Origin of the sequence: Kitasatospora sp. NPDC028055 (assembly GCF_040637885.1) — a bacterium.
Lineage (GTDB): Bacteria > Actinomycetota > Actinomycetes > Streptomycetales > Streptomycetaceae > Kitasatospora.
Map to the genome: position 1 here is coordinate 1 of NZ_JBEZXE010000019.1, position 56,006 is coordinate 56,006.

Annotated in this window: 55 protein-coding genes and 2 pseudogenes (1 of these 57 running past the window's edge); 34 read left to right on the forward strand and 23 right to left on the reverse strand. The window is 72.2% G+C overall.

The annotated features are described in order from the left end of the window. Positions 1-118: 118 nt before the first annotated feature. Positions 119-835: a response regulator transcription factor gene (locus AB0F71_RS20170; RefSeq protein WP_350511717.1), complete on the reverse strand. Its 717-nt coding sequence runs from the start codon at positions 833-835 to the stop codon at positions 119-121. 319 nt (positions 836-1,154) lie between these two features. Continuing rightward, on the reverse strand, positions 1,155-1,814 hold the full coding sequence (locus AB0F71_RS20175; RefSeq protein WP_360236022.1) for a DUF3000 domain-containing protein: 660 nt from the start codon (positions 1,812-1,814) through the stop codon (positions 1,155-1,157). Positions 1,815-2,049: 235 nt separating this feature from the next. Here AB0F71_RS20175 and hemE point away from each other — a divergent pair, with 235 nt between their 5' ends. Further along, the gene (hemE, locus tag AB0F71_RS20180; protein ID WP_360236394.1) at positions 2,050-3,063 is read left to right on the forward strand and encodes a uroporphyrinogen decarboxylase; all 1,014 of its coding nucleotides are present in this window, start codon (positions 2,050-2,052) and stop codon (positions 3,061-3,063) included. Positions 3,064-3,165: 102 nt separating this feature from the next. Here the strand turns inward: hemE and AB0F71_RS20185 are convergent. Further along, positions 3,166-3,360, reverse strand: a pseudogene (locus AB0F71_RS20185) (DUF523 domain-containing protein); the annotation flags it as partial. Positions 3,361-3,415: 55 nt separating this feature from the next. Between AB0F71_RS20185 and AB0F71_RS20190 the strand changes: the two are divergent. Genes AB0F71_RS20190 through hemQ form a run of 3 tightly spaced genes read left to right on the forward strand, consistent with a single transcriptional unit; the run spans position 3,416 to position 6,207 of the window. Then, positions 3,416-4,009 carry a Uma2 family endonuclease gene (locus tag AB0F71_RS20190; RefSeq protein WP_360236025.1) on the forward strand — a complete coding sequence of 198 codons (594 nt, stop codon included), beginning with the start codon at positions 3,416-3,418 and terminating at the stop codon, positions 4,007-4,009. Between the two features lie 33 nt (positions 4,010-4,042). Beyond that, complete coding sequence (gene hemG, locus AB0F71_RS20195; RefSeq protein WP_360236028.1) at positions 4,043-5,485, forward strand: protoporphyrinogen oxidase; 1,443 nt, start codon at positions 4,043-4,045, stop codon at positions 5,483-5,485. Then, complete coding sequence (gene hemQ, locus AB0F71_RS20200; RefSeq protein ID WP_350509318.1) at positions 5,482-6,207, forward strand: hydrogen peroxide-dependent heme synthase; 726 nt, start codon at positions 5,482-5,484, stop codon at positions 6,205-6,207. The genes hemG and hemQ overlap by 4 nt, the downstream gene beginning before the upstream one ends. Positions 6,208-6,285: 78 nt before the next feature. On the opposite strand, the gene AB0F71_RS20205 is transcribed toward hemQ, so the two are convergent. The 3 genes and pseudogenes from AB0F71_RS20205 to AB0F71_RS20215 form a co-directional block, all read right to left on the reverse strand. Continuing rightward, on the reverse strand, positions 6,286-7,068 hold the full coding sequence (locus tag AB0F71_RS20205; RefSeq protein WP_360236031.1) for a TIGR04222 domain-containing membrane protein: 783 nt from the start codon (positions 7,066-7,068) through the stop codon (positions 6,286-6,288). 69 nt (positions 7,069-7,137) lie between these two features. Continuing rightward, a complete protein-coding gene (locus AB0F71_RS20210) occupies positions 7,138-8,229 on the reverse strand; it encodes a TIGR04222 domain-containing membrane protein (protein ID WP_360236034.1) in 1,092 nt (363 codons plus the stop codon). Between the two features lie 28 nt (positions 8,230-8,257). Then, positions 8,258-9,585 (reverse strand): annotated as a pseudogene (locus AB0F71_RS20215) (DUF692 domain-containing protein). 309 nt (positions 9,586-9,894) lie between these two features. On the opposite strand from AB0F71_RS20215, the gene AB0F71_RS20220 reads away from it, so the two are divergent. The 8 genes from AB0F71_RS20220 to AB0F71_RS20255 all read left to right on the forward strand — a co-directional run bounded on the left by AB0F71_RS20220 (position 9,895) and on the right by AB0F71_RS20255 (position 17,622). Next, positions 9,895-10,821 (forward strand): GNAT family N-acetyltransferase, encoded by a 927-nt coding sequence (locus AB0F71_RS20220; RefSeq protein WP_360236037.1) that lies wholly within the window; start codon positions 9,895-9,897, stop codon positions 10,819-10,821. A 116-nt stretch (positions 10,822-10,937) separates the two neighbouring features. Continuing rightward, entirely contained in the window at positions 10,938-11,741 is an 804-nt protein-coding gene (locus tag AB0F71_RS20225) for a hypothetical protein (protein ID WP_360236040.1), read from the forward strand. Positions 11,742-11,862: 121 nt separating this feature from the next. Next, entirely contained in the window at positions 11,863-12,873 is a 1,011-nt protein-coding gene (locus tag AB0F71_RS20230; RefSeq protein ID WP_360236043.1) for an MBL fold metallo-hydrolase, read from the forward strand. 209 nt (positions 12,874-13,082) lie between these two features. Next, positions 13,083-14,942, forward strand: coding sequence for an ATP-binding protein (locus tag AB0F71_RS20235; RefSeq protein ID WP_360236046.1), 1,860 nt, complete (start codon positions 13,083-13,085; stop codon positions 14,940-14,942). After that, positions 14,939-15,385, forward strand: coding sequence for a roadblock/LC7 domain-containing protein (locus AB0F71_RS20240; protein WP_360236049.1), 447 nt, complete (start codon positions 14,939-14,941; stop codon positions 15,383-15,385). Before AB0F71_RS20235 ends, AB0F71_RS20240 begins: the two co-directional genes overlap by 4 nt. After that, positions 15,382-15,735, forward strand: a complete 354-nt coding sequence (locus tag AB0F71_RS20245) for a DUF742 domain-containing protein (protein WP_360236052.1) — start codon at positions 15,382-15,384, stop codon at positions 15,733-15,735. The genes AB0F71_RS20240 and AB0F71_RS20245 overlap by 4 nt, the downstream gene beginning before the upstream one ends. Positions 15,736-15,871: 136 nt before the next feature. After that, positions 15,872-16,432, forward strand: a complete 561-nt coding sequence (locus tag AB0F71_RS20250; RefSeq protein WP_360236397.1) for an ATP/GTP-binding protein — start codon at positions 15,872-15,874, stop codon at positions 16,430-16,432. Beyond that, the gene (locus tag AB0F71_RS20255) at positions 16,429-17,622 is read left to right on the forward strand and encodes a cytochrome P450 (protein ID WP_360236055.1); all 1,194 of its coding nucleotides are present in this window, start codon (positions 16,429-16,431) and stop codon (positions 17,620-17,622) included. Before AB0F71_RS20250 ends, AB0F71_RS20255 begins: the two co-directional genes overlap by 4 nt. A 62-nt stretch (positions 17,623-17,684) precedes the next feature. Here AB0F71_RS20255 and msrB read toward each other — a convergent pair whose 3' ends face one another. The 4 genes from msrB to AB0F71_RS20275 all read right to left on the reverse strand — a co-directional run bounded on the left by msrB (position 17,685) and on the right by AB0F71_RS20275 (position 20,935). Then, positions 17,685-18,095, reverse strand: a complete 411-nt coding sequence (gene msrB, locus AB0F71_RS20260) for a peptide-methionine (R)-S-oxide reductase MsrB (protein ID WP_360236058.1) — start codon at positions 18,093-18,095, stop codon at positions 17,685-17,687. Between the two features lie 22 nt (positions 18,096-18,117). After that, complete coding sequence (murC, locus tag AB0F71_RS20265; protein WP_360236400.1) at positions 18,118-19,506, reverse strand: UDP-N-acetylmuramate--L-alanine ligase; 1,389 nt, start codon at positions 19,504-19,506, stop codon at positions 18,118-18,120. A gap of 124 nt (positions 19,507-19,630) precedes the next feature. Beyond that, entirely contained in the window at positions 19,631-20,092 is a 462-nt protein-coding gene (locus tag AB0F71_RS20270) for an indole-3-glycerol phosphate synthase (protein ID WP_360236061.1), read from the reverse strand. A 51-nt stretch (positions 20,093-20,143) separates the two neighbouring features. Beyond that, positions 20,144-20,935, reverse strand: coding sequence for a pyrimidine reductase family protein (locus AB0F71_RS20275; protein ID WP_360236064.1), 792 nt, complete (start codon positions 20,933-20,935; stop codon positions 20,144-20,146). A 175-nt stretch (positions 20,936-21,110) separates the two neighbouring features. Here AB0F71_RS20275 and zapE point away from each other — a divergent pair, with 175 nt between their 5' ends. The 5 genes from zapE to AB0F71_RS20300 all read left to right on the forward strand — a co-directional run bounded on the left by zapE (position 21,111) and on the right by AB0F71_RS20300 (position 26,712). After that, complete coding sequence (gene zapE, locus AB0F71_RS20280) at positions 21,111-22,157, forward strand: cell division protein ZapE (RefSeq protein WP_360236403.1); 1,047 nt, start codon at positions 21,111-21,113, stop codon at positions 22,155-22,157. 113 nt (positions 22,158-22,270) lie between these two features. Further along, complete coding sequence (locus tag AB0F71_RS20285; protein ID WP_360236067.1) at positions 22,271-22,579, forward strand: helix-turn-helix transcriptional regulator; 309 nt, start codon at positions 22,271-22,273, stop codon at positions 22,577-22,579. A gap of 44 nt (positions 22,580-22,623) precedes the next feature. After that, positions 22,624-24,714, forward strand: coding sequence for an excinuclease ABC subunit UvrB (gene uvrB / locus AB0F71_RS20290; RefSeq protein WP_360236070.1), 2,091 nt, complete (start codon positions 22,624-22,626; stop codon positions 24,712-24,714). A gap of 247 nt (positions 24,715-24,961) precedes the next feature. After that, positions 24,962-25,540 (forward strand): TerD family protein, encoded by a 579-nt coding sequence (locus AB0F71_RS20295; RefSeq protein ID WP_360236073.1) that lies wholly within the window; start codon positions 24,962-24,964, stop codon positions 25,538-25,540. Positions 25,541-25,731: 191 nt separating this feature from the next. Further along, positions 25,732-26,712 (forward strand): TerC family protein, encoded by a 981-nt coding sequence (locus AB0F71_RS20300; RefSeq protein WP_360236076.1) that lies wholly within the window; start codon positions 25,732-25,734, stop codon positions 26,710-26,712. Positions 26,713-26,784: 72 nt separating this feature from the next. Here AB0F71_RS20300 and AB0F71_RS20305 read toward each other — a convergent pair whose 3' ends face one another. Beyond that, positions 26,785-27,438, reverse strand: a complete 654-nt coding sequence (locus tag AB0F71_RS20305) for an MBL fold metallo-hydrolase (RefSeq protein ID WP_360236079.1) — start codon at positions 27,436-27,438, stop codon at positions 26,785-26,787. A 57-nt stretch (positions 27,439-27,495) separates the two neighbouring features. Continuing rightward, a complete protein-coding gene (locus tag AB0F71_RS20310; RefSeq protein ID WP_360236082.1) occupies positions 27,496-28,230 on the reverse strand; it encodes a maleylpyruvate isomerase family mycothiol-dependent enzyme in 735 nt (244 codons plus the stop codon). Between the two features lie 268 nt (positions 28,231-28,498). On the opposite strand from AB0F71_RS20310, the gene uvrA reads away from it, so the two are divergent. From uvrA to AB0F71_RS20365, 11 genes are all read left to right on the forward strand, one after another. Next, positions 28,499-31,507: an excinuclease ABC subunit UvrA gene (gene uvrA, locus AB0F71_RS20315; RefSeq protein WP_360236085.1), complete on the forward strand. Its 3,009-nt coding sequence runs from the start codon at positions 28,499-28,501 to the stop codon at positions 31,505-31,507. Positions 31,508-31,645: 138 nt separating this feature from the next. Then, positions 31,646-32,089 carry a Rieske (2Fe-2S) protein gene (locus AB0F71_RS20320; RefSeq protein ID WP_360236088.1) on the forward strand — a complete coding sequence of 148 codons (444 nt, stop codon included), beginning with the start codon at positions 31,646-31,648 and terminating at the stop codon, positions 32,087-32,089. Between the two features lie 42 nt (positions 32,090-32,131). Continuing rightward, entirely contained in the window at positions 32,132-34,189 is a 2,058-nt protein-coding gene (gene uvrC / locus AB0F71_RS20325; protein ID WP_360236091.1) for an excinuclease ABC subunit UvrC, read from the forward strand. 118 nt (positions 34,190-34,307) lie between these two features. Then, entirely contained in the window at positions 34,308-35,192 is an 885-nt protein-coding gene (gene rapZ, locus AB0F71_RS20330) for an RNase adapter RapZ (RefSeq protein ID WP_360236094.1), read from the forward strand. 178 nt (positions 35,193-35,370) lie between these two features. Continuing rightward, the gene (yvcK, locus tag AB0F71_RS20335) at positions 35,371-36,342 is read left to right on the forward strand and encodes a uridine diphosphate-N-acetylglucosamine-binding protein YvcK (RefSeq protein ID WP_360236406.1); all 972 of its coding nucleotides are present in this window, start codon (positions 35,371-35,373) and stop codon (positions 36,340-36,342) included. Further along, complete coding sequence (gene whiA, locus AB0F71_RS20340; protein ID WP_188308910.1) at positions 36,333-37,313, forward strand: DNA-binding protein WhiA; 981 nt, start codon at positions 36,333-36,335, stop codon at positions 37,311-37,313. The genes yvcK and whiA overlap by 10 nt, the downstream gene beginning before the upstream one ends. Before the next feature lie 319 nt (positions 37,314-37,632). Continuing rightward, on the forward strand, positions 37,633-38,637 hold the full coding sequence (gene gap / locus AB0F71_RS20345; protein WP_360236098.1) for a type I glyceraldehyde-3-phosphate dehydrogenase: 1,005 nt from the start codon (positions 37,633-37,635) through the stop codon (positions 38,635-38,637). Between the two features lie 152 nt (positions 38,638-38,789). Beyond that, positions 38,790-39,992 carry a phosphoglycerate kinase gene (locus AB0F71_RS20350; protein ID WP_360236101.1) on the forward strand — a complete coding sequence of 401 codons (1,203 nt, stop codon included), beginning with the start codon at positions 38,790-38,792 and terminating at the stop codon, positions 39,990-39,992. A gap of 4 nt (positions 39,993-39,996) precedes the next feature. Then, the gene (gene tpiA, locus AB0F71_RS20355) at positions 39,997-40,782 is read left to right on the forward strand and encodes a triose-phosphate isomerase (RefSeq protein ID WP_360236104.1); all 786 of its coding nucleotides are present in this window, start codon (positions 39,997-39,999) and stop codon (positions 40,780-40,782) included. Between the two features lie 86 nt (positions 40,783-40,868). Continuing rightward, complete coding sequence (gene secG, locus AB0F71_RS20360) at positions 40,869-41,105, forward strand: preprotein translocase subunit SecG (RefSeq protein ID WP_360236107.1); 237 nt, start codon at positions 40,869-40,871, stop codon at positions 41,103-41,105. Positions 41,106-41,262: 157 nt separating this feature from the next. Further along, on the forward strand, positions 41,263-41,598 hold the full coding sequence (locus tag AB0F71_RS20365) for an RNA polymerase-binding protein RbpA (protein WP_035841977.1): 336 nt from the start codon (positions 41,263-41,265) through the stop codon (positions 41,596-41,598). Positions 41,599-41,664: 66 nt separating this feature from the next. Here AB0F71_RS20365 and pgl read toward each other — a convergent pair whose 3' ends face one another. The 5 genes from pgl to tkt form a co-directional block, all read right to left on the reverse strand. Continuing rightward, positions 41,665-42,453 carry a 6-phosphogluconolactonase gene (gene pgl, locus AB0F71_RS20370; RefSeq protein WP_360236110.1) on the reverse strand — a complete coding sequence of 263 codons (789 nt, stop codon included), beginning with the start codon at positions 42,451-42,453 and terminating at the stop codon, positions 41,665-41,667. Next, complete coding sequence (gene opcA, locus AB0F71_RS20375) at positions 42,450-43,538, reverse strand: glucose-6-phosphate dehydrogenase assembly protein OpcA (protein ID WP_360236113.1); 1,089 nt, start codon at positions 43,536-43,538, stop codon at positions 42,450-42,452. The genes pgl and opcA overlap by 4 nt, the downstream gene beginning before the upstream one ends. Continuing rightward, entirely contained in the window at positions 43,535-45,091 is a 1,557-nt protein-coding gene (zwf, locus tag AB0F71_RS20380; RefSeq protein ID WP_360236409.1) for a glucose-6-phosphate dehydrogenase, read from the reverse strand. The genes opcA and zwf overlap by 4 nt, the downstream gene beginning before the upstream one ends. A 63-nt stretch (positions 45,092-45,154) precedes the next feature. Continuing rightward, positions 45,155-46,297 (reverse strand): transaldolase, encoded by a 1,143-nt coding sequence (gene tal / locus AB0F71_RS20385; RefSeq protein ID WP_360236116.1) that lies wholly within the window; start codon positions 46,295-46,297, stop codon positions 45,155-45,157. Between the two features lie 90 nt (positions 46,298-46,387). After that, positions 46,388-48,487, reverse strand: a complete 2,100-nt coding sequence (gene tkt, locus AB0F71_RS20390; protein ID WP_360236119.1) for a transketolase — start codon at positions 48,485-48,487, stop codon at positions 46,388-46,390. A gap of 463 nt (positions 48,488-48,950) precedes the next feature. On the opposite strand from tkt, the gene AB0F71_RS20395 reads away from it, so the two are divergent. Then, positions 48,951-49,898, forward strand: coding sequence for a heme o synthase (locus AB0F71_RS20395; protein ID WP_360236122.1), 948 nt, complete (start codon positions 48,951-48,953; stop codon positions 49,896-49,898). Positions 49,899-49,980: 82 nt separating this feature from the next. On the opposite strand, the gene AB0F71_RS20400 is transcribed toward AB0F71_RS20395, so the two are convergent. After that, positions 49,981-50,622, reverse strand: coding sequence for a DUF2461 domain-containing protein (locus tag AB0F71_RS20400; protein WP_360236125.1), 642 nt, complete (start codon positions 50,620-50,622; stop codon positions 49,981-49,983). Positions 50,623-50,694: 72 nt separating this feature from the next. On the opposite strand from AB0F71_RS20400, the gene AB0F71_RS20405 reads away from it, so the two are divergent. After that, positions 50,695-51,033: a hypothetical protein gene (locus AB0F71_RS20405; protein ID WP_360236128.1), complete on the forward strand. Its 339-nt coding sequence runs from the start codon at positions 50,695-50,697 to the stop codon at positions 51,031-51,033. A 114-nt stretch (positions 51,034-51,147) separates the two neighbouring features. After that, the gene (locus tag AB0F71_RS20410; RefSeq protein ID WP_360236131.1) at positions 51,148-51,294 is read left to right on the forward strand and encodes a hypothetical protein; all 147 of its coding nucleotides are present in this window, start codon (positions 51,148-51,150) and stop codon (positions 51,292-51,294) included. Between the two features lie 50 nt (positions 51,295-51,344). On the opposite strand, the gene AB0F71_RS20415 is transcribed toward AB0F71_RS20410, so the two are convergent. The 5 genes from AB0F71_RS20415 to AB0F71_RS20435 form a co-directional block, all read right to left on the reverse strand. After that, positions 51,345-51,479 (reverse strand): hypothetical protein, encoded by a 135-nt coding sequence (locus tag AB0F71_RS20415; protein WP_360236134.1) that lies wholly within the window; start codon positions 51,477-51,479, stop codon positions 51,345-51,347. 4 nt (positions 51,480-51,483) lie between these two features. Beyond that, on the reverse strand, positions 51,484-52,680 hold the full coding sequence (locus tag AB0F71_RS20420; RefSeq protein ID WP_360236137.1) for a methyltransferase domain-containing protein: 1,197 nt from the start codon (positions 52,678-52,680) through the stop codon (positions 51,484-51,486). Continuing rightward, positions 52,677-52,811, reverse strand: coding sequence for a hypothetical protein (locus AB0F71_RS20425; protein WP_360236140.1), 135 nt, complete (start codon positions 52,809-52,811; stop codon positions 52,677-52,679). Before AB0F71_RS20425 ends, AB0F71_RS20420 begins: the two co-directional genes overlap by 4 nt. A gap of 71 nt (positions 52,812-52,882) precedes the next feature. Continuing rightward, positions 52,883-53,044: a hypothetical protein gene (locus AB0F71_RS20430; protein WP_360236143.1), complete on the reverse strand. Its 162-nt coding sequence runs from the start codon at positions 53,042-53,044 to the stop codon at positions 52,883-52,885. Then, positions 53,041-53,538, reverse strand: a complete 498-nt coding sequence (locus tag AB0F71_RS20435) for an ATP-binding protein (RefSeq protein ID WP_360236146.1) — start codon at positions 53,536-53,538, stop codon at positions 53,041-53,043. The genes AB0F71_RS20430 and AB0F71_RS20435 overlap by 4 nt, the downstream gene beginning before the upstream one ends. Before the next feature lie 443 nt (positions 53,539-53,981). Between AB0F71_RS20435 and AB0F71_RS20440 the strand changes: the two genes are divergently transcribed. From AB0F71_RS20440 to AB0F71_RS20450, 3 genes are all read left to right on the forward strand, one after another. Further along, the gene (locus AB0F71_RS20440) at positions 53,982-54,983 is read left to right on the forward strand and encodes a hypothetical protein (RefSeq protein ID WP_360236149.1); all 1,002 of its coding nucleotides are present in this window, start codon (positions 53,982-53,984) and stop codon (positions 54,981-54,983) included. Positions 54,984-54,985: 2 nt separating this feature from the next. After that, on the forward strand, positions 54,986-55,537 hold the full coding sequence (locus tag AB0F71_RS20445) for a GNAT family N-acetyltransferase (protein ID WP_360236152.1): 552 nt from the start codon (positions 54,986-54,988) through the stop codon (positions 55,535-55,537). A 132-nt stretch (positions 55,538-55,669) separates the two neighbouring features. Beyond that, a protein-coding gene (locus AB0F71_RS20450) for an NUDIX domain-containing protein (RefSeq protein ID WP_360236412.1) crosses the window boundary here: on the forward strand, positions 55,670-56,006 show its 5' portion. The gene runs 131 nt beyond the window's last position; the window shows 337 of its 468 coding nt (coding positions 1-337); its start codon is at positions 55,670-55,672; its stop codon lies off the right edge, out of view.

Below are 56,006 nucleotides of genomic sequence, written 5' to 3' on the forward strand. Positions count from 1 at the left end.
AGCGAACGGATAACAGATGATGAAAGTTGTCACCTGTCATCCGTTCGCTGTTATCTGTTAGGAGGAACGTTCCTCCTGGGCCGCCGACGGTTCGCGGAGCCGTCCGGCCCCGCCCGGCTCAGTGGATGATGCCGGTGCGCAGCGCGACCGCGACCATCCCGGCGCGGTCGCCGGTGCCGAGCTTGCGGGCGATCCGGGCCAGGTGGCTCTTCACGGTGAGCGCGGACAGGCCCATCGCGACGCCGATCGCCTTGTTCGACTGGCCCTCGGCGACCAGCCGCAGCACCTCGACCTCGCGGCCGGACAGCTCGCGGTAGGCGGTCTGCTGCGGGCCCGGCGCCCCGGGGGCACCCGGTGCGCCCGGGGCGCCGGCGGCGCCCGGCATGCCCGGCATCCCGGGGCGGCGCATCCGGCCGGCCAGCCCGGCGGCACCGAGCGGCAGGCCCGGGCGGCCGGGCATCGCGACGTTGGTGCGGGTGCCGGTGACCACGTAGCCCTTGACGCCGCCCGCGAGCGCGCTGCGGACCGCGCCGATGTCGTCGGCGGCGGACAGGGCCAGGCCGTTGGGCCAGCCGGCGGCGCGGGTCTCGGCGAGGATGGTCAGGCCGGAGCCGTCCGGCAGGTGGACGTCGGCGACGCAGATGTCGCGCGGGGTGGAGACCCGGGGGCGGGCCTCGGCGATCGAGGACACCTCGATCACGTCGCGGACGCCGAGCGCCCAGAGGTGGCGGGTGACGGTGTTTCGGACGCGGGGATCGGCGATGACCACCATGGCGGTGGGCTTGGTCGGGCGGTAGGCGACCACGTTTGCGGGGTGCTCAAGAAGGACCGACACCAGGCCTCCTGCGGGGAGTGGCGGACGGAACCCCGAGGGGGCGGTCGGAGTGTTCCGCGTTCGGAAAGGGTCACAGTCTGCTTCGGCAGCTACCGTGCCCGGCTTTAGCGAAAGATCACGATCTAGTGAGTAACAATACGGACAAATCGCGCATATGACTGATGCGACATGCCTGGAATTCGTACAAAATCGATCAGATCCGTGACAGATCGATCGACTTTGAACAGGTAATTGACGCAGAGCGGGGCCGAAGTCACACTCCGTCAGTCCTGGGGGTGGCGTCGGGGCAGGCGGTGCCCTCCGGCTCGGACGCCACCCTTCAGTGCGACCGGGGGCGTCGCCGGGCGGGCATCGGGACCACTCCACCGAGTGACGTGACCTCGGCCGGCGGCGGGGACGGGTTGGCCGGCGGCAGCCCGGCGCTGATGCAGAGCAGGTCGCCCCAGGCCGCCAGGTGCCGCTCGAACCGGCCGTCGGCCGGCGTCCAGGAGGCCCGGATCTCGATCTCGGTCGCGGCGGGGCGGTCCGCCAGGCCGCCGAAGTACTGCGAGGCGCAGCGGGTCACCGTGCCGGACGGCTCCGCGTACCCGGCGCCGTGCGCCTGCAGCGCGTCCAGCAGCCAGGCCCAGCCGACCTCGGAGAGCATCGGGTCGCCGGCCATCTCCGGCTCCAGCTCCGCCCGGGTCATCGTGACCACCCGGAACTCCCCGTTCCAGGCCTCCTGCCCGGCCGGGTCGTACAGCAGGACCAGCCGGCCGTCGGCCAGCTCCTCGTCGTCCACCTCCACGGTGGCGGTCAGCGCGAAGGCGTACGGGGCCAGCCGGCGCGGGGCCGGTGCGGGGGAGAGCTGGAGCTCCGGCCGCAGCCGCGCCCCGTCGAGGGCCTCCACGGCGGCCCGGAACTCGCTCGGCGCCCCCTCCCGACCCGTTCCGCCACCTGTTCCGCCACCCTGTGCGGGGTGCCCGCCGACCGCTGCCATGCCCCGAAGACTAGGTCGAAGACCCGGGTTATCGCCGCAACTTCCGTCCGAGCGGCGTGCCGGAACGGCAAACCGGCCAGATCTTGGAGGAACCGACGAGACCGCCCGGGAAGTGCGCCCCCGGGCGCATGCGAAGATTTGACCCGTGAGCGAGACTACGGCAGACCCGACGGCGGCCACCCTCGACGGCCGAAGCACCCCCGCGCGCCGCGGCGCCGCGCACGACTCCGCGTTCCTGCGCGCCTGCCGGCACGAGCCGGTGCCGCACACGCCGGTGTGGTTCATGCGCCAGGCGGGCCGCTCGCTGCCCGAGTACCTGAAGGTCCGCGAGGGCATCCCCATGCTGGAGTCCTGCATGCGGCCCGAGCTGGTCAAGGAGATCACCCTCCAGCCGGTGCGCCGGCACAAGGTGGACGCGGCGATCTTCTTCAGCGACATCGTGGTGCCGCTCAAGGCCGTCGGCGTCGACGTGGACATCAAGCCCGGCATCGGCCCGGTCATCGCCGACCCGATCCGCACCTTCGAGGACCTCAACCGGCTGCGCCCGTTGGAGCCCGACGACGTCCCCTACGTCACCGAGGCCGTCGGCCTGCTGGTCGACGAGCTCGGCGGGACCCCGCTGATCGGCTTCGCCGGTGCGCCGTACACGCTCGCCAGCTACCTGATCGAGGGCGGTCCCTCCAAGAACCACGAGAACACCAAGGCCATGATGTACGGGCAGCCCGAGCTCTGGGCCGCCCTGCTGGACCGCCTCGCCGACATCACCTCCGCCTTCCTCAAGGTGCAGATCGAGGCCGGCGCCTCCGCGGTCCAGCTGTTCGACTCCTGGGTCGGCGCGCTCGCCCCGGACGACTACCGCCGCTCGGTGATGCCCGCCAGCACCAAGGTCTTCGACGCCGTCGCCCACTACGGCGTGCCGCGGATCCACTTCGGCGTCGGCACCGGCGAGCTGCTCGGGCTGATGGGCCAGGCCGGCGCGGACATCGTCGGCGTCGACTGGCGGGTGCCGCTGAACGTCGCCGCCGAGCGGGTCGGCCCCGGCAAGGGCCTCCAGGGCAACCTCGACCCGGCGGTGCTGTACGCGCCCACCAAGGTCGTCGAGACCAAGGCCCGCGAGGTGCTGCACGCCGCCCAGGCGCTCGGCACCAGCGGCCACATCTTCAACCTCGGCCACGGCGTGATGCCGTCCATGGACCCGGACGCGCTCAGCCGCCTGGTCTCCTTCGTGCACGAGGCCAGCGCGCGCTGACGCGTCGGGCTGCGGCGGCGGGCCGGACCCGGGCCATCCGGTGGTGACCTCGATCCCCGCCCGCCGCAGCAGCGCCGCCGTCACCCCGTCCCCGCGCCGCAGCTCCCCGGTGAACGTCCCGTCGTACACCTGCCCGCAGCCGCACGACGGACTGCGCGCCATCAGCAGCGCCCGCCGCGCGCCTGCCACCTCGGCCGCCGCCGGCGCTGCCCGGGCACCGGACACGGACGACTTCGCCCGCCCGTCGTAGCGGCAGGGGATTCCGGCCAGGCACGCACTCACCACGATCGGTTCCATGGCGCACAGACCAAGCAGCGGCTCTCCGCGCCTCGGGACTCGCTATCTTGGGGGCATGAGTGAGCTGCCGGACTGGATGTACGCGCCCAGAGCCGAGGGCTGGTTCGCCGATGACCTCGACCACCTGCCGCAGGCGCCACGTCACACCGAACTGATCGACGGAGCACTGGTCTTCATGATGTCCCCCCAGCGGTGGTGGCACGGTGATGTCGTCACGGACCTCGTGTACGCCCTGCGGCCCCAGACGCCGGAGGGGTACCGGGTCGGGCGGGAGATGACGATCAAGCTCGACAAACGAAATCGCCCCGAGCCGGATGTGCTCGTCGTCAAGGCCGAATTCGATGCCGATCGCACCCAGTTCGTCCCTGATGAGGTGGCGCTCGTCGTCGAGGTCGTCTCGCCGGAGTCCGCGCACCGCGACCGTACGGTCAAGGTCCGCAAGTACGCAGAGGCCGGTATCCCGCACTACTGGATCGTCGAGGAGGAGGACGGCTTGCCCGTCGTCCACGTCTTCGAGCTGGAGCGGGTGACCTCCTCGTACGTCCCGGCCGGGATCTTCCGGAGCACGCTGGAGCGGCCGGTGCCGTTCCCGATCTCGATCGACCTGGACGGCTTGGTACCGGCGAAGCCCGAGCGTGCAGCGGATTGAGGCTCCGGCGTAAAGACCTGCGAGACTGCGAGCATGTCGGATGCACAGGTCGTCGTCGTCGGTGGTGGGATCGCGGGGCTGGCTGCGGCCGCCTTCCTGAGCGGGGCGGCCGGGGGGCCGGCGCGGGCGCGGGTGACGTTGCTCGAGGCGTCGGGGCGGGTCGGCGGGAAGCTGTGGGGCGGCGAGGTTGGCGGGGTCCGGGTGGACCTCGGGGCCGAGTCGGTGCTGGCGCGGCGGCCGGAGGCGGTCGAGCTGGCCCGGGCCGTCGGGCTGGGGGAACAGCTGGAGCCGCCGACCGGCGCGAAGGCGGCGATCTGGACCAGGGGCGCGCTGCGACCGCTGCCGGGCGGGCAGGTGATGGGCGTCCCGGGCGACCTGGAGGCGCTGGCCGCCTCCGGGGTGCTCAGCGCCGAGGGGCTGGAGCGGGCCCGGCACGAGCGGGCCGGCGAGGTCGGGGAGGACGTCGCGATCGGCCGCTACGTCGCCGACCGGCTGGGCCAGGAGGTGGTGGACCGGCTGGTGGAGCCGCTGCTGGGCGGCGTCTACGCCGGTCGCGCCGAGGAGATCTCGCTGCGCGCCGCCGTGCCGCAGCTGCTGCCGATCGCCCAGGGCGGCGGCTCGCTGGTCGAGGGGGTGCACGCGCTGGCGTCCCGGCCGCAGGTGGTCGGCACCCCGGTGTTCCAGGGCCTGCGCGGCGGCCTCGGCACCCTGCCGGAGGCGGTGGCCGCGGCCTGTGTGCGGGCGGGCGTGGACCTGCGTACCGACACCCCGGTGGAGGAGCTGCGCCGCACCCCCGAGGGCTGGCGGGTGGTGGCCGGCGGCGAGGTGCTGACCGCCGACGCCGTGGTGCTGGCCGTCCCGGCGCCGGCCGCGGCCCGGCTGCTGCGGGCGGACGCCCCGACGGCGGCCGCCGAGCTGGACACCGTCGAGTACGCGGGCATGGCCCTGGTGACGCTGGCGTTCCGCCGCGCCGACCTGCCCGGGCCGCCGGCCGGCAGCGGCTTCCTGGTGCCGCCGGTGGACGGCCGCCGGATCAAGGCCTCGACCTTCTCCTCCAACAAGTGGGGCTGGCTGGACCGTTCCGCCCCGGACGCCTTCCTGCTGCGCACCTCGCTGGGCCGCCACCGCGAGGACCAGGTGCTGGAGCTGCCGGACGAGGAGCTGGTGGCCCGCTCGCTGGCGGACCTGGAGGAGGCGGTCGGCCTGACCGCCCGGCCGTACGACACCTTCGTGTCGCGCTTCACGGCGGGCCTGCCGCAGTACCCGGTGGGCCACCCGGACCGGGTGGCCCGGGTGCGGGCGGCGGTGCGGGCGGTGGGCGGCCTGGCGCTGTGCGGCGCCGCGTACGACGGGGTGGGGATCCCGGCCTGCATCGCTTCGGCGGCCGCCGCGGTGGCGGCCGTCGGCGAGCACATCGACAGACCGTCGACCCCGGCGACCGGGGACGGTTCCACGGAGAGGACAATGGGCGCATGACTGAGAGCGTTGAGCGGGAGCCCGAGCAGCGGCCCGAGAAGAAGAAGGCACGCGACCTGAACCAGGTCATCCGCTACACCATGTGGTCGGTGTTCAAGCTCAAGGGCGCCCTGCCCGAGGACCGCACCGCCCTCGCCGCCGAGGTGGACGAGCTGTTCGCGCAGCTGGACGCCAAGGACGTGACGATCCGGGGCACCTACGACGTGTCCGGGCTGCGCGCGGACGCCGACCTGATGATCTGGTGGCACGCCGAGGACTCGGACGACCTCCAGGAGGCGTACAACCGCTTCCGCCGTACCGGCCTGGGCCGCCAGCTGGAGCCGGTCTGGTCCAACATGGCGCTGCACCGCCCGGCCGAGTTCAACAAGTCGCACATCCCGGCCTTCCTCGCCGACGAGCGCCCGCGCGACTACGTCTGCGTGTACCCCTTCGTCCGCTCCTACGAGTGGTACCTGCTGCCGGACGCCGAGCGGCGCGCGATGCTCGCCGAGCACGGCCAGATGGCCCGCGGCTACCCGGACGTGCGGGCCAACACGGTGGCCTCGTTCGCGCTCGGCGACTACGAGTGGCTGCTCGCCTTCGAGGCGGACGAGCTGCACCGGATCGTCGACCTGATGCGCGACCTGCGCCCCTCCCGGGCCCGGCTGCACGTCCGCGAGGAGGTGCCGTTCTTCACCGGCCGCCGCAAGCCGGTGAGCGAGCTGCTGAACGGCCTGGTCTGACCCGCGTTGCACCGGAGGCCGGCTCCCCCCGCTCGGGCGGGGAGCCGGCCTCCGGCGTTCGTGCGGTTCGGCCGCGGTTCAGCCGCGGTGCGGGCGCAGGGCGGCGCGCAGGCGGGCGTCGGGGAGCACGGCGGGGCCGTTCATCGCGACGGCGGTGAGCAGTTCGCGCTCCTCGTCGTCGGCGAGGCCGTGCTGGCGGGCCGGGCGGACCTCGCGCAGCACCTCCTGGCCGGTCGGGGAGGCCCAGCGGGTGTACGGGTAGACGTCGACCCGGGCCATCAGCAGGGTGCCCGCGGTGAGCACCAGCGGCAGCGCGAACCAGGCGAACGGGGCGAGGGTGTCACCGCCGGTGAAGCCGCTGAGCGAGACCGCGGCGGCCAGCAGCACCACCGTCAGCAGCATCGCGTGCCGGACCTGGCGCACCGCCACCACGGTGTTGCGCTGGACCAGGGCCGGGGTGGCCAGGCCGGCCAGCGCCAGCCGGGCGCCGATCTCCAGCACGGTGGGGTGCTCGCCCATCGCCCGGCGCAGCTCGTCGGTACGGCACTGGCCCTCGGGGCCGACGGTGGCGATCACCGCCCGTTCCAGCCGGCTGCGGCCCCTGGGGTCGACCACGGTGGTCCAGCCGGTGTGGGCGAGGTGCAGGCGGCCGCGGCCGGCCATCAGGACGAGGGCGAGTTCGACCACCCGGTCCGGGCCGCCGGCCAGGTAGGCCGTCTCGTACAGTCCGATGCCGACGGCCTCCGGCGGGCGCAGCCCGTCCTGGTCGGCGAGGGCATCGGCGGTGGCGGTCATCCGCACCAGCCGGAGGCAGGACAGCACCGCCGCGACACAGGCCGGTATCAGGAACAGCAACCACATGGGCTTGTTCTATGCCTGGCGCCCCGGCGCGGGGAACGGCTTCCCGGGGCGCGATACCGAACTGTGACGTCAGGAGCCGCCGCAGCTGCTCCCGCAGCTCGACCCGCAGCTGGAGGAGGAACCGCAGCTGGAGTGCGAGGAGCCGCAGCTGCTGGAGTGCGAGGAACCGCACGAGGAGTGGTGCGAGGAGCCGCAGGAGTGGTGGTGGGTGGAGCCGGAGCCGGCGGAGCCGCACGAGGCGGTGGCGGCGGCGCCGCAGGAGGAACCGCTCCACGAGGAGTCGCTCGACGAGGAGTTGCCGGCCGAGGACCCGCTCGACGAGGACGACGAGGAGAAGAAGGACGAGGACGCCTGGGCCTGTCGCAGCGCCTCGTCCTCGGCCGCCGCGGCCAGCATCGCGGCCTCCAGCTCCTGGTTGTCCAGCGCGGCCGCGGCCAGGCCGCCGAGGGCGACCGCGCCCAGCATCGCGCCGCCCGTCAGCCGGGGGGAGACGCCGGAGCCGGGCGTCCACGGGGTGCCGCCCCGCATCAGCGCGAGCTGGCGGTGCCCGGCCGGGGTGACCCGGCCGTCGGCCGGGCGGGTGGCGAGCAGGGTGACGGCGCCGAGGAACAGCAGCAGGCCCGGGTACCAGAGGTTGGGGCGGTCGTAGAGGGCGGCGCCGTCGTCCAGCAGCAGGGCGAGCCCGGCGAAGACCACGACGTCGAGCATCGCCAGCCAGAGCAGCCGCCGTGCCATGCGAGCCCGGTGCAGCCGTTCCGGACGGCGCATCAGGCCGCGGTCGGCGAGCCGGTCGCCGATCTCCTGGACGGCGGCGGAGCGCGTCACCGTGCGGCGCAGCGCACCGAGTTCCCGGCTGCCGGTCGGGCCGACCGCGTCGTGCACGGCCTGGTCGACCGCGTCGTACGGCCGGGCGCCGGTGAGGGTGACCAGTCCGGCGCGGTTGATCACGACCTGCTCGCCGAGGTGCATCCGGATCAGCGCGGTGTCGAAGACCCGGCCCGGGCCGCCGGCCAGGAAGGCGGTGTCCAGCAGCGGCAGGCCGCGGCCGGGCAGGCCCTGCGGGCGGGGCACGTGGGTGACCCGCTGCCGGGCCTGGGAGGCGTACAGCGCGGCCGCGACCAGCAGGAGGGCCGGGATCAGGAAGTAGCTGTTGTGCCACATGGGCGGTTCCCCCGAGTGAGACGTCGGATCAGTGGCCGCGCAGGGCCCGGCGCAGCCTGGCGAGTGGGCCGGGCGGCGGCTCGGGCGCCGGGTGGAGCCACTGCTCCAGGGCGCGGCGGTGGTCGGCGGCGGACGGGCCGCCGTCGGTGAGCACCCACGCGGCGAAGGCCCGGGCGTCGGCGTGGTAGCCGCCGGTCTGCGGGTGGGTGCGGGCGTAGGCGAGGAAGAGCGGCCCGTACTGCGCCCCGAGCAGGCGGGGCAGGTCGGGAGCGACCTTCGCGGTGGTGTCGCGCCGCTTGGCGGCGAGGCCGGTGGACTGGGCGCGGACCTGGTCCGGGTCGAAGCCGGGCGGGACGGGCCCGCCGGCCACCAGGGCGGCCAGCAGTTCCGTCTGGCGCCGGGCCAGGCGCTCCCGGGCGCTGCCGGTGGCGCACTCGGTGCGGTCACCGGTCGCGTCCTCGGCGCCTGCGGGCCGGGTCGGCTCGACGCGGTCCAGGTCGGGCGTCATCGGGTGCTCCCCTCCAGCACCCGACGGATGGCGTCCAGTTCACCGGCCAGTTCGGAGGGCGGCGGGAAGTCGGCGTCCCGTTCCAGCAGGACGCCGGGCGGTTCGACCCGCGCGCAGAGTTCGGCCAGGACCTCCAGCACCGGTTCGGTGACGGGGTGGGCGTGGGTGTCGTGCCACACGCCGTCGACCAGGGTGCCGCCGGCGACGTGCACGTAGGCGAGCGCCTCCAGCGGCAGGCGGTCGAGCTCGGCGGCCGGGTCGGTGCCGAGGTTGACCCGGTTGGTGTGCAGGTTGGCCACGTCGATCAGCAGTCGGACGCCGGTCCGCTCGACGAGTTCGGCGAGGAACTCGCCCTCGGTGAACTCGTCGTCGGGCCAGGCGAGTTGGGCGGCGATGTTCTCCAGGGCGAGCGGCACCGGGAGCTGGTCCTGGGCGATCCGGACGTTCTCGGCGATCACCCGCAGCGAGTCCCGGGTACGCGGGACGGGCAGCAGGTGGCCGGCCTCCAGGCCGTCGGCCCGGACGAAGGCCAGGTGCTCGGTGACCAGCGGGGAGCCGAGCGCGAGCGCCGTTCCGGCGAGCCTGTCGAGCCGGCCCCGGTCCGGCCGGTCGGCGCCGCCGAGGCCGAGGCCGACGCCGTGCGGGACGACGGTGACGCCGCGTTCGCGCAGGACGGTGAGCGAGGTGGGCAGGTGGTCGGCGCAGACGTTCTCGGCGACCACCTCGACCCAGTCCAGGCCGGGCTGGCGCTCGACCACGGTGTCGATCTCGCTGCGCCAGCCGAGGCCGACGCCGAGCCGGGGCGAGGCGGTGTCCGTAGCAGTGGTGTCCGTAGCGGCGGTGTCCACCGTGGCGGCGGCGGAGCCGGGCAGGTCCAGGGCAGGGGAGGTCATCGGTTCGCCCCCTTCGGAGGGCCGGGTGGGGAGGCCGTCGGACGGTGCGGGCGTCGTCGCCAGGACCGCGTGGCCGTGTTGCTGAGGATGTCCCCGGGCGGGGTGGCTGCCAAGCCTCACCCGGTCTTCTCAGAGCATTATTTGAGCTTGCCGTCCCGGCGATCGAGGACTCCGGCCCCCGCCCGGGGCGACTCCACAGGCGGGCGGCCCGTCGGCGGGAAATTCGGAGGCGGCCGAGGGCGGGCGCGGATAGCGTGCGAATCCATGACTGATACCGAACTGACGATCCGAGACTTCCGCCCCGCCGACGCCGAGGCGGTGGCGGCCGCCCACCGGGCCGGCCGCGAGCACCTGGTGATGAGCGCCGAGGCGCTGCTCTGGATGAACGCCCGGACCAATCCCGAGGAGCACTTCCGCACCTTCGTCGCCGAGTTGGACGGCCGGGTGGTCGGCGCGGTGCGCTGCGGACTGGTGCTCGGGACGACGACCACCGGCGTCGGCTACGCCAACGGCAGCGTGCTGCCGGAGTTCCGGCGGCGCGGCGCGGCCACCGCCTTGCTGGCCGCGGCCGAGCGGCACCTGACCGCCCACGGGGTGGCCGAACTGCACACCTGGCTGGACGACGAGCCCGCCGCCCTGGCCTTCGGCACCGCCCGGGGCTACCAGCTGGGGCGCGAAGCCCACTTCGGCGGGCGGGACCTGACCCTCCCGCTGCCGCCGGCGCCGGCGCGCCCGGCCGGCGTCGAGCTGCGCCCGGCCACCGACTGGGCGGACGATCCGCGCCCGCTGTTCCTGGTGGAGGCGGACGCGATCCGGGACGAGCCCGGCGAGGTGGTGATGGACGCCCTGGACTACGAGGAGTGGCTGCGGGGCGACTGGGCCCGGCCGGACCTCGACCTCGGGCTGACGGTGGTCGCCGTGGTGGACGGCGAGCCGGCGGCCCTCACCTTGGCGCAGACCGACGGGGTGGACCGCTACTGGTCCGGGTTCACCGCCTGCCGCCGGGAGTTCCGCGGCCGCGGGCTGGCCAAGCTGGCCAAGCTGGAGTCGCTGCGGCGCGCGGCCGCGGCGGGCCACCGCCGCGCGTACACCAGCAACGACGCCACCAACGCGCCGATGCTGGCGATCAACGCCTGGCTGGGGTACGAGCGCTGCGCGGGGGAGCGCAGGGGGATCAAGCGCCTGGGGTGACGGGGGGCGCGCGGGCCCGAGCCCCCGATTTGCCGCGAAGGGGGGTATTTCCGGCCACGGACGGGGACATGACCAGGGCGCACAGTTCGTGGTCGAGTCTTCCCCCGGGGGATCATATGGAGATCCTGCTCCAGGTGCTGATCGCATCGGTTCCGGCCGTGATCGGTTTCCTCGCGGCCCGTTCCCTCGCCCGCACCATGCTGTTCCTCCGCTACGGCTTCCTGCGGGCGCTGCTGGCGCCGTACGGGCGGGTGCAGATCGTCATCCCGAGCCTGGAGGTGGCGGAGTTCGCCTTCACCTCGGACGGCTGCCAACTGACCAGCCGCGGGCCGAAGAACGTGCTGTTCGTGCCGATGGCCGAGGCCAGGGCGATAGCGGAGCTGACCGACCTGCTGCGGAAGGTCAACCGCAAGGCGACGATCGAGCTGGTGGTGGCGGGGGCGCAGGACCCGCGGATGCCGACCTTCTCGATCGGCGGGCCGGGCGTCAACTCCTACTCCGGCGGCGTGCTGGACGCGGTGTTCCCGGACTTCGCGGTCGAGTACCCGGACGAGGCCCGCGCCCGCTGGGGCGGGATGACCTTCGAGGCGCTGTACAACCCGGCCGGGGAGCTGATCCGCGACCACGGCTTCATCTTCGTCACCCGTACGCCCCGGCACGCGCCCTGCGTCGTGCTCTGCGGGGTGTTCGCCTTCGGTTCGGCGATGGCGGTGGAGGCCCTGACCTCGGCGAACCGGAGTTCCCCGCTGGCGGCGCTGTTCCGCTCGGGGGAGAAAGGATTCGTCGCGGTGGAGGGGCGGGTGATCGGGCTGGACACGGTGGACGTCACGGTCGAGGTCTGCCGGGTGCTGCCCGCCCAGCGGTCCGACGTCCCGTCGGGGTTCCGGGGTGAGGTGTCCACGAGTCGTCCCGAGCCGTGAGACGATTGGTCTCGACCACGTGGTGCGAATCCGGACAGTGCGGGAGGGAACGGGGCACTAACTCCAGCTGGTCGTACAGCTTTTGCCCCATCCCTGACACAACATGGGCATAATCGCGCGCATGACGATCAACCGTGCGAACGTGAGCGCGATTGCCGAGGACCTGTACGTGTGGCTCCCCCCGAAGCGGGGCTGGGGCCTGGCCAACTGCGGCCTGCTGGCCTCCGAGACCACCGCGCTCTGGATCGACACCCCGTACGACCCCTCACTGGCCGGGGAGTTCCTGGCCGCCAGTCGGCGCCTGCTGCCGACCGGGGTCGAGATCGACCGGGTGGTCGTCACCCACGCCAACGGCGACCACCTGTGGGGCGCCGGAGTGCTCCCCGACGCCGAGGTGATAGCCACCCGCGAGGCGCTGGAGCACATCCACTGGGAGCCCACCCCCCAGCAGCAGCACGCCCTGCTCACCAACAGCGACCCGGACTCCCCGCTCGGCGGCTACCTCCGCGAGCACTTCGGGGGCTTCGACTGGTCCACCACCGAGCCGGTGCACCCGGACACCGTCTTCACCGGCGAGCTGGAGCTCAAGGTGGGCCGCTACCCGGTGCGGATCACCAGCCTGCCCGCCGCCCACACCGGCGGCGATCTGATGGTCCACCTGCCGCACCAGCGCGTCGTGTTCACCGGCGACGTGATCTTCTCCTCGACCCCCGAGCAGCCCGGCGACCACCCCTCGCACTGGGCCGGCCCGCTGGAGAACGTCATCGGCGCCTGCGAACAGGCCCTGGACACCGGCGCGGAGATCTTCGTCCCCGGCCACGGCCCGGTGCTCGACCGCGAGGGCGTCCAGGAGCACATCGGCTACCTGGCGTACGTCCGCGAGCGCGCCCACACCCTGCACGCCGCCGGGATACCCGCGCTGGACGCCGCCCGGCGGGTGATCGCCGAGCAGCGCCACCCCGAACTCGGCCTGCCCGAACGGCTGGTGCTCACCGTCGCGGCCGAGTACCGGCACCTGGACGGCTCCGAGCTGCCCGGCATCCTGGACGCCATGGGCCAGGTCGCCCTGGTGGCCCGCGAACTGGCCGAGGACTCGGCCCGGATCCCGCGTCCGCGCTCCGCCGGGAACTGACCGCGGGGAACTGACCGCCGGGGCACCGGCCGCCGGGTACCGACCGCCGGGACACCGGCCGCAACCCCGGCCGGACCCCGCGCGCGCCCGGCACCCGCACTCCCGCACCCGCACCAGCGCACCCGCGCGCACCCCGCTCCCGAGCTCCGCCCGGAACCGCACCCCGGGCGCAGGCCCGGGCCGAGCAGCAAGGACACCCGAGGACCCCGATGACGCAGATCGCGCTGATCGCGCTGATCGTCCTGGCGCTGGCCGCCACCGCGGCCGCGGTCGTGCTCGCCCGCGGCCGGGCCGCGGCCGTCCGCCGGGCGGTGGCCGCCGAGGCCGCGCTCGGCCAGAGCGCGCAGCAGGCCCGCGCCGCCGAGGCCAAACTCGCCCGCGCGGAACGCCAGCGGGACGAGGCCCAGGAGGCCGTACGGAACGCCGCCGAGCAGACCAGGCGGGCCGAGGAGCACACCCGGGCCGCCGACCAGCGGGGCGCCGCCGCCAACGCCCGGGCCAAGGAGGCGAACGCCGGCATCGGGGAGGCGAACGCCCGCGCCGCGGCCGCCGAGGCCCGGCTGGCCGCCGCGGACCGCGCCGCCGCCGCGCTGCTGGCCGAGATCGGCCACCTCGCCCAGGAACGGGTCGTCGCCACGGCCGTCCGGCTGACCCACACCAACGCCCCGGCGGTCGGCCCGCTGGACCCGCAGGCCGTCGGCCCCGAGGGCGTCCGGGCGCTGCAGTCCGTGCTGGACGCCACCACCGCGGCCCTCGCCGACGAGCGCGAGCGGGTCGACGCCGCCGCCCGGGCCGCCATGCGCGGCGCCACCTCCCGGATCCAGACCCTGCTCTACCAGATCCAGAGCCTGGTCCAGCAGCTCCAGCACGACAACGACGACCCCCGGCTGCTGGAGGTCGACTTCCGCAACGAGGTCGCGCTGCGCCGGATCCAGACCGTCGCCGTGCTCTGCGAGGCCTGGCCGGGCCTGGCCCGGACCGACTCCCCGCTCGCCGAGGTGGTCGTCGGCGCGCTCTCCCGGGTGCCCGGCTACGCCCGGATCAAGGTCGCCAACCACCTGCGCGAGCAGCGGCTGGCCGTGGTCGCCCGGGCCGCCGAGCCGATCGCCATCGCCATCGCCGAACTGCTCGCCAACGCCACCGCCTACTCCCACCCGGAGACCGACGTCCCGGTCACCGTCCAGCAGGGCGGCCGCGGCGCGCTGGTGATCGTCGACGACAGCGGCATCGGCATGGACGAGGACCAGCTGCGCCGGGCCCGCCGACTGCTGGCCGGCCCGGCGGACGTGCTGCTCACCGAGCTGGGCAACCCGCCCAAGACCGGCTTCGCGGTGGTCGGCAAGCTGGCCCGCCAGTACGGCTTCACCTGCCACATCGAGCCCTCGCCGTACGGCGGTATGCGGACCCTCCTGCGCATCCCGGCCGCGCTGGTGACCACGGTGGACGACGAGCAGCCGCTGTCCGTGCTCACCCCGCTGCCGCTGCGGGCCGGCGGCGGCCCGGCGCCGGCGCCCACCGTCGCGGCCGTCCCGCCGATGCGCGACGCCGACGAGCAGGGCCCGCCGGTGCTCGCCGACCGCCACAACCAGCCCGGGCCGCACCCGGCGCCGGCCATCCACGTGGTGCCCGACCCGGAGGCGGGGGCCACCCCCGACGGGGACGGCAGCGGCCTGCCCAGTCGGCGCCGCCGCCGCCCGCGCGGCGGCGAGGAACGGGGGTCGGCGCCCGGGGCACCGGCCGCCGGGGGAGCGTCCGCCGGGGCACCCGCCGCCGGGGCCGCGGGCGGCCCGGGGGAGCAGCCCGCACCGTACGTCCGCACCCCCGAGCGGGCCGCCGCCCACTGGCAGGCCCTGCAGCGCGGCACCGACTCCGGCCGGGCCGCGGCGGCCCAGGCCGCCCCGGGCACCCCCGGCAGCACGGCGACCGGCGACACCCCCAGCACCGACGGGACCGGCAGCACCGGCGACACCCGCAGTACCGGCGAGACCCGCAGCACCGGCGACACCACCGCCGGCCGCGACACCGGTGACCACACCACCGGACCGACCTTAGAAGGAGCCGAGCAGTGAGCAGCTCGCCCAGCCCGACCGCCACCGAAGAGATCTCCTGGGTGCTGAACCCGCTGCTGGAGCTCCCGGGGGTGCTGCACGCGGTGGTCGCCACCGGTGACGGCCTCGTCGAGGCCGCCTCCGACAGCCTCGGCCGGGCCTCCGCCGAGCGGGTCGCCGCGATGACCGCCACCGTGCACGCCGCGGCCCGCGCCTTCACCACCGCCTTCACCGACGTCGAGCGGCCCCGACTGGCCCAGACCGTGGTGGAGTCCGACCTCGGCTACGCCATCGTGGTCCCCGCCGGGGAGAACACCTCGCTCGCCGTGTTCACCGCCCCGGACGCCCAACTCGGCAACGTGGCCTACCAGATGCAGCTTCAGGTCGCCGCCCTCGGCCGGGCCCTGGCCAGCCCGTCCCGGCAGCAGGAGGCCGGCGCGCAGGGCACCCCGACCGGGTCATGAGCGCCGTCCCCCGCAGGCGGATGGTGCCCGCCTACCTGGCCACCGGCGGCCGCAGCCGCCCCGGCACCGACGGCTTCGAGCGGCTGACCGTCCTGTTCGCGGACCGCGCCGAACCGCCCGCCGACCTCGACCCGGAGCACCGCCGGCTCTGGGAACTGCTGCGCCCCGGCGCGCTGACCGTGATGGAGGCCGCCGCGCACCTGCGCCTGCCGGTCAGCGCCACCGTCTTCCTCGCGGCCGACCTGGTCGAGGCGGGCTGCCTGCGCGCCCGCGCGCCGATCCCGCGCGCCCAGCAGACCGACCGCTCCATCGTCGAGAGGCTCCTCGTTGGACTCCGTGCGCTCCGGTGACCCCGGTTCCGGCCCCGGCAAGGTCCCCGGCCCCGGCCCCGGCCCGGGCCACAGCCAGGTCCCCGGTTCCGACCACGGCCTCCCGGCCGGGCGGTCGAGCCGGGTGGGCTACCTGCCCGACCGGGACCAACTGCTGATGAAACTGGTGGTCGCCGGCCCGTTCGGGGTCGGCAAGACCACGCTCATCCGCACCCTCTCCGAGATCGCCACCCTGCACACCGAGGAGGCGATGACCGAGACCGGCCGGCCGGTGGACGACCTGGCGGGCCTGCCGGAGAAGACCACCACCACGGTCGCGGTGGACTTCGGCCGGCTCACCCTGCCCGGCAACACGGTGCTCTACCTGTTCGGCACCCCCGGCCAGCGCCGCTTCTTCCCGCTCTGGCAGGACATCGCCCGCGGCGCCCTGGGCGCGCTGGTGCTCGCCGACACCCGCCGGCTGGCCGACTCCTTCGAGATCATGGACATGGTCGAGGAGCAGGGCCTGCCGTACGCCGTCGCCGTCAACACCTTCCCGGACTCCCCGGAGCACCCGCCCGAGGTGCTGCGCGCCCACCTGGACCTGCACGCCGCGACCCCGCTGCTGCTGTGCGACGCGCGCGAGCGCGGCAGCAGCCTCGACGCGCTGATCGCCCTGGCCGAGCACGTCCTGGACACCCTGCCCGTCACCGTCACCGATCCCCAGGAACGCCCGTGACCGTCGAGACCCGACCGACCCCGATCTACGGCCCGGTCTTCGCCGCCGACCCCCAGCTGGCGTACGAGCGGCTGCGCCGCCACGGCGCCGTCGCCCCGGTCGAGATCGCCCCCGGTGTCGAGGCCCTGCTGGTCACCGACTACCAGGCCGCGCTGGACCTGCTGCGCGACACCGACACCTTCTCCAAGGACTCCCGCGCCTGGCAGGCGACCCTCCCGCCGGACTCCCCGTTGCTGCCGGTGCTCGGCTACCGCCCCACCGCGCTGTTCAGCGACGGCGCGACGCACGCCCGCTACCGCGCGGTGATCACCGACGGCCTGGCCCTGCTCGAACCGCACCGGCTGCAGCGCCAGATCGCCGAGGTCGCCCACCGGCTGATCGACCGCTTCGCCGCGGTCGGCAGCGCCGACCTGATCGCCGAGTACGCCCGCCAGCTGCCCGCCTTCGTGCTGACCACCGGCTTCGGCGTGCCGGAGGAGGAGCACACCGAGGTGGTGGCCGCGATCACCGGGCTGATCGAGTCGGGCGCCCGGGCCGGCGCCGCGTACGGCAAGCTCGTCGCGGTGGTCACCGCGATGGTCGCCGAGCGCCGCGAGCGCCCCCGGCACGACCTGGCCTCCTGGTTCGTCACCCACCCGGTCGGACTGGACGACGACGAGGTGATCCGGCAGATCACCCTGACCATGATCGCCGGGCACGAGCCGACCACCAACCTGATCGGCAACGCCCTGCTGCGCCTGCTCACCGACGCCCGCTACGCCGGCTCGCTGTTCGGCGGCGCGATGACCGCCCACCAGGCGATCGACGAGGTGCTGTGGCACGAGCCGCCGCTGGCCAACCTCTCGGCCCACTACCCGCGGTACGACATCACCTTCCACGGCCGCGAGATCGCGGCCGGCTCGCTGGTGCTGGTCTCGTACGCGGCCGCCAACTCCCAGGCGGCGCCGGCCACCGACGGCGGCGAGCTGCGCAGCGGCGAGAGCGCCCACCTGGCCTGGGCGGCCGGCCCGCACGCCTGCCCGGCCCGGGACCCGGCCCTGCTGATCGCGATCACCGCCATCGAGCAGCTCACCAGCCGGCTCAGTGACCTCGAACTGGCCACCCCGGCAGGGGAGTTGCTCTGGCGCCCGGGCCCGTTCCACCGCGCCCTGGTACACCTGCCGGTCCGCTTCGCGCCGGTCGCCGGCTAGCCGGGGTCGGACAGCACCGAGGGCCCGGCCGCCGCAGCGGTCCGGGCCCTCGGTGGCGGCGGTCAGCCCTCCTCGGCCGGCCGCAGCGTCAGCGAGACGCTGTTGATGCAGTAGCGCTGGTCCGTCGGCGTGCCGTAGCCCTCGCCCTCGAAGACGTGCCCCAGGTGCCCGCCGCAGCGGGCGCAGCGCACCTCGACCCGGCGCATGCCGAGCGAGGTGTCCTCGATGTACTCGACCCGGTCCCCGGCCAGCGGCGCGTAGTACGAGGGCCAGCCGCAGTGGCTGTCGAACTTGGTCTCGGAGCTGAACAGCTCCGCCCCGCAGGCCCGGCAGGCGTACACGCCGACCGTCTTGGTGTCGGTGTACTCGCCGACGAAGGGCCGCTCGGTGCCCGCCTCGCGGAGCACGTGGTACTCCTCGGGGCTGAGCTGGGCGCGCCACTCGGCCTCGGTCTTCTCGATCTCGTAGCTCATCACGACTCCCGCTCGGCGTACGTCAGACGTTGGAAGCAACGTTCGCGAGGTGCCGGAGAATTTCGGGCCCCAGGTTGGTGACGTCGCCCGCGCCCATGGTGAGCAGCAGGTCGCCCGGGCGGGCCAGGCCGGCCAGCAGGGCGGGGGCGGCGGCGAAGTCGTGCTCGGGGGTGACGTCGGCGCCGGCCCGGCGGGCGGCGTCGAGGATCAGCTCGCTGGTGACCCCGGGGATCGGGTCCTCGCGGGCCGGGTAGATGTCCAGCACCACCGAGGCGTCGGCCAGCGCCAGGGCCTGGCCCATCTCCTCGGCGAGCTGCTGGGTGCGGCTGAACAGGTGCGGCTGGAAGACCACCAGGACGCGGCCCCCGCCCTCCAGGCCCTCCCGGATCGCCTCCAGGTCGGCGGTCATCTCGGTGGGGTGGTGGGCGTAGGAGTCGATCACCTGGACGCCGGCCGCCTCGCCCTTGAGCTGGAGCCGGCGGCGCACGCCGGTGTAGGCGCCGAGCGCCTTGGCCAGGTCGGCGGCCGGGACGCCCAGGGCGACGCCGGCGGCCAGCGCGGCCACCGCGTTGTGGGCGTAGTGCCGGCCGGGCACCGACACGGTGAAGGTCAGCTCCTCGCCGTCCAGCAGGACGGTGACCTCGCTGGTCATGCCGTGGGCGACCACCGAGAGGACGCGCAGGTCGGCGTCCTCGGCGGCACCGACGGTGACCACGTTGAGGCCCTCGCGGGCGGCCACCCGGGAGGTCAGTTCGCGGGCGCCGTCGTGGTCGGCGGAGACGACCAGGGTGCCGCCGGGGGTGATCCGGCCGACGAAGGTCTCGAAGGACTCGTAGATCTCGTCGATCGAGGCGTAGTTGGCGTGGTGGTCCAGCTCCACGTTGAGCACGATCGCCACCTCGGGCGCGTACTTGTGGAAGCTGCGGTCGCTCTCGTCGGCCTCGGCGACGAAGATCTCGCCGGTGCCGTGCTGGGCGTTGGAGCCGGGCGCGTCCAGGTCGCCGCCGATCGCGTAGGACGGCTCCAGGCCCAGCTCGCCGAGGGCGACGGCGAGCATGCTGGTGGTGGTGGTCTTGCCGTGGGTGCCGGCCACCGCCAGCGCCCGGCGGCCGCCCATCAGCGCGGCCAGCGCGTCGGAGCGGTGCACCACCGGGATGCCGCGCTCGCGGGCGGTGACCAGCTCGGGGTTGTCGGCGCGGATCGCGCTGGAGACCACGATGCTGCTGGCGCCGTCCGGCACGTGCTCGGCGGCGTGGCCGACGTGCACGGTGGCGCCGAGGGCGCGCAGCGCGAGGACGGTCTCGGACTCCTTGGAGTCACTGCCGGAGACGCTGGCACCGCGCACCGCGAGGATCTTCGCCAGGCCGGACATCCCGGCGCCGCCGATGCCGATGAAGTGCGGGGCGTGCAGGTCGTGCGCGGCGTCGTTCAAGGCGTGGCTCCGTACGGGCGGGATCTGGTGGGCAGGCGGACGGGATGCGAATCGTCCTCGCGGGCGGACCGCAAGGACGATTCTGCACCACCGGCGGGCGGAGTCAGGAGTCGCTGGCGAAGAGCCTGAGCACCGGCACCCCCACCTTGTGGCGGGCCTGGGAGGCCCAGTCGCGGTGGAAGAGCTCCTCGACGAAGTGCGGCGAGGTGAGCACCACCACCTCGTCCGCCCGGTGTTCCCCGACCGCCGCGCGCAGCCGGTCCAGCGGCTTCTCCTCCACCAGTTCGCCGATCGCCTCCGCCCCGGCCGCGCGCAGGTGGCGCAGGCTGTGCTCCAGCGATTCGCCGGCCACCGTGGGGGCGTTCTCGGACTCGTCGTGCTCGTGCACCACCTTGTCGAGGTGGCCGAGGGCGACGTCGTCGAGCGCCCGCAGCAGTTCGTCCTGCTTGCCGCGCGGCTGCATCAGGACGACGAAGGACACCTTCTCGTCGCTGTGGAGCGTGGTGACGAGCTCCACGTCCGCGTCCGAGAGCGCCTTTTCGATCATCAGTACCGTCTTGAACACGTGAGTCCCTTCCAGTGGCCGGCCCCCGGGCCCCGGCATCGCATAACGGGATCACGATCGGGGGGTCACGGGGTCATCCGAACCCAGGTGACGCAGGTAGCGAGTGAAGAGGAATCCTTTCTGCTCGATCAATGAGACCAGCCGCATCCGCTGCACGTCCGGCATTTCCGCATCGCGGACGATGCGCGGCGCGTCGCCGCCGGTGACCAGCGGGGCCAACGACAGGCACAGCTCGTCCAGCAGGCCCGCCGCCGCCAGCTGCCCCAGCAACCGCGGGCCGCCCTCGGTCAGCAGCCGCGTCCAGCCCCGCTCCACCAGGGCCGCCACGCCCGCCCGCAGGTCCACCGAGCCGCGCCCGGCGAGCACCAGGTCGGCCACCTCGGCGACCGCCCGGCGGCGCTCCTGCGGGGCGTCCTCGACGGTGATCACCACCGTCCTGACCAGCGGTTCCGTGAACAGCGGCGCGGCCAGGTCGAGGTCCAGCGAGCGGCTCACGATCGCGATCGCCGGGGCCGGGGACTGCCCCGCCGCGGCCCGCGCGGCCGCGAACTCCGCCCGGGCCCGGGCCGGCCGGTAGCCCTCCGCCCGGACCGTCTCGGCGCCCACCAGCACCACGTCGGACAGGGCCCGCAGCACGCCGAAGATCCGCTTGTCGGCGTCCCCGGACAGGCCCTCGGACAGGCCGTCGAGCCGCGCACCGCCGTCCAGCCCCGCCACCATGTTGGCCCGCAGCCACGGGCGCCCCCGATTCACCTGGTCGGGGTACGCGTAGACGGCGGCGAGCGATTCCAGGTCGGACGGATCGGCGACCCGAGCGCCCAGCGGGCTGATCAACTGTTGCATGTCCCCAGTCTTCCACCGCGGTGCCGGCCGGGGCCGGGTGCTGTGGGGAGCGGCCGGGAGCGGCCGGCGCGGGCCGGCCGGAACGGGCCGGGAGCGGGTTCGGAGGGCGCGGGCACCAGGCGTACCCTCTACTAACGTGCCCGCAGCCTCCCACCCCGCCCCCGCGACCGAGTCGATAGCCGCCGAGAGCCCGGCCGGCGCCCCGATCGCACTCACCGAACGCCGCCCCGTCGTGCCCGCCGAGCGGCTGGTCGCCGAGATGGTCCCGCCGCCCCGGTTCGCCGCGGTGAGCTTCGGGACGTACCTCCCGGACCCGAGCCAGCCCAGCCAGTACGAGGCCGTCCAGGTCCTGGAGCAGTTCGCGGGCACCCTCGGGGGAGGAAACGGTTCCGCGCCCAAGCGCAGCTGGTTCCGCCGCTCCGCCCCCGCGCCCACCGGCCCGGCCGGGGTCTACCTCGACGGCGGCTACGGCGTCGGCAAGACCCACCTGCTCGCCTCGCTCTGGCACGCCGCCCCCGGCCCCAAGGCCTTCGGCACCTTCGTCGAGCTGACCAACCTGGTCGGCGCGCTCGGCTTCCAGCAGGCCGTCCGGACCCTCTCCGGGCACACCCTGCTGTGCATCGACGAGTTCGAACTGGACGACCCGGGCGACACCGTGCTGGTCTCCACCCTGCTCGGCCGGCTGGTCGAGAACGGCGTCAAGCTGTGCGCCACCTCGAACACCCTGCCGGAGAAGCTCGGCGAGGGCCGCTTCGCCGCCGCCGACTTCCTGCGCGAGATCCAGGGCCTGTCCGCCCACTTCCGCCCGATGCGGATCGACGGCCAGGACTACCGCCACCGCGGCCTGCCCGACGCCCCGCCGCCGTACCCCGACGACACCGTCGAGGCCGTCGCCGCCCGCACCCCCGGCGCCTCGCTGGACGACTTCGACGCCCTGCTCGCCCACCTCTCCGCCGTCCACCCCAGCCGCTACGGCGCGCTGCTGGACGACGTCAGCGCGGTCTGCCTGCGGGGCGTGCGCCAGGTCGACGACCAGTCCACCGCGCTGCGCCTGGTCGTCCTCGCCGACCGGATGTACGACCGCGAGCTGCCCATCACCGCCTCCGGCCTGCCCTTCGACCAGGTCTTCCCGGAGGACATGCTGCGCGGCGGCTACCGCAAGAAGTACCTGCGCGCCATCTCCCGCCTCGTCGCCCTCGCCCGCGACAGCGCCAAGTCCTGAGCCGTGACCTCCCGCTTGCTCGGCAGTTGTACCCACTGCCGAGCAAGGGGGAGAGGCATGACCGGCGACGGGTCCCGGGCGAGCTACGAGATCGAGATCCGGGAGGAGCAGCGATGAGCAGCGGCTACCACACCCGCTGGGTCGTACCGCCGGAGCACCGCGAGAGTGAGGAGTACCGGGCGGCCGGGCGGCGGATGGCGCTGGCCGAGGCCGTGTACGCGCGCCGCTCCGCGCTCGGGTGGACGCTCGCCGAGCTCGCCGAGCGGGTGGGGCTGGACGAGGAGACGGTCGAGAGCATCGAGGAGAGCGGCGTCGACCCGACCCTGCCGCTGATCGAGCGGCTGGCCGCCGCCTTCGACTCCGTCGTCCGCATCGATCCGGCCCACGAGCCCGCGATGACCTTCGAGGCGCACGCGGCCTGAGGGAAGCGGCACCGGTTGTCACTGGTGGGTCGTACGGTGGAGGCGTGCGTCCCATCACGAGTATTGAGCGGTCCGTGGCGCCCTTCGAGGTCGTCAGCCCCTACCAACCCAACGGTGACCAGCCGGCGGCGATCGCCGAACTGGAACGGCGGATCAGGGCGGGGGAGAAGGACGTCGTGCTGCTCGGTGCCACCGGTACCGGCAAGTCGGCCACCACGGCCTGGATGATCGAGAAGCTGCAGCGCCCCACCCTGGTGATGGCGCCGAACAAGACGCTGGCCGCGCAGCTGGCGAACGAGTTCCGCGAGCTGCTGCCGAACAACGCGGTCGAGTACTTCGTCTCGTACTACGACTACTACCAGCCGGAGGCGTACGTCCCGCAGACGGACACCTACATCGAGAAGGACTCCTCGATCAACGAGGAGGTCGAGCGGCTGCGGCACTCGGCCACCAACTCGCTGCTCACCCGCCGCGACGTGATCGTGGTCGCCTCCGTCTCCTGCATCTACGGCCTCGGCACCCCGCAGGAGTACGTGGACCGGATGGTCCCGCTCAAGGTCGGCCAGGAGATCGACCGCGACGTGCTGCTGCGCCGCTTCGTCGACATCCAGTACGCCCGCAACGACGTGGCCTTCACCCGCGGCACCTTCCGGGTCCGCGGCGACACCATCGAGATCTTCCCGGTCTACGAGGAGCTCGCCGTCCGGATCGAGATGTTCGGCGACGAGATCGAGTCGCTCTACACCCTGCACCCGCTCACCGGCGAGATCATCAGCCAGGACGAGCAGATCTACGTCTTCCCCGCCTCGCACTACGTGGCCGGCCCCGAGCGCATGGAGCGGGCGATCACCGGCATCGAGCAGGAGCTGGAGCAGACGCTCGGGAAGCTGGAGAAGCAGGGCAAGCTGCTGGAGGCCCAGCGGCTGCGCATGCGCACCACCTACGACATCGAGATGCTGCGCCAGATCGGCACCTGCTCGGGCGTCGAGAACTACTCGATGCACTTCGACGGCCGCGAGCCCGGCTCCCCGCCGAACACCCTGCTGGACTACTTCCCGGAGGACTTCCTCCTGGTCATCGACGAGTCGCACGTCACCGTCCCGCAGATCGGCGCGATGTACGAGGGCGACGCCTCGCGCAAGCGCACGCTGGTCGAGCACGGGTTCCGGCTGCCCTCGGCGATGGACAACCGCCCGCTCAAGTGGGAGGAGTTCCTGGGGCGGATCGGGCAGACGGTGTACCTGTCGGCGACGCCCGGGGCGTACGAGCTGTCGCGCGGCGACGGTCAGGTCGAGCAGATCATCCGCCCGACCGGGCTGATCGACCCCGAGGTGATCGTCAAGCCGACCGAGGGCCAGATCGACGACCTGGTGCACGAGGTCCGCAAGCGGGTCGAGCGGGACGAGCGCGTCCTGGTCACCACGCTGACCAAGAAGATGGCCGAGGACCTCACCGACTACATGCTGGGCCTGGACATCCGGGTCCGGTACCTGCACAGCGACGTGGACACCCTGCGCCGGGTGGAGCTGCTGCGCGAGCTGCGGGCGGGCAAGTACGACGTGCTGGTCGGCATCAACCTGCTGCGTGAGGGCCTGGACCTGCCCGAGGTGTCGCTGGTGGCGATCCTGGACGCGGACAAGGAGGGCTTCCTGCGCTCCGGCACCTCGCTCATCCAGACGATCGGCCGCGCGGCCCGCAACGTCTCCGGCCAGGTGCACATGTACGCGGACCGGATCACCCCGTCGATGGAGAAGGCGATCGACGAGACCAACCGGCGCCGGGCCGTGCAGCAGGCCTACAACAAGAAGCACGGGATCGACCCGCAGCCGCTGCGGAAGAAGATCGGCGACATCCTGGACACCCTCGCCCGGGAGGACGTGGACACCGACGAGCTGCTCTCCAGCGGCTACCGGGGCCAGGGCAAGGGCAAGGCCCCGGTGCCGGCGCTGGGCGCGGGGCGCAAGCCGGCCAAGTCGCTGCCGGCCGCCGAGCTGGCGGAGCTGATCCAGGAGATGACGGACCGGATGCACACGGCCGCCGCGGACCTCCAGTTCGAGGTCGCGGCGCGGCTGCGCGACGAGGTCAAGGAGTTGAAGAAGGAGCTGCGGCAGATGCGCGAGGCGGGTGTGGCCTGAGGCCCGCCGTGCGGGGCTTGGCCGGTTCGGCACCGGTCAAGCCCCGCGGTGTCTCATCCTTGCCACAAACCGGGTAACCCGGAGGAGTCGCGGGTGCCGCAGGCCCTAGGCTGGCCTGCGGCATCGCGCCCTCGGGACGGGGTCGCGGGCCGGAAGCAGAGGGGGCCTCAGCCGGGGGACGGCGACGGGGTGTTCCACCGGGGAGCCGTGCGGCAGCGACCGCGCGGCCGGCAGAGAGGACAACGTCGTGTCGGTGAACCTTGCCAAGGGGCAGCGGGTCAGCCTCCAGAAGGGGGCGGGCGCCGCCCTGACCGTGGTGCGGATGGGGCTGGGCTGGCAGGCCGCGCCCAAGCGGGGCCTGTTCGGCAGCCGGACCAGGAAGATCGACCTGGACGCCTCCGCCCTGCTGTACGCCGAGCGGACCCCGTCCGACGTGGTGTTCTTCCAGCACCTGGAGTCCACCGACGGCTCGGTGCGGCACACCGGGGACAACCTGGAGGGCGGCTCCGGGGACGAGGACGACGAGGCGATCCTGGTCGACCTGCTGCACGTGCCGCCGCACATCACCCAGGTGGTGTTCACGGTCAGCTCGTACACCGGGCAGACCTTCGCCGAGGTGAGCCAGGCGCACTGCCGGCTGGTGGACGAGGCGACCGGGGTGGAGCTGGCCCGGTACGAGTTGGCGGGCGGCGGGCCGCACACCGGGCAGATCATGGCGAAGGTGGTCCGGGACGGCAACGGCGGCTGGGAGATGCAGGCGATCGGCGCCCCGGCGAAGGGGCGGACCTTCCAGGACCTGCTGCCGGCGATCGAGCCCTTCCTCTGACGGTTCTTTACCTTCTTTACCTTTCCTTGCCTCTTCTGTTACTCTCGATGGCAGCGGAGGGGAGTATTCCTCGACAGCCGACCCCGTCATCACGGATGCCCGTCGTGGCACCCCGGGGCGCTGGCCCGAAGGGTGGAAGAGACCTCCGGCAGTGACGATGACTGTCTCGCCTACCTGCCGGAGGAGCAGTAGTGGACGTTTCCATCACCATGTGGGTCACCACGATCGGTGTGCTGATCGCACTGATCGTGGCGGACTTCTTCATCGGGGGGCGCAAGCCGCACGAGGTCTCGATCAAGGAGGCCGGGATCTGGACGGCCGTCTGGGTCGTGCTGGCGCTGCTCTTCGGCGGTTTCCTCTGGTGGCACTCCGGCGCGCAGCCGGCTGGTGAGTTCTTCGCCGGGTACATCACCGAGAAGTCGCTCAGTGTCGACAACCTCTTCGTGTTCATCCTGATCATGGGCAAGTTCGCGGTGCCCAGGATCTACCAGCAGCGCGTGCTGATGTTCGGTGTGATCATCGCGCTGGTGCTGCGGGCGGTGTTCATCGCCGGTGGTGCGGCGCTGGTGACGCAGTTCTCCTGGGTGTTCTTCATCTTCGGCGCCTTCCTGATCTGGACGGCCTGGAAGCTGATCAAGGAGGCCAGGGCCGACGAGGAAGAGGAGGAGTTCGAGGAGAACCGGCTGCTCAAGTCGATCACCCGGCGCTTCCCGGCCACCGACGACTACCGCGGCACCAAGCTGTTCGTCCGGGAGCACGGTCGCCGGCTGATCACCCCGATGCTGATCGTGATGCTGGCGATCGGTACGACGGACGTGCTGTTCGCCCTGGACTCGATCCCGGCCATCTTCGGCCTCACCCAGGACCCGTACGTGGTCTTCACCGCCAACGCCTTCGCCCTGATGGGGCTGCGCCAGCTGTACTTCCTGATCGGCGGCCTGCTCAAGAAGCTGGTCCACCTGAGCTACGGCCTGTCGGTGATCCTCGGCTTCATCGGCGTGAAGCTGGTCCTGCACGCCGCCCACGAGGCCGGTGCGAACGTCCCGGAGATCGGCATCCCGTTCTCCCTGGGCTTCATCGTCGTCGTCCTGGCCGTCACCACGGTCACCAGCCTGATGGCCTCCAAGAAGCAGGAGCAGGCCGAGCGCGAGCCCGAGAAGCTGGACGCCTGACCCGCTCGAACGACGCGAAGGGGCCCCGCGACGCGCACTGCGTCGCGGGGCCCCGCCGCGTCCGGGGGCGGGCTACCAGCCGCGCTCGCGCCACTCGTCCAGGTGTGGGCGCTCGGTGCCGAGGGTGGTGTCGTTGCCGTGGCCGGGGTAGACCCAGGCCTCGTCCGGCAGGGCGTCGAAGATCTTCTCGTTGACGTCCCGGAAGAGGGTCGTGAAGGCCTCCGGGTCGCCCCAGGTGTTGCCGACGCCGCCCGGGAAGAGGCAGTCGCCGGTGAAGACGTGCGGGTGGCCCTGGGGGTCGTCGTAGATGAGCACGATCGCGCCGGGGGTGTGCCCGACCAGGTGCCGGACGGTGAGCCCGACCTCGCCGACCCGCAGGGTGTCGCCGTCCGCGAGCCGCAGCTCGGTCGGCACGTCGATGCCCTCGGCGTCGTGCTCCCCGGCGGCGGTGCGGGCCCCGGTGGTGGCGACCACCTCGGCCAGCGCGCCCCAGTGGTCGTGGTGCCGGTGGGTGGTGACCACGGTCGCCAGGTCGTCGCCGACCGTCTCCAGCAGCACCGGCGCGTCGGCGGCCGCGTCGATCAGCAGCTGCTCGTCGGTGGCCCGGCAGCGCAGCAGGTACGCGTTGTTGTCGTACGGGCCCACGGCCACCTTGGTGATGATCAGGTGGGCCAGTTCGCGTACGTCCGGCGGCCCGCCGACCTTGACCGCTCCGTGGTACGTCATCCGTCCGCTCCTCGTCAGGGTCCGACTGAAACAGGGTTCGGGATCATCCTCGCGCCCTCAGCCCAGCGGGGGAAGCTGGGGGAGGGCGGTGTCGGGGGTGCGGGCCAGGTCGGTGCCGGCGGAGCGGCCGGAGAGCCAGGCGAGCAGGCCGCGGACGGGGCCGCGGACGGTGAGGGCGGCCGCTCCGGTGCCGATCAGGCCCTTGTCCCCGGTGTCCTCGGCGACCAGCTCGACGGCGGGCAGGTCGGCCCCGGCCAGCTTGGTGGCGAGCTTGCGGAACTCGGTGACGGCGAAGAGCTCCGGCCACTCGGCGGGGCCGTAGCCGCCGTCCAGGTCGACCAGGTGGTACTCCAGCTCGCCGAGGCGCTTCCAGGCGAGGTCGCAGGCCGGGAAGACCGCGCCCGAGCGGTGGCGCACCTCGGCGGCCCAGTCCTCGGGGGCCATCAGCGCAGCGGCCGCGAGGAAGCGCTGGTGGGACTCGCGCAGGTCGGCGAGCTGGGCCTCCAGCGGGCGGCCGGCGCCCTCCTGGATGCCCTCCTCGCGGGCGTGCTCGCTGGCGTACTGCGGGATGTCGGTGCCGGTGCGGGCGCCGGTCAGCAGGTTGACCAGGGAGTCGGCGTTGCGGGAGACGTGGGCGAGCACATGGCCGCGGGTCCAGCCGGGGAGCGCGGAGGGCTCGGCGAGGGCCTCGGGCGCCAGCCCGGCGACGGTCTCCAGCAGCGCCCGGGTGCCGTCCTCCACCAGGGCCAGGTGCTCGGCGGCGATCGCGGCTGCGGACTGCGGGTCGGTCATCGGATCTGCCTTCTGTACGGGGCGGTGCGTTGCCCGGAGGGGGCCTCGCTCGTTGACCAGCCGACGCTACCGCCCGGTCCCCGGTCCTGAGCAGGGGTTTTTCGGTCCGGATACGGACGGCCCGGCGGGCGCTCTCACTCGTTCGGGTGGACTCCGCTGGACGAAGTCGAGATTCGAACGTCTGAGCTATAGGCTGGCTGCCGCATCCTGGAAGAAGAACACCCCACACACCGCAAGCCCTCTCGTCCGGAGAAAGGCGCCAGAAGCAGTGGCCGACCGCCTCATCGTCCGCGGTGCTCGCGAGCACAACCTCAAGAACGTCTCGCTCGACCTGCCCCGCGACTCCCTCATCGTCTTCACGGGCCTCTCCGGCTCCGGCAAGTCCTCGCTCGCCTTCGACACGATCTTCGCCGAGGGCCAGCGCCGCTACGTCGAGTCGCTGTCCTCGTACGCCCGGCAGTTCCTCGGGCAGATGGACAAGCCCGACGTCGACTTCATCGAAGGCCTCTCCCCGGCCGTCTCGATCGACCAGAAGTCGACCAACCGCAACCCCCGTTCGACCGTCGGCACCATCACCGAGGTCTACGACTACCTGCGCCTGCTGTTCGCCCGGATCGGCAAGCCGCACTGCCCGCACTGCGGCCGCCCGATCGCCAAGCAGTCGCCGCAGGCGGTCGTCGACAAGGTGCTGGAGCTCGCCGAGGGCACCCGGTTCCAGGTGCTCAGCCCGGTGGTGCGCGAGCGCAAGGGCGAGTTCGTCGACCTCTTCGCCGACCTCCAGTCCAAGGGCTACTCGCGCGCCCGGGTCGACGGCGAGACGATCCAGCTCGCCGAGCCGCCGAAGCTCAAGAAGCAGGAGAAGCACACCGTCGAGGTGGTCGTCGACCGCCTGACCGTCAAGGAGAGCGCCAAGCGGCGGCTCACCGACTCGGTGGAGACGGCCCTGCGGCTGTCCGGCGGCATGGTCGTGCTCGACTTCGTCGACCTCCCCGAGGGGGACCCGGAGCGCGAGCGGATGTACTCCGAGCACCTCTACTGCCCGTACGACGACGTGTCGTTCGAGGAGCTGGAGCCGCGCTCGTTCTCCTTCAACTCGCCGTTCGGCGCCTGCCCGGACTGCTCGGGCCTGGGCAACCGGATGGAGGTGGACCCGGAGCTGGTCGTGCCGGACGTCGAGCGCTCGCTCGACGAGGGCGCGATCCACCCGTGGTCGGCCGGGCACGCCAAGGAGTACTTCCAGCGCCTGATCGACGCGCTCGGCGAGGAACTCGGCTTCCGCACCGACATCCCCTGGGCCGGGCTGCCCGCCCGCGCCAAGAAGGCGCTGATGTACGGGCACAAGCACCAGGTGCAGGTCCGCTACCGCAACCGCTTCGGCCGCGAGCGCTCGTACAGCACCGGCTTCGAGGGCGCCGTCCCGTTCATCCAGCGCCGGCACACCGAGGCGGAGAGCGACAGCAGCCGCGAGCGCTTCGAGGGCTACATGCGCGAGGTGCCCTGCCCGACCTGCCAGGGCACCCGGCTCAAGCCGGTGGTGCTCGCGGTCACCGTCGAGGACAGGTCGATCGCCGACGTCTCCTCGATGTCGATCAGCGACTGCGCCGAGTTCCTGGGCGCGATGAAGCTCAACGACCGGGACAAGCAGATCGCCGAGCGGGTCCTCAAGGAGGTCAACGAGCGGCTGCGCTTCCTGGTCGACGTCGGCCTGGACTACCTCTCGCTGGACCGCGCGGCCGGCACCCTGTCCGGCGGCGAGGCCCAGCGCATCCGGCTGGCCACCCAGATCGGCTCCGGCCTGGTCGGCGTGCTGTACGTGCTGGACGAGCCGTCCATCGGCCTGCACCAGCGGGACAACCACCGGCTGATCGAGACGCTGGTGCGGCTGCGCGACATCGGCAACACCCTGATCGTGGTCGAGCACGACGAGGACACCATCAAGACCGCGGACTGGGTGGTGGACATCGGCCCGGGCGCAGGTGAGCACGGCGGCAAGGTCGTGCACTCCGGCGCGTTGAAGGGGCTGTTGGCCAACAAGGAGTCGCTGACCGGGCAGTACCTCTCCGGCAAGCGCTCCATCCCGATCCCGGCCGCCCGCCGCGACCGGGACAGGAAGCGCCAGCTGACGGTGCACGGCGCCCGCGAGCACAACCTCAAGGACGTCACGGTCGGCTTCCCGCTCGGCACCTTCACGGCGATCACCGGCGTCTCCGGCTCCGGCAAGTCGACGCTGGTCAACGACATCCTCTACACCCACCTCGCCCGGGAGCTGAACGGCGCCCGCAGCGTGCCCGGCCGGCACACCCGGATCACCGGCACCGACCTGGTGGACAAGGTGGTGCACGTCGACCAGTCGCCGATCGGCCGCACCCCGCGCTCCAACCCGGCCACCTACACCGGGGTGTTCGACCACGTCCGCCGGCTCTTCGCGGAGACCCAGGAGGCCAAGGTCCGGGGCTACCTGCCCGGCCGGTTCTCCTTCAACGTCAAGGGCGGCCGCTGCGAGAACTGCACCGGCGACGGCACCATCAAGATCGAGATGAACTTCCTGCCGGACGTCTACGTCCCGTGCGAGGTGTGCCACGGCGCCCGGTACAACCGGGAGACGCTGGAGGTCCACTACAAGGGCAAGTCCATCGCCGAGGTGCTGGACATGCCGATCGAGGAGGGGCTGGCCTTCTTCGAGGCCGTCCCGGCAATCGCCCGCCACCTGCGGACGCTCAACGACGTCGGCCTCGGCTACGTCCGGCTCGGCCAGTCCGCGCCGACGCTCTCCGGCGGCGAGGCGCAGCGCGTCAAGCTCGCCTCCGAGCTGCAGAAGCGCTCCACCGGGCGGACGGTCTACGTGCTGGACGAGCCCACCACCGGCCTGCACTTCGAGGACATCAGCAAGCTGATCAAGGTGCTCAGCGGGCTGGTCGACAAGGGCAACACGGTGATCGTGATCGAGCACAACCTCGACGTGATCAAGACCGCCGACTGGGTCGTCGACATGGGCCCCGAGGGTGGCTCCGGCGGCGGCACGGTGGTCGCCGAGGGCACCCCGGAGCAGATCGCGGCCGTCCCGGAGAGCCACACCGGCAAGTTCCTGCGGGACATCCTGCCGGGCGACTTCGCCGACGCCCCGGTCGCGGCTCCCGCCAGGAAGGCACCCGCCAAGAAGGCCGCCACCGCGACGGCCGCGAAGAAGGCCGCCACCGCGACGGCCGCCAAGGCGCCCGCCAAGGCGGCCGCCGCCAAGAAGGCCCCGGCCAAGCGGGCCGCCGCGGCGAAGAAGTAGGCCCGACCCGCCCCGCCGCTCCCGGACCTCCCGCCGCTCCCGGACCTCCCGCCGCTGCCGGACATCCCGGCAGCGGCGGGGCGGGTGCGGCATAGACTTCCGTGGTCCCTCGCAGCAGCACACCGTAGGAGCGCACCGATGTCCGAGGCCCCCGAGACCAGCCCCGCCACCTCCCGCCGCACCCTGCTCTGCGGAGCCGCGGCCGTGCTGGCGGCCGGCGGCACCGTGGCGGTCACCGGCTGCAGCTCCTCCGCCGGCTCCTCGGACGCCGGCAGCGCCGCCAAGGGCCCGGTGGACCTCGGCCCGGCCTCGGCCGTCCCGGAGGGCGGCGGCAAGGTCTTCCGCGAGCAGAAGATCGTCGTCACCCAGCCGACCGCCGGCCAGTACAAGGCGTTCAGCGCCAAGTGCACCCACGCCGGCTGCATCGTGGACCAGGTCAAGAACCAGCAGATCCAGTGCCCCTGCCACGGCAGCCGGTTCGCCATCGCCGACGGCGCGGTGCAGGACGGCCCGGCCCCCACCCCGCTGCCCTCCTACGCGGTCACGGTCGAGGGCGGCAACCTCAAGGTGACCCCGAGCTGAAGCAGTTGATCGACTTCCAGCCGAACTCGGTACGGTGGACCCATGGCTGACCCGAGCACCTACCGCCCGGCGCCGGGCGCGATCCCGACCTCCCCGGGCGTCTACAAGTTCCGTGACGCCCACGGCCGGGTCATCTACGTCGGCAAGGCCAAGAGCCTGCGGCCGCGGCTGTCGTCCTACTTCCAGGACCTCGCCGGTCTGCACCCGCGCACCGCGACCATGGTGACCACCGCCGCCTCGGTGGAGTGGACCGTGGTCGCCACCGAGGTCGAGGCGCTCCAGCTGGAGTACTCCTGGATCAAGGAGTTCGACCCCCGGTTCAACGTCAAGTACCGCGACGACAAGAGCTATCCGGAACTCGCCGTCACCCTCGACGAGGAGTACCCGCGGGTCCAGGTGATGCGCGGGGCGCACAAGAAGGGCGTGCGCTACTTCGGCCCCTACGGGCACGCCTGGGCCATCCGCGAGACCGTCGACCTGCTGCTGCGCGTCTTCCCCGTCCGCACCTGCTCCAACGGCGTGTTCAAGCGCGCCCGGCAGGTCGGCCGCCCCTGCCTGCTCGGCTACATCGGCAAGTGCGCCGCGCCCTGCGTCGGCAGGGTCTCCGCGGACGAACACCGGGCGCTGGCCGAGGACTTCTGCGACTTCATGGCCGGGCGCACCGGCAACTACCTGCGCCGGCTGGAAGAGCAGATGCAGGAGGCCGCGGCCGAGATGGAGTACGAGAAGGCGGCCCGGTTGCGGGACGACATCGGCGCCCTCAAGCGCGCGATGGAGAAGAACGCCATCGTGCTCGCCGACGCCACCGACGCCGACCTGCTGGCCGTGGCCGAGGACGAACTGGAGGCCGCCGTCCAGATCTTCCACGTCCGCGGCGGCCGGGTGCGCGGCCAGCGCGGCTGGGTCACCGACAAGGTCGAGGACGTGGACACCGCCGGCCTGGTCGAGCACGCCCTCCAGCAGCTCTACGGCGGCGCCGGCCCGGACGAGCGCAACGAGTCCGTCCCGCGCGAGGTGCTCGTCCCCGCCCTGCCCGAACCGGCCGCCCCCGTCCGGGAGTGGCTCAGCGGGCTGCGCGGCAGCCAGGTCGACCTGCGGATCCCGCAGCGCGGCGACAAGAAGGACCTGATGGCCACCGTGCAGCGCAACGCCCAACAGGCGCTGGCCCTGCACAAGACCAAGCGCGCCTCCGACCTCACCACCCGCAGCCGCGCCCTCCAGGAGATCGCCGACGCGCTGGAGCTGGACTCCGTCCCGCTGCGGATCGAGTGCTACGACATCTCCCACCTCCAGGGCGAGGACGTGGTCGCCTCCATGGTCGTCTTCGAGGACGGCCTGGCCCGCAAGAGCGAGTACCGGCGCTTCCAGATCAAGGGCTTCGAGGGCCAGGACGACGTCCGCTCGATGCACGAGGTGATCAGCCGCCGCTTCCGCCGCTACCTCCAGGAGCGCGAGCAGACCGGCGAGTGGGCCGTCCCGGAGGAGCCCGACGAGGACCAGCCGGGCGACGGCCCGCGCACCGAGGACGGCCGCCCCAAGCGCTTCGCCTACCCGCCGCAGCTGCTGGTGGTCGACGGCGGCCAGCCGCAGGTTGCCGCCGCCCAGCGGGCCCTGGCGGAGCTCGGCATCGACGACGTCGCGCTGTGCGGCCTCGCCAAGCGCCTGGAGGAGGTGTGGCTGCCCGGCGAGGACGACCCGGTCGTGCTGCCCCGCTCCAGCGAAGGCCTCTACCTGCTCCAGCGGGTCCGCGACGAGGCCCACCGCTTCGCGATCGGCTACCAGCGCGCCAAGCGTTCCAAGCGACTCACCGCCGGGGAGCTGGACTCCGTCCCGGGCCTCGGCGAGACTCGCCGCCAGGCGCTGCTCAAGCACTTCGGCTCGCTGAAGAAGCTCCGGGCCGCCACCGTGGACGAGCTCTGCGCGGTACCCGGCATCGGGCGCCGCACCGCGGAAACTGTTGCGGCGGCGTTGTCGTCCCGTACACCCGCCGCACCCGCGGTCAACACCGCGACCGGCGAGATCATCGAGGACGGGGCCGACGAGGCCGCCGAGCCGGTGGCCGCAGCACCCCAGACCGCACCATCCCAGGAGACGCCATGACGGCCGACGCCGCCCGTCTGTCGGCGCGCCCCGACCCCGCCCGACTGTCCGGGACGGGGAAGAGCGGCCGTGCCGTGCGCGTTCTCCCCAGCAGAAAGACCGAGAGCGGGGAACCGAAGTGACCGTGTCAGACGTGGCCGAGAACGCGCCGGAGCTGGTGATCATCTCCGGCATGTCCGGAGCCGGCCGCTCCACCGCCGCCAAGTGCCTGGAGGACCTGGGCTGGTTCGTGGTGGACAACCTGCCGCCGGCCCTGATCCCGACCATGGTCGACCTGGGCGCCCGTTCCCAGGGCAACGTCGCCCGGATCGGCGTCGTCGTGGACGTCCGCGGCCGCCAGTTCTTCGACGACCTGCTCACCTCGCTGGACGAGCTGGAGAAGCGCGGCGTCCGGCTCCGGGTGGTCTTCCTGGACTCCTCCGACGAGGCGCTGGTCCGCCGCTTCGAGAGCGTGCGCCGCCCGCACCCGCTGCAGGCCGACGGCCGGATCGTGGACGGCATCGCCCAGGAGCGCGACCTGCTGCGCGACCTGCGTGGCGAGGCCGACCTGGTGATCGACACCTCCAACCTCAACGTGCACCAGCTGCGCGCCAAGCTGGACGCCCAGTTCGCCGACCACGACGAGCCCGAGCTGCGCGCCACCGTGATGTCCTTCGGCTTCAAGTACGGCCTGCCGGTCGACGCCGACCTGGTGGTGGACTGCCGCTTCCTGCCGAACCCGCACTGGGTGCCCGAGCTGCGGGCCCGTACCGGCACCGACTCGGACGTCGCCGACTACGTGTTCCAGCAGCCCGGTGCCAACGAGTTCCTGAACGGCTACGCCGAGCTGCTGCGCATCGTCACCGAGGGTTACCGCAGGGAGGGGAAGCGCTACATGACGCTTGCCGTAGGCTGCACCGGTGGCAAGCACCGCAGCGTCGCCATGTCCGAGCGTCTGACCAAGCGTCTCATCGCCGACGGAGTCGAGACGGTGCTCGTCCACCGTGACATGGGTCGGGAGTAACCGCCGCCTTCCCTGCCGGGCCGCCGGCGGTGCCGGTGGCGGGGCCGAGGAACGCGAGGTGATTGTGGCGGGATACGTGCCCGGGCGACAGCTGCAGAGCAGGACCGCGGAGCGGGCGGCCGGCCCGTGGCCGGGTCGGCCGCGGAGCAGTCCCGCCCGGGCCAATCCGGCCCCCCGGATCACCGCGCTCGGCGGCGGCCAGGGCCTGTCCGCCTCGCTGTCCGCGCTGCGCCGGCTCACCAGCGACCTCACCGCGGTGGTCACCGTCGCCGACGACGGCGGCTCCAGCGGACGGCTGCGCGAGGAGTTGGGGGTGCTGCCGCCCGGCGACCTGCGCAAGGCGCTGGCCGCGCTGTGCGGGGACGACGACTGGGGCCGCACCTGGTCCGAGGTCATCCAGCAGCGCTTCACCGGCAACGGCGAGCTGGGCGGCCACGCCGTCGGCAACCTGCTGATCGTGGCGCTCTGGGAGAAGCTCGGCGACCCGGTCGCGGCGCTGGACTGGGTCGGCCGGCTGCTGAACGTCCAGGGCCGGGTGCTGCCGATGTCGGCGGTGCCGCTGGACATCGAGGCCACCGTGCGCGGCCACGACCCGGCCCGCCCGGCCGAGGTCACGGCCGTCCGCGGCCAGGCCGACGTGGCCGTCACCCCCGGCACCGTGCAGTCGATCCGGCTGCTGCCGGACGAGCCGCCGGCCGTCCCGGAGGCGGTCACGGCGGTCCGGGAGGCGGACTGGGTGGTGCTCGGCCCCGGCTCCTGGTTCACCAGCGTGCTGCCGCACCTGCTGGTGCCCGAGCTGGCCAAGGCGCTGGTGGAGACCCGCGCCCGCCGCCTGCTCACGCTGAACCTGGCCCCGCAGCCCGGGGAGACCGAGGGCTTCACCCCGCAGCGCCACCTGGAGGTCATCGCCGACCACGCTCCCGACCTGGTGGTGGATGCGATCCTGGTGGACGAGCGCGCCGTCACGGGCGGCGCCTTCGGCCAGGCGGACCTGGCCGGACTGGAGAAGGCCGCCGAGCGGATGGGTGCCGCTCTGGTGCTCGGCACGGTGGCCCGCACCGACGGCACCCCGCGACACGACCCGGAGCTGTTGGCAGCCGCGTACGACCGGATTTTCCGGACACATGGAAGGATCGGGCCATGGCGATGACTCCAGCGGTGAAGGACGAGATCAGTCGGCTCCCGGTCACCCGGGCCTGCTGTCGCAAGGCTGAGGTGTCGGCGATCCTGCGGTTCGCGGGCGGGCTGCACATCGTGAGCGGCCGCATCGTGATCGAGGCGGAGCTGGACACCGGCGCGGCGGCGCGGCGGCTGCGCAAGGACCTGCTGGAGATCTTCGGGCACTCCTCCGACCTCGTGGTGATGGCGCCCGGCGGCCTGCGGCGCGGCAGCCGCTTCGTCGTCCGGGTGGTCAAGGACGGCGAGCTGCTCGCGCGCCAGACCGGCCTGGTGGACGGCCGCGGCCGGCCGATCCGGGGTCTGCCCCCGGCGGTCGTCTCCGGGGCCACCTGCGACGCCGAGGCCGCCTGGCGCGGGGCCTTCCTGGCGCACGGCTCGCTCACCGAGCCGGGCCGCTCCTCCTCGTTGGAGATCACCTGCCCCGGCTCGGAGGCGGCGCTGGCCCTGGTCGGCGCGGCCCGCCGGCTCGGCATCCCGGCCAAGGCCCGCGAGGTGCGCGGGGTGGACCGGGTGGTCATCCGCGACGGTGACGCGATCGGCGCGCTGCTGACCCGGCTCGGGGCGCACGAGTCGGTGCTCGCCTGGGAGGAGCGCCGGATGCGGCGCGAGGTCCGGGCCACCGCCAACCGGCTCGCCAACTTCGACGACGCCAACCTGCGCCGCTCGGCCCGCGCCGCGGTGGCGGCCGGTGCCCGGGTGCAGCGCGCGTTGGAGATCCTCGGCGAGGAGGTGCCCGAGCACCTGGCGGCAGCCGGCCAGCTGCGGATGCAGCACAAGCAGGCCTCGCTGGAGGAGCTGGGCGCGCTCGCCGACCCGCCGCTGACCAAGGACGCGGTGGCCGGCCGGATCCGTCGCCTGCTGGCGATGGCCGACAAGCGGGCGGCCGAGCTGGGCCTGCCGAGCACCGAGGCCAACCTGACCGACGAGATGGCGCTGAACTAGCTCCGAACCACTGCGGCCGGTGTCCGGATTCCGGGCACCGGCCGCAGCTGTGTCCGGGAGCGGACGGGAGCGGACGGGGGCGGACGGGGTCCGACCGGGGCTCGGACGGCGATCCGAAATTGGTCAAGACCACTTGACCAGGACCAACGGCCCCGGCGGGCGGGGACGGAGGGCCCGGATACGCGCCACGCCACGTCTTGCCAGGTGGCGCGATGTGCCCTCCCAGGGTCGGGAGAGGTAGGGTCGTAGGCGGTCGGGGACTTCCCAAATCTCATCCCCGTCGGCTCAGCGCCGGCGTACCTAACGAGGAGATCGGTTCGTGACGATCCGGGTAGGCATCAACGGCTTCGGCCGCATCGGCCGCAACTTCTTCCGCGCCGTCAAGGCCCAGGGCGCGGACATCGAGATCGTCGGTGTCAACGACCTCACCGACACGAAGACCCTGGCTCACCTGCTCAAGTACGACACCACCCTGGGCACCTTCCCGGGCGAGGTCTCGCACACCGAGGACAGCATCACCGTCGACGGCCACACCTTCAAGGTGACCGCCGAGCGTGACCCGGCCAACCTGCCGTGGGCCGCCCTGGGCGCCGACATCGTCGTCGAGTCCACCGGCATCTTCACCAAGGCCGAGGCCGCGAAGAAGCACCTCGCCGCCGGCGCGAAGAAGGTCATCATCTCGGCGCCCGCCACCGACGAGGACGTCACCATCGTCCTGGGTGTCAACGACGAGAAGTACGACGCCGCCAACCACCACATCATCTCCAACGCCTCCTGCACCACGAACTGCGTGGCGCCGATGGCGAAGGTGCTGAACGAGGCGTTCGGCATCGTCAAGGGTCTGATGACCACCGTCCACGCGTTCACCAACGACCAGGTGACCCTGGACTTCCCGCACAAGGACCTGCGCCGTGCTCGTGCGGCCTCGCAGAACATCATCCCGACCTCGACCGGTGCCGCCAAGGCGACCGCCCTGGTCCTGCCGGAGCTGAAGGGCAAGCTGGACGGCACCTCGCTGCGCGTCCCGGTCCCGACCGGCTCCATCACCGACCTGGTCGTCACCCTGGAGCGCGAGGTCACCAAGGAGGAGGTCAACGCGGCCTTCCAGAAGGCGGCGGAGGGTTCCCTCAAGGGCATCCTGGCCTACACCGAGGACCCGATCGTGTCGTCGGACATCGTCAACGACCCGGCCTCCTGCATCTTCGACTCGCAGCTCACCATGGTCCAGGGCAACCAGGTCAAGGTGCTCGGCTGGTACGACAACGAGTGGGGCTACTCGAACCGCGTCGTGGACCTGGTCACCCTCGTCGGTGGCCAGCTCTGACGCAGTGGGAGCTGACGTGATGTAGGGGCGAGGGCCCGGACGGCGACAACGTGCCGACCGGGCCCTCGTTCTGCGTACAAGGACTTCTCAGGCGGCCCCTGCGCCGTGCCGCCTCTGCGCATCAACCATCTCCCCAGGAGACAGAAGAACCCGTGAAGACCATCGAAGACCTGGACGTCGCCGGCAAGCGCGTCTTCGTGCGCGCCGACCTGAACGTCCCGCTGTCGGACGGCCGGATCACCGACGACGGCCGCATCCGCGCCGTGGCGCCGACCATCGCCAAGCTCGTCGAGCGCGGTGCCAAGGTCGTCGTCGCCTCCCACCTCGGCCGCCCCAAGGGTGAGCCGGACCCGCAGTTCTCGCTCGCCCCGGTCGCCGAGCGGCTCGGCGGGATCCTCGGCAAGCCGGTCGCCTTCGCCACCGACACCGTGGGCGAGTCCGCCGCGGCCACCGTCGCCGCGCTGGCCGACGGCGAGGTCGCGCTGCTGGAGAACCTGCGCTTCAACGCCGGCGAGACCAGCAAGGACGACACCGAGCGCAAGGCCTTCGCCGAGCAGCTGGCCGCCCTGGCCGACCTGTACGTCGGCGACGGCTTCGGCGCCGTGCACCGCAAGCACGCCTCGGTGTACGACCTGCCGGCCCTGCTGCCGCACGCCGCCGGCGACCTGATCGCCACCGAGGTCGGCGTGCTCAAGAAGCTCACCGAGGACGTCGAGCGCCCGTACGTCGTCGTGCTCGGCGGCGCCAAGGTGTCCGACAAGCTCGGCGTGATCGACAACCTGCTGGAGAAGGCCGACCGGATCCTGATCGGCGGCGGCATGGCGTACACCTTCCTCAAGGCCAAGGGCCACGAGGTCGGCATCTCGCTGCTGCAGGAGGACCAGATCCCGGTCTGCCTGGAGTACCTGGCCCGGGCCGAGGCGCGCGGCGTCGAGTTCGTGCTGCCGGTGGACGTCCTGGTCTCGCCGGACTTCCCCGACCTCAAGACCAAGGCCCCGGCGAACCCCAAGGTCGTCGCCGCGGACGCCATCCCGGCCGACGAGGAGGGCCTGGACATCGGCCCGAAGACCCGCGAGCTGTACGCCTCCAAGCTGGCCGACGCGGGCACGGTGTTCTGGAACGGCCCGATGGGCGTCTTCGAGCACCCCGACTACGCGAACGGCACCAAGGCCGTCGCGCAGGGCCTGCTGGACAGCAACGCGTTCACCGTGGTCGGTGGCGGCGACTCCGCCGCGGCCGTCCGCATCCTGGGCTTCGACGAGACGAAGTTCGGGCACATCTCGACCGGCGGTGGCGCGAGCCTCGAGTACCTGGAGGGCAAGACCCTCCCCGGTCTCGCCGCCCTGGAAGGCTGAAAGCATGACTGAGCGTCTCCCGCTGATGGCGGGCAACTGGAAGATGAACCTCAACCACCTCGAGGCCATCCAGCACACCCAGAAGCTGGCGTTCGCGCTGGCCGACAAGGACTACGAGGCCGTCGAGGTCGCCGTCCTGGTGCCGTTCACCGACCTGCGGTCGGTGCAGACCCTGGTCTTCGGCGACAAGTTGAAGATCAAGTACGGCTCGCAGGACATCTCGCAGCACGACGGCGGCGCCTACACCGGCGAGGTCTCCGGCCCGATGCTGGCCAAGCTCCAGTGCACCTACGCGGTGATCGGCCACTCGGAGCGCCGCCAGTACCACGGCGAGAACGAGGAGATCGTCAACGCCAAGGTCAAGGCCGCCTACCGGGCCGGGGTCACCCCGATCCTGTGCATCGGCGAGCCGCTGGAGATCCGCAAGGCCGGCACCCACGTCGCGTACACCCTGGCCCAGCTGGACGGCGCCCTGGAGGGCGTCCCGGCGGACCAGGCCGAGTCGATCGTGGTCGCCTACGAGCCGGTCTGGGCGATCGGCACCGGCGAGGTGGCCACCCCGGAGGACGCGCAGGAGGTCTGCGCCGCGATCCGGGCCCGCCTGGCCGAGCTGTACAGCGCCGAGCTGGCCGACAAGGTCCGTGTGCTGTACGGCGGTTCGGTCAAGTCGTCGAGCGCGGCCGGCCTGATGGCCAAGCCCGACATCGACGGCGGCCTGATCGGCGGTGCCTCGCTGGACGCCGACGAGTTCGTCAAGATCGTGCGCTACCGTGAGCAGGCAGTAGGCTAACGCCGCGCAGCAACGTAGGCTTTGGGGCCGGACCGCCGACAGCGGCCCGGCCCCGTCGCCGAAGATACGAGAGAGTTGGTCCGGTCGTGGTTCTCGGGTTCTCGATTGCCCTGATCATCTTCAGCCTGCTGATGATCCTGCTGGTGCTCCTGCACAAGGGGAAGGGCGGCGGCCTGTCGGACATGTTCGGCGGCGGTGCGATGTCCACCGGCGGCGGTTCGGCGGTGGCCGAGCGCAACCTGGACCGCATCACCATCGTGGTCGGCATCGGCTGGTTCGCCTCGATCATCGCGCTGGGCCTGATCCTGAAGTACAAGAGCTGACACAGCCCTGACGCCCCGTCGCCCGAGCGCCTATCCTGGGACGGTCGGGGGCGGAGGCGATGGTGGCGGAACCTTAAGTCCTGCTTACACTAGGACGACTTTCGCCACCGACGCGCACCGCGGCGGGTCGGCGCACCAGCACGCAGGGAGTCAGACCGTGGCAAGTGGCAACGCCATCCGTGGGAGCAGGGTCGGGGCAGGCCCGATGGGGGAGGCGGAGCGCGGCGAGTCCGCTCCGCGCAACAGGATCTCCTTCTGGTGCGCCAACAAGCACGAGACGCGCCCCAGCTTCGCCGCCGAGGCCGTCATCCCGGACACCTGGGACTGCCCGCGCTGCGGCTTCCCGGCCGGGCAGGACGAGCACAACCCGCCGGCTCCCTCGCGCAACGAGCCGTACAAGACCCACCTCGCCTACGTCCGGGAGCGGCGCACCGACGCCGACGGCGAGGCGATCCTCGCCGAGGCGCTGGCCAAGCTGCGCGGCGAGATCTGAGGAGCTGACGACAAAGGGCGCCACCCGTCGAGTGACGGGGGCGCCCTTCGGCGTTCTCCGCGGCTCCTAGGCCGAGGCCGGCGGGTACAGCTGCGGCGGGATCCGCTCGGCGGCGGCGCGGTCCAGCAGCCACAGGGTGCGGCTGCGGCCGTACGCGCCGGAGGCGGGCGCCTGGAGCTCACCGGGGCCGGACAGGGCCAGCGCGACCGCGCCCGCCTTGTCCTCGCCGGCGGCCAGCAGCCAGACCTCGCGGGCCGCCCGGATCGCCGGGAGGGTGAGCGAGACCCGGGTCGGCGGGGGCTTGGGGGCCCCGCGCACGCCGACCACGGTCAGCTCGGTCTCCCGCACGCCCGGGTGCTCCGGGAAGAGCGAGGCGACGTGGGTGTCCGGGCCGACGCCGAGCAGCAGCACGTCGAAGGCCGGGACGCCGAGCCGGTCGCCCGGTCCGGCGGCCTTGGCCAGTTCCTCCGCGTAGCGGGCGGCGGCCGCCTCCACGTCCGAGCCGTCCACCCCGTCCGAGGCGGGCATCTCGTGCACCCGCGCCGGGTCGAGCGGGACGGCGTCCAGCAGCTCGGCGCGGGCCTGGACGGCGTTGCGGTCCGGGTCGGCGGCGGGGACGAAGCGCTCGTCGCCCCACCACAGGTCCAGCCGGGCCCAGTCGACCGCGTCGCGCGCCGGGGAGGCGGCGATCGCGGCCAGCAGGGCGTTGCCGTTGCGGCCGCCGGTGAGCACCACCGAGGCGGTGCCGCGGGCGGCCTGGGCGTCCACGATCCGGGTGATCAGCCGGGCCGCGGCCGCCTGGGCCATCAGCTCCTTGTCCCGGTGGACGACCAGCTGCGGGGTCGCGGCCGTCATGCGCTGCCCTTGGCGGCGCGCTTGCCCGCGACCTTCCTCGCGGCGGACTTCTCCGCGTCGGCGGTCACCCGGGCCGGGTTGGCCACCGCGGCGTCGGCGGCCGCGGCCGCCGCGTCGGCGACGGGCACCGCCGCGGCCGCCGGGGCGGTGTGCTCCGAGGGCTCGCGCAGCCGCTCGACGGACGTGCGCACGGCCGTCGAGTAGATGTCGTCCGGGTCCAGCCGGCGCAGCTCCTCGGCGATCAGCTCCGAGGTCTCGCGCCGCTTGAGCGCCACCTGGCGGTCCGGCGAGCCGGGCATGGAGAGCGTGCCCATCAGGCCGTCCGGGCGGTCCAGGGTGATGTCCCCGTCCTTGGTGCGCAGGTGCACCGCGGTGATGCCGGGGCCGCCGGTGACGACCCGCTCGACCGGCACGTTCAGCCGGTTGAGCAGCCACAGGCCGAGCAGCTCGACGCTGGGGTTGTAGGACTCGCCCTCGACCACCACCGAGGTGATGGCGGCCGGCCGCTGGTCCAGCGCGGCGGCCAGCATCGAGCGCCAGCCGGTGATCCGGGTCCAGGCCAGGTCGGTGTCGCCCGGGGTGTAGCTCTGCGAGCGCTGGGCGAGCTGGCCGACCGGGGACTCGGCGGTGACGGCGTCGGTGATCCGGCGCTGGGCGAGCGCGCCCAGCGGGTCCTGCGCCGGGTGCAGCGGCGCGTTGTCCGGCCACCAGACCACGGTCGGGGCGTCCGGCAGCAGCAGCGGCAGGACCACCGACTGGGCGTGCAGGGCGAGTTCGCCGTGCATGCGCAGGATGACCGTTTCTCCGGAGCCGGCGTCCGAGCCGACCAGGATCTCGGCGTCCAGCCGGGTCTCGGCGCGGGCCCGGGGCGAGCGGCCGGCGCGCTTGATCACCGCGAGGGTGCGCATCGGGTGCTCGCGGGAGGCCTCGTTGGCGGCCTTGAGGGCGTCGTAGGCGCTGCCCTCGTCGGTCACGATGACCAGGGTGAGCACCATGCCGGCGGCGGTGGAGCCGCTGGCCCGGCGCGCCTCCATCAGCGCGGCGTTGATCTTGCTGGACGTCGTGTTGGTGAGGTCGATCTTCATGGCCGCCGCCAGCTCCTGCCGTCTCGTGCGAGCATCTCGTCCGCCTCGGCCGGGCCCCAGGTGCCCGCCGCGTACTGGGCGGGCTTGCCGTGGGCGTCCCAGTACTTCTCGATCGGGTCGAGGATCTGCCAGGAGAGCTCGACCTCCTGGTGGCGCGGGAACAGGTTGGCGTCGCCGAGCAGCACGTCGAGGATGAGCCGCTCGTACGCCTCCGGGCTGGACTCGGTGAAGGACTCGCCGTAGGCGAAGTCCATCGTGACGTCCCGGACCTCGAAGGAGGTGCCCGGCACCTTGGAGCCGAACCGCACCGTCACGCCCTCGTCCGGCTGGACCCGGATGACCAGGGCGTTCTGCCCCAGCTCCTCGGTCGCGTAGGAGTCGAACGGCAGGTACGGGGCGCGCTGGAAGACCACCGCGATCTCGGTGACCCGGCGGCCCAGCCGCTTGCCGGTGCGCAGGTAGAACGGGACGCCCGCCCAGCGGCGGTTGTTGATCTCCAGCTTGATGGCCGCGTAGGTGTCGGTCTTGGAGTCCGGGTCGATGCCGTCCTCGTCCAGGTAGCCGACTACCTCCTCGCCGCCCTGCCAGCCGGCCGCGTACTGGCCGCGCACGGTGTGCCGGCCGAGGTCGGCCGGGAGCTTGACGGCGCTGAGCACCTTGAGCTTCTCGGCCACCAGCGCCTTCGGGTGGAAGGACGCCGGCTCCTCGATGGCGGTGAGCGCCATCAGCTGGAGCAGGTGGTTCTGGATGACGTCACGGGCGGAGCCGATGCCGTCGTAGTAGCCGGCCCGGCCGCCGATGCCGATGTCCTCGGCCATGGTGATCTGCACGTGGTCGACGTACGACCGGTTCCAGATCGGCTCGAACATCTGGTTGGCGAAGCGCAGCGCCAGGATGTTCTGGACCGTCTCCTTGCCCAGGTAGTGGTCGATCCGGAAGACCTCGTCGCGCGGGAAGACCTCGTGGACGACCTTGTTGAGCTCCTGGGCGCTCTCCAGGTCGTGGCCGAAGGGCTTCTCGATGACGGCGCGGCGCCAGGAGCCCTGCGGCGGGTCGGCCAGGCCGTGCTTCTTGAGCTGCTGGACGACCGTGGGGAAGAACTTCGGCGGGACGGACAGGTAGAAGGCGAAGTTGCCGCCGGTGCCCTGGGCCTTGTCCAGCTCCTCGATGGTCTCGCGCAGCTTGTCGAAGGCCTCGTCGTCGTCGAAGGTGCCCTGGACGAAGCGCATGCCCTTGGCGAGCTGCTGCCAGACCTCCTCCCGGAACTGGGTCCGGGCGTGCTCCTTGACCGCGTCGTGGACCTCCTTGGCGAAGTCCTCGTCCTCCCACTCGCGGCGGGCGAAGCCCACCAGGGAGAAGCCCGGCGGCAGCAGACCCCGGTTGGCGAGGTCGTAGATGGCCGGCATCAGCTTCTTGCGGGACAGGTCGCCGGTGACCCCGAAGATGACCAGGCCGGACGGCCCCGCGATGCGCGGGAGCCGCCGGTCGGAGGGGTCACGAAGCGGGTTGACGGGGGCGGCCGGGAGGTCGTCCGCGTCCGATTCCGACGTCAACTCGGGGAAATCAGTGCTCACTTGGTGTGCTCCGCTTTCGTGCGCTGGCTGTGTGAGCAGGGGTCACTGCTCGTTGGCGAAGGAGGCCAGCGAGGCGGTGACGGTGTCGAGCAGCTCCTGCCAGGACTGCTCGAACTTCTGCACGCCCTCGTCCTCCAGCACCTGGACGACGTCGTCGTAGTCCACGCCGGCGGCCGCGATGGCGTCCAGGACGGCCTTGGCGTCGGCGTAGTTGGGGACGATGGTGTTGCCGGTGACCACGCCGTGGTCGCCGGTGGCGTCCAGGGTGGCCTCGGGCATGGTGTTGACGGTGCCCGGGGCGACCAGCTCGGTGACGTACAGGGTGTCCGGCAGGGCCGGGTCCTTGACGCCGGTCGAGGCCCACAGCGGGCGCTGCGGCTTGGCGCCGGCGGCCTCCAGGGCCTTCCAGCGGGCGCTGCCGGCGGTCTTGCCGTCGACCGAGCCGAAGACCTCCTCGTACGCCTGGTAGGCGAGGCGGGCGTTGGCCAGCGCGGCCTTGGAGCGCAGGTCCTTGGCCTCGCCGCCGACCTTGTCCAGGCGCTTGTCGATCTCGGTGTCCACGCGGGACACGAAGAAGGAGGCGACCGACTCGATCTGGGAGAGGTCCAGGCCCTTGGCCTTGGCGGCCTCCAGGCCGGTCAGGTAGGCGTCCATGACGGCCTTGTAGCGCTCCAGCGAGAAGATCAGCGTGACGTTGACGCTGATGCCCAGGCCGATGACCGAGGCGATGGCCGGCAGGCCGGCCTTGGTGGCGGGGATCTTGATCAGGACGTTCGGGCGGTCGACCAGCCACCACAGCTGCTTGGCCTCGGCCACGGTCGGGGCGGTCTCGTGCGCCAGGCGCGGGTCGACCTCGATGGAGACCCGGCCGTCGCGGCCGTTGGAGGCGTCGTAGACCGGGCGCAGCACGTCGGCGGCGTCGCGCACGTCCGAGGTGGTGATCATGCGGATCGCCTCGTCGGTGGTGACCCCGCGGACGGCGAGGTCGCGCAGCTGGCCGTCGTAGGAGCTGTCGCCGCTGCCGGCGATGGCCTTCTGGAAGATGGTCGGGTTGGTGGTGACACCCACCACGTGCTTGTTCTGCACCAGCTCGGCCAGGTTGCCGGAGTTCAGCCGCGCGCGGCTGAGGTCGTCCAGCCAGATCGCAACGCCTTCGTCGCTGAGGCGCTTCAGTGCGTCAGTCATGGTGCTTCAGTCCTTCGTCTTCTTCTGCTTCGTGGGGTAGTCAGAGGGGGCCGCGTGCCCGCGTGCGGGCGGGCACGCGGCCCGGACGCGTTAGCGGTTGACGGCTTCGAGGGAGCGCAGGGCGTTGTGCGCCTCGGCGACCACGCGCTCGGCGGTCAGGCCGAACTCCTCGAACAGCACCTTGTAGTCGGCGGAGGCACCGAAGTGCTCCAGCGAGACGATCCGGCCGTGGTCGCCGACCAGCTCGCGCCAGCCCTGGGCGATGCCGGCCTCGACCGAGACGCGGGCCTTGACCGACGGCGGCAGCACGCTGTCGCGGTAGGCCTGGTCCTGCTCCTGGAACCACTCGAAGGACGGGACCGAGACCACGCGGGTCGCGATGCCCTCGGCCTCCAGGACCTCGCGGGCCTGGACGGCCAGCTGGACCTCGGAGCCGGTGCCCAGCAGGATCAGCTGCGGGTCGCCGTTGCCGGCCTCGGCCAGCACGTAGGCGCCCTTGGCGGTGCCCTCGGCGGAGGCGAAGACCTCGCGGTCGAAGGTCGGGACGTTCTGGCGGGTGAGCGCGAGGCCGACCGGGCCGGGGTGGCTGGTCTGGCGCTCGATCACGGTGCGCCAGGCGACGGCCGTCTCGTTGGCGTCGGCCGGGCGGACCATGGCCAGGCCCGGGATGGCGCGCAGCGAGGCCATGTGCTCCACCGGCTGGTGGGTCGGGCCGTCCTCGCCGAGGCCGATCGAGTCGTGCGTCCAGACGTAGGTGACCGGCAGCTTCATCAGCGCGGCCAGGCGCACGGCCGGGCGCATGTAGTCGGCGAAGACCAGGAAGGTGCCGCCGTACACACGGGTCTTGCCGTGCAGGGCGATGCCGTTCATGGTCGAGCCCATGGCGTGCTCGCGGATGCCGAAGTGGATCGTCCGGCCGTACGGGCTGGCCGACTTCAGCGGGTTGCCCTCGGGGAGGAAGGAGCTGTCCTCGTCGATGGTGGTGAGGTTGGACTCCGCGAGGTCGGCCGAGCCGCCCCACAGCTCCGGGATCACCGCGCCGAGCGCCTTGAGGGTCTCGCCGGAGGCCTTGCGGGTGGCGACGTCCTTGCCGGCCGGGAAGGAGGGGACGGCCTTCTTCCAGCCCTCGGGCAGCTCGCCGGCCTGGATGCGGTCGAACTCGGCGGCCCGGTGCGGGTTGGCCGCGCGCCAGGCGTCGAAGCCCTGCTGCCACTGGTCGCGGGCGGCCTTGCCGCGCTTGATGACCTGGCGGGCGTGCTCGATGACCTGGTCGCTGACCTCGAAGGTCTTCTCCGGGTCGAAGCCCAGGACCTTCTTGGTGGCGGCGATCTCGGCGGCACCGAGCGCGGAGCCGTGCGCCTTGGCGGTGTTCTGGGCGTCCGGGGCCGGCCAGGCGATGATCGTGCGCATCGCGATCAGCGACGGGCGGGAGGTCTCGGCCTTGGCGGCGGCCAGCGCACCGGCGAGGGCCTCGACGTCGATGTCGCCGTTGGCCTTCGGGGTGACCCGCTGGACGTGCCAGCCGTACGCCTCGTAGCGCTTGAGGACGTCCTCGGAGAAGGCGGTCTCGGTGTCGCCCTCGATCGAGATGTGGTTGTCGTCGTACAGGGCGACCAGGTTGCCCAGCTTCTGGTGGCCGGCCAGCGAGGACGCCTCGGCCGAGATGCCCTCCTCCAGGTCGCCGTCGGAGACGATGGCCCAGATGGTGTGGTCGAAGGGGGACTCGCCGGCCGCCGCCTCCGGGTCGAACAGGCCGCGCTCGTAGCGGGCGGCCATCGCCATGCCGACCGCGTTCGCGATGCCCTGGCCGAGCGGGCCGGTGGTGGTCTCCACGCCCGCGGTGTGGCCGTGCTCCGGGTGGCCCGGGGTGCGGCTGCCGGCCACGCGGAAGGCCTTGAGGTCGTCCAGCTCCAGGCCGTAGCCCGAGAAGTACAGCTGGGTGTAGAGCGTCAGGCTGGTGTGGCCGGGGGAGAGGACGAAGCGGTCGCGGCCGACCCAGGCCGGGTCGGTCGGGTCGTGGCGCAGGAAGCGCTGGAAGATCAGGTAGGCGGCCGGGGCCAGCGACATGGCCGTCCCGGGGTGCCCGTTGCCGACCTTCTGGACAGCGTCCATCGCCAGGACCCGCGCCGTGTCAACCGTGCGCTCGTCCAGGTCGCTCCACTCGAATGCGTTCTTCGGCGCAGTGCTCACCCTGTCTCAGGGCTCCTTCCATTGTGAAGAGTGACCCCGTGAATGGGGACCGGGTCGGCCACGGCGCTGTGGTCCCGACTGTGGATGGTGCCGGTCACGGAGGGTAGATCCCGCTTCTGCGTGCGAGCCTACCGTCCGGGCCGGGGCTCACCCTCCGTGCCGGGACAACCGGGATTTCCGCATGGTGATTCCCACTAGGGCGTTCTGATCCGTTTCGTCCCAGGCTCTCCCGATTCGGCTGGGCGCGCCGCCCGGGTGGTCGGGACGGGTTGCGCGGGCGCCGCGGAGGCGCTTCGTGGCTTCACCCAGTCGGTTGACCCGGGGGCGGGCCGTCCGCCCCGCCGGGGGACCCCGGAGCCGGTTGGGATGTATGGAGCGTCTATGGTGTCGTGGTACGCGCAGAGCGGACGATTCGGGACCCTTCGTTCCTGTGGACGCCTGCGAAGTTTCATCTTCAGTTGGGGTGTTAGTGACCGCCGTCGAAACCCGTCCCGCCGGGGTCACCGGGGCGACTCCTGCGCACCGGCCCATCGGGGCCCGTGTCGGCGCGTTCGTCGCACTGACCAAGCCGCGGATCATCGAGCTGCTGCTGATGAGCACCGTGCCGGTGATGTTCCTCGCCCAGCAGGGCGTGCCGAACATGCTGCTGGTGCTCAAGGTCGTGGTCGGCGGCTACCTCTCGGCGGGCGGCGCCAACGCCCTCAACATGTACATCGACCGCGACATCGACGCACTGATGTCCCGCACCGAGCGGCGGCCGATCGTCACCGGGATGGTGTCCCCGCGCGAGGCCCTGGTCTTCGGCATCGCGCTCGGCGTCCTCTCCACCCTGCTGCTCGGCTTCGGGGTCAACTGGCTCTCCGCCGGACTCGCGCTCGGCGCGCTGCTGTTCTACGTGTTCGTCTACACGCTGGGGCTCAAGCGGCGCACCTCGCAGAACATCGTCTGGGGCGGCATCGCCGGCTGCATGCCGGTGCTGATCGGCTGGTCCTCGGTGACCGACTCGGTGTCCTGGGCGGCGGTCGCGCTGTTCCTGGTGGTCTTCTTCTGGACCCCGCCGCACACCTGGGTGCTGTCGATGAAGGTGCGCGACGACTACGAGCGGGCCGGCGTGCCGATGCTGCCGGTCGTCAAGGGCAACGTGGCGGTCGGCAAGCAGGTCGTCGCCTACTCCTGGGTGATGGTCGCGGTCTCGCTGGCGGTCTGGCCGCTCGGGCACATGAGCTGGCTGTACCCGGTCGCCGCGGTGCTGCTCGGCGGGTTCTGGCTGCGGGAGGCGCACGCGCTGTACGGGCGGGCCAAGGCCGGGATCGTGGGCGCCAAGCTCAAGGAGATGCGGCTGTTCCACTGGTCGATCACCTATCTGTCGCTGCTGTTCGTGGTGTGCGCGATCGATCCGTTCGTGAAGTAAGGCCCCTGTTCTGGTCTGTGCGAAGAGCCCCGGTCCTGGCGGACCGGGGCTCTTCGCGCTTCCTCCCGCTTCTTCGCGCTGCTCAGCGTCCTGGTAGCTCGGACGGGCCGACGTGGTCGTCCAGCCAGTCCTTGAGCGGCTGGGAGGCGCGCAGGAAGGCGGTGATCCGGGTGTGGGCGGTGCGGGTGCCGAGCCACTTCGCGGGTGGCCACTCCTGCCAGGCCACCAGGCCCTTGTGGCGGAGCAGTTCGATCCGCGGGTGGTCCTTCGGGAAGCCGCGCGGGGCGGTCTTGAGGGAGTCCCGGCCGTGGACGTGCGGGCCGTCCTTCTCCACCCGGGCGATCACCCGCTCCAGTTCGGCGCCGCTGACGTCCTCGGCGACGGCGGCGCGGTAGCGGTTCAGCTGGTCCGGGGCGAGCTGGTACATGCCGTTGCCGCAGGCCAGGCCGTCGGCGGAGAGCTGGATGTAGCCGCCGGCCTCCAGGTACGCGCCGATGTGCGTCTTGTACGGGGACTTGTCGGCGCTGAACCGGACGTCGCGGTTGGGGCGGAAGATCTTCCCCGGCCCGAACTCCGGCTCCAGCTCGGCGAGCAGCAGTTCCATGGGCGCCCGTACGACCTCGTCGTACTGCTCCTTGTGGGCCTGCCAGAAGGTCTTGGAATTGTCGGCTTCGAGGTGCTCGTAGAAGTCGAGCGCCTCGGCCGGCCAGCCATTGAACGTCATGGTGTGAGTATGTGTCCCGGTGCACAGGGTGCTCCCGTCGCCAGGTCGCGTACCGGTGGGTAGCATGCGGGCATGAGCAGCGCAGAGACCGCCACCGCCGCCGCGTCGGACGCCCGCACCGAGCGCCGCGCCAAGCGCATCGCCAAGCACCTCACCAGCTTCGCCCAGCAGCACGGCGGCAGCGCCGACGCGGTCGTCGAGTACGTCGGCGGCGTGGCCACCCGCATCGTCGTGGTCGGCGCGGACGGCGCCTGGGGCGACCAGGTCGCCCCCACCTACGCCGTCGGCCGCCGCGCCGCGGAGCTGGCCGGGCTCACCCTGCACGAGAACTTCGAGGGCGAGCTGGGCCTCAAGGTCAAGACCGGCCCGTACGAGTGGAAGCGCATGGCCGGCCTCCAGCTCGGCGGCTGATCGCCCCTCGTTCGAACGCCGACGGCCCGGTTCCTTCTAGGCGGGGGAACCGGGCCGTTGTCGCTGGTCAGGGGCGTCGGACCGACCGGAGAGGGGCGGCGCTATGGTGCGCGCATGCACTTCATCGTTGTCGGCATCCGCACCCTCGTGAACGCGATCGTCGCCGGCGACCCGCTGTGGCCCGCGGTGACGCTCTTCCTGCTGTCCTTCCCCCTGGCGATCGCCGCCGCGCTGGTCCGCGCCCGCCGCAGGCCGAAGTAGGCCCGGCGCGGTACCGGTCGGCGGGCGGGGTAGCCGGACCGTTCGCCGTTTCAGATGGGCAGGTTCCAGCCGGGGCCGTCCTCGTGACCGATCCAGACGCGTTGGCCCGCGCCCGAGACGGTGATCCCGAAGCCGTCCTGGTGCGGCTCGCCGGCCGCCTGCCAGGCTTCGACGGGGCTCTCCACCTGATCACCGCGACTCTTTGTGGTCGAGTGCTCGGGCGGGGCAGGTGGGCCGGTCCAGCCAGGCCCACTGGCTGTTCTCGGTGACGGTGAGGCCGAAACGGTCAGGTGTCGGGCGGTCGTGCTGCTCCCACCAGTGGTGGGCGGCTTCGATCTCGTCCCAGAGGCGGCGGGGGCCGTGCTGCCAGACGGTGAAGTGATCATGTTGTTCGCCATCGTGGTCGACGGCAGCCCAGGAGCGGGCGTCGGTGGTCGCGATCCAGAGCCGGGCGGCGACGCCGTCGACGTCCGGCTCGTCCTCCCAGGCGGTCCACACGTCGCCCAGGCGGAGGCCGAGGGCGAAGCGGGCCTCCCAGTGGTCGCCTGTGATGTTCCACGGTGGCAGCGTGGTTGCGGATTCCTTCGGTACGTGGTCGTCCCGGACGACGTCGCGGAAGATCCGCAGGTCGTGCCGCTGGTTGCGCATCAGCATGAACGCGGAGTGGGGGCTGAAACGGCCCTGGGCCCGATCGCGTTCGACCGTGAGTTTCAGAAGCCCCCAGCAGAGCAGGGGGTTGTCCCAGGGAGTGAGGATGATGCCGCCGGGGCGGGTCTGCTCGATCCACGCCCAGGGCACGCGGCGGACCGAGCAGGTGGAGATGATCCGCTCGTAGGGGCTGCGGTGGGGCCAGCCGAGGGAGCCATCTCCGCAGATCAGGTCCACGTCCAGGCCGGTCGCGTTCAGGGAGGCCCATGCTTGCTCGGAGACGTCGGAGTCGATCTCGACGGAGGTGACGTGCCTGGGGCCGAGTCGGTGGGCGAGGAGGGCGGCGTTCCAGCCGGTGCCGGTGCCGATCTCCAGGACGTTCATCCCGGGCCGGACATCGAGGTCGCGGAGCATGCGGACGACGATGGAGGGGGCGGAGGCGGAGGGCCAGGCATCGGCCGGATCGGCCGGTGCCTGGCCGTCGTTGACCTGGGTGATGACGGGCGCGTCCGCGTAGGCCGCCTCGAACCAGCGCTGGTGGTCGGTGGGGAGGTCGCACGGTCCGTAGCCGCCCTCGTTGTTCTCCAGCCAGATGCGGTCGGGGAGGAAGCGGTGGCGAGGGACTGCGGCGACCGCTTCCTTCCACTCACGGGGGACCGGGCCGTCGAGCGCTTCGTCGACGGCCCGGAGCAGGCCGCGCACGGCGGCCTGCTCCGGTCGATGCACGGGGTCCGTCACTTGTCGCCCTCGTCCTTCTTGTGCTTCGGCTCGGGTGCCGGGCGGGATCCGTCGGGAGACGGCTTGCTCGTGCCGGGGTCCTTCTTGCCCCCGTGCTTGCCGCCGCTGGGCTTGTCGGTTCCCCAACCCATTGGTCCTCCTTGAGTGTTGGTGTGTTTAGTGAGACCGGCCGCGCCGCCGGGGCGGCGGCGCGGCCGGGAGTTCAGCGGGCGCGGTTGATCAGGATCAGGGCCGCGGTGATGACGTGCAGGCCGGCGGCGGTGGAGACCCCGTAGGCGGCCCAGACCCGGGAGGGGTCGGGGATGGGCGGGGGCGGCGGCGCATCGTCGGAGTCGTAAGTGTTGTCCGGCAGTTGTGAGTTCACCGGGGGTTCGGCGTGGGCGTCGCGAGGTCGGCGTGCACGACCTTGCCGAACGGGAGGGGCGTGACGCCCCAGCGGCCGCGGGTGAGCCGGTGGACCATCGCCAGCCCCCGGCCGGATGTGGCGTCGGGCCCGGCCTGGACCATCACGGGCATCGAGCGGGAGCCGTCACCGACCAGGATGCGGACGATCCGGTCGCTCGGACGGCGGACGCCGATGAGCATGCGGGTCTGGCAGCCGGTCTTGATGGAGTTGGTGGCCAGTTCGCTGACGATCACGACGGCGTCGTCCACCAGGTCGTCCAGCCCCCATTCCCGCAGCTGCGCGCAGACGAAGCGCCGAGCAGCGCCCACTGACTCGGGCCGGTAGGGCAGGCAGACGGTCGCCAGTTCGGCGAGCTCACCATCAGCGGACTCGTTGTCCGCGACTGCCGGAGGGCAGCGCGGCTGCTCCCTGTCGACGTCTGAGACTGTTGGCAGCGCGCTGAGTGGAGACATCGAGGTCACTCCCTCGGGTGGTCCGATTGATCCCTCCCTGGACCCTGATCTGCCAGCGAGGTATTCCTAGTTCACCGGCCCGGGGCGGCGCGTGGGGCCGGAGCGACCGGACGTTTCACCGGACGTTTGGGCTAGGCCGAAGTCTCCGACTCCTGGGGGGTTCCATGGCGGCACGATCACTCGCCGGACTGAGGAAGGCTGCTGGATACACGCAAGAGAGCTTTGTCGCAGCGTTCCTCGACATGGCGCAACGTATGGATGTCCGAGCTGCGGTGAGTGTCCGCCACCTCAGGAGGTGGGAGTCTCCCGGCCCGCCACTGCCGCATCCTGGCCAGCAGGCTGTCCTCGAAGCATTGTTGGGCGTTCCGCTTGATGAGCTGGGCTTCACGGTGCCGCCGGAGCGGGCCCATAGCATCCCGAGCAGCGGGTGTGAGGAGGGCGCAGTGCAGCGGCGACAGTTTGTTGTAGATGTCGGAGTGCTTCTTGGGGCTTCCGTTCTCGCTCCTGCGCGTACCGGTCGCCGGATTGGTGCGGCCGATGTTCGGGCGTTCCGGTCCAAAGTTGCTGACCTGTACGCCATCGATCACACGCAAGGCGGCCGGATCGCCCGGCAGGCTGCCGCGCGCGTTCTGCAGAGCGTTGAGAAGGCAATGACCGGGGGGATTTACATGGCCCCGGTCGGACGTGACCTTCACGCCCTGGTCGGAACGCTGTTTTCCCATCTTGGCTGGATTGAGTTCGACGCGGGCAGGATGGTTGCTGCCCGCGCGGCATGTACTGAGGCACTGACCTCGGCCCGTCTGGTGGGTGACCCGCTGTTGGAAGTTCGTGCGCTCGACAGCCTGTCCTTGGTCGCCGTTGAGCAGAGACGGCCCTGGGAGGCGATTGCGGCTGCGACCGCCTCCGGGGAGATCGCGCAGAGACACGGAGGGCCGAAGGTCAAGTCAGTGGTCGCTCTGCGGCAGGCGCGAGCGCTTATGTCTGCTGGTGACCACACAGGCGCCCGCCGAGCCCTCTCCCAAGCTCTGAGGTGGCAAGACCGATCGGACAACGACACTGATGCACCGCCATGGACCGCATTTGCAGGTCAGGTCGAGGTCGACTACGCAACTGCCGCGTGGCATGTCGAAACTGGGCAACTTGCCTATGCCATCCCGTTCCTTCAATCTGCGGTCGACCTGCTCGGCCCGACATACAGCCGGAACGCGGCGCTGTACCGCGCACGCCTCGCCGAGGTGCTCATGAAGGCTGGCAATGTTGAGGAGGCTTGCGCAGAGGCGGTAGCCAGTGCCAGTGCGGCGAAGGGAATGACCTCGGTCAGGCTGGCGGACCGGTTGCGTTCGGTGGCGTCGTTGGCCGCCCGAGTTGATACGGCGATGGCGAGAGACTGCGTTGAGGAACTTCGATCGCTTGGGGTTTCGGCTCGGAAACAGGGGACGGTGTGACGGTGGCGGTTCGGCTGTTGGATGGCGAGCAGGCGGTCGAGGTGGAGGGGCAGTTGAGGGAGGTGTTCGCGGAGGCATTCGCGGAGCCTCCTTACGGCGAGGGGCCGGCCGATGTGGGGCGGGCGTTTCGTCGGTTCCGTTCGCAGGCGCGTCGGCGGGGTTTCCGGGCGGCGGTCGCCTTCGACGGCGACACGGTTGTGGGCATGGCGTACGGCTACCCTCTGTCGGCGAACACCGGATGGTGGGACACCCTGATCGATCCTGTGCCCGAGGACCTCAGGCACGAGGACGGAAGGCGCACGTTCGGTCTCTTCGAGCTCGCGGTCCGGCCCCGGTGGCGCCGCCAGGGTGTCGCCACTCGTATGCATCGCGTCCTCGTCGATGGCATCGACAACGCCAGGGTGATGCTGAACTCCCGACCGGATGCGACTGCGGCCCAGGCGGCCTACCGAGCGTGGGGCTACAGGCGCGTCGGGTCGGCGATCCCCTGGGAGGGCGCGGCTCGGCACGACGTGATGGTCCTCGAACTGACCCGCCCGGCGGCGCGAGTGTGAGATCCCGGTCGATGCCGCCCCACGCGGTCGACACCTGCTGTGACAGGGTAGGGGCCCCACCGTGATGGCGGGTGTCGCTCCCGCGGGCCAGGGGTGGCATCCGTTGACGTCAGACAGTCGATGAGGTGGATGATGCCGAGGCGTGACTACGAGAATGACCCGAACGCGCCCGAGGCGAACTCGCTGGTCCCGGCCGCGTCCGTGGTCGTGGTCGACGATGCGGGCCGTGTCCTGCTCCAGCGGCGCACGGACAACGGGATGTGGGCGCTGCCCGGCGGCAGGATGGACATCGGGGAGTCGCTCGCTGGTTGCGGTGTCCGCGAGACCCGTGAGGAGACCGGCATCGACATCGCGATCACCGGGATCGTCGGGACCTACACCGACCCGGGCCATGTGTTCGCCTACGACGACGGCGAGGTCCGCCAGGAGTTCTCCATCTGCCTCCTCGGACGCCCGATCGGTGGGGAGT

Coding starts and splice junctions, on each gene's coding strand:
- AB0F71_RS20400 (WP_360236125.1), bottom strand. CDS start 50,622: ATGACGTTCAATGGCTGGCCGGCCGAGGCGCTCGACTTCTACGAGCAC.
- AB0F71_RS20305 (WP_360236079.1), bottom strand. CDS start 27,438: ATGACGTACCACGGAGCGGTCAAGGTCGGCGGGCCGCCGGACGTACGC.
- opcA (WP_360236113.1), bottom strand. CDS start 43,538: ATGAAGATCGACCTCACCAACACGACGTCCAGCAAGATCAACGCCGCG.
- pgl (WP_360236110.1), bottom strand. CDS start 42,453: ATGACGGCCGCGACCCCGCAGCTGGTCGTCCACCGGGACAAGGAGCTG.
- msrB (WP_360236058.1), bottom strand. CDS start 18,095: ATGAGCTACGAGATCGAGAAGACCGAGGCCGAGTGGCGCGCCCAGCTC.
- AB0F71_RS20225 (WP_360236040.1), top strand. CDS start 10,938: ATGGAGATCCTGCTCCAGGTGCTGATCGCATCGGTTCCGGCCGTGATC.
- AB0F71_RS20190 (WP_360236025.1), top strand. CDS start 3,416: ATGAGTGAGCTGCCGGACTGGATGTACGCGCCCAGAGCCGAGGGCTGG.
- AB0F71_RS20410 (WP_360236131.1), top strand. CDS start 51,148: ATGCACTTCATCGTTGTCGGCATCCGCACCCTCGTGAACGCGATCGTC.
- AB0F71_RS20275 (WP_360236064.1), bottom strand. CDS start 20,935: ATGCAACAGTTGATCAGCCCGCTGGGCGCTCGGGTCGCCGATCCGTCC.
- AB0F71_RS20210 (WP_360236034.1), bottom strand. CDS start 8,229: ATGTGGCACAACAGCTACTTCCTGATCCCGGCCCTCCTGCTGGTCGCG.
- AB0F71_RS20425 (WP_360236140.1), bottom strand. CDS start 52,811: ATGGGTTGGGGAACCGACAAGCCCAGCGGCGGCAAGCACGGGGGCAAG.
- tal (WP_360236116.1), bottom strand. CDS start 46,297: ATGACTGACGCACTGAAGCGCCTCAGCGACGAAGGCGTTGCGATCTGG.
- AB0F71_RS20220 (WP_360236037.1), top strand. CDS start 9,895: ATGACTGATACCGAACTGACGATCCGAGACTTCCGCCCCGCCGACGCC.
- AB0F71_RS20405 (WP_360236128.1), top strand. CDS start 50,695: ATGAGCAGCGCAGAGACCGCCACCGCCGCCGCGTCGGACGCCCGCACC.
- tpiA (WP_360236104.1), top strand. CDS start 39,997: ATGACTGAGCGTCTCCCGCTGATGGCGGGCAACTGGAAGATGAACCTC.
- AB0F71_RS20235 (WP_360236046.1), top strand. CDS start 13,083: ATGACGCAGATCGCGCTGATCGCGCTGATCGTCCTGGCGCTGGCCGCC.
- AB0F71_RS20435 (WP_360236146.1), bottom strand. CDS start 53,538: ATGTCTCCACTCAGCGCGCTGCCAACAGTCTCAGACGTCGACAGGGAG.
- AB0F71_RS20285 (WP_360236067.1), top strand. CDS start 22,271: ATGAGCAGCGGCTACCACACCCGCTGGGTCGTACCGCCGGAGCACCGC.
- hemQ (WP_350509318.1), top strand. CDS start 5,482: ATGACTGAGAGCGTTGAGCGGGAGCCCGAGCAGCGGCCCGAGAAGAAG.
- AB0F71_RS20310 (WP_360236082.1), bottom strand. CDS start 28,230: ATGACCGACCCGCAGTCCGCAGCCGCGATCGCCGCCGAGCACCTGGCC.
- AB0F71_RS20230 (WP_360236043.1), top strand. CDS start 11,863: ATGACGATCAACCGTGCGAACGTGAGCGCGATTGCCGAGGACCTGTAC.
- AB0F71_RS20250 (WP_360236397.1), top strand. CDS start 15,872: ATGAAACTGGTGGTCGCCGGCCCGTTCGGGGTCGGCAAGACCACGCTC.
- AB0F71_RS20175 (WP_360236022.1), bottom strand. CDS start 1,814: ATGGCAGCGGTCGGCGGGCACCCCGCACAGGGTGGCGGAACAGGTGGC.
- hemG (WP_360236028.1), top strand. CDS start 4,043: ATGTCGGATGCACAGGTCGTCGTCGTCGGTGGTGGGATCGCGGGGCTG.
- whiA (WP_188308910.1), top strand. CDS start 36,333: ATGGCGATGACTCCAGCGGTGAAGGACGAGATCAGTCGGCTCCCGGTC.
- uvrC (WP_360236091.1), top strand. CDS start 32,132: ATGGCTGACCCGAGCACCTACCGCCCGGCGCCGGGCGCGATCCCGACC.
- AB0F71_RS20320 (WP_360236088.1), top strand. CDS start 31,646: ATGTCCGAGGCCCCCGAGACCAGCCCCGCCACCTCCCGCCGCACCCTG.
- AB0F71_RS20245 (WP_360236052.1), top strand. CDS start 15,382: ATGAGCGCCGTCCCCCGCAGGCGGATGGTGCCCGCCTACCTGGCCACC.
- AB0F71_RS20205 (WP_360236031.1), bottom strand. CDS start 7,068: ATGTGGTTGCTGTTCCTGATACCGGCCTGTGTCGCGGCGGTGCTGTCC.